Genomic DNA, 57671 nt, shown 5'->3' with positions numbered 1-57671 from the left:
CTTCGCGGCGCTTGCCGTGATCGCCGGAGCCGGCGTCTACATCGCCGTCCGGAGCCTCAGTAACGGGCTCCCCCTGCATCTGGTCACCCAGCAGTGCATCGTCAGCGCCGACGGCAAGGCGACGCTGGAGCCGGACCAGATGGCCAATGCCGCCACGATCGCCGCTGTCGGCATCCGGCGCGGGCTGCCCACCCGGGCGGTGGTGATCGCGCTTTCCGCCGCCCTGCAGGAGTCGAAGCTGGAGAACCTCGCCGGTGGCGACCGGGACTCCATCGGCCTGTTCCAGCAGCGCCCCAGCCAGGACTGGGGCACCCCGCAGGAGATCTCCAACCCCCGGTACGCGGCCGGCGCCTTCTACACCGCGCTGATGAGGGTCAGGAACTGGCAGGGCAGGTCGATCGCGGAGGCCGCCCAGGCGGTCCAGCGCTCTGCCGACGGCTCGGCGTACGCGCAGTGGGAAGCGGAAGCCCAGATCCTCGCGAACGCCCTGTCCGGCGACGTGTCCGGCGCGGTGGCCTGCACGATCACCGCCCCGCCCGCGGCGCGCGGCCCGGCCGCGGCGGGCTCCCTGGCGCAGAGCCTCACGGCAGACTGGGGCGAAATGGACACCGTGACAGATAACAGTCTGCCCGGCCTGAAGCTGACAGTGAACGAGACGCGCAACGGCTGGCAGATCGCGCACTGGCTCGTCGCGCACAGCGTCGACCAGAACATCAAGAGCGTGCGGTACGGCGACCAGGAGTGGACCGCGAAGGCGGGCACCTGGAGCCGAGCCTCGGGCGACCGTACGGTTGCCGCGGGCGATCAGATCATCGCCGCGGTGTACTCGCAGAGTTAATACACGACGCCTTTGAGTAATCATTCTCGACGGCTAGATCCCTTGTGTCCCAACGGAAATCCCCTCGCTCATCGATGGCGGGGACCGGATGCGGACACGCCGCTGCTATAGCAGCGCGTTACCATCGGGAGTCTTCGCCGCCTCCCGGCTGTGTTCCGCGGGGGAGGCAGAATCGTCGAGGGAGGGCAGTAACACCATGGAGGCAGCCAAGCCCGCTGCGTTCGACTACGACGGCCGGACCGGTTACGAGCCGATCAGCGAGGTCGACCGCAAGGAATTCCTGGAGCAGGGCTTCATGCTGCTCCGCAACGTCCTGACCGAGGACCACCGGGCCGCGCTGGAAGAGGCGGTCGACCGCGTCCACGCGGAGGAGATGGCGGCCGGCCGCACCAAGAAGGACGGCACCCTGCACCTGCTCGGCTTCCTGGACCGCGACGAGCTGTTCGGCGAGCTGCTGACCCAGCCGATCGCGTTCCCGTACATGTGGGGCCTGGCCGGGTGGAACATCTACACCCACCACAACCACCTGGACGTGACGCCGCCGGCGGCGGAGCCGGAGAAGCCGTACTGGGGTTGGCACCAGGACGGGTACCGACAGAACTCCGACCCGGAGACCATGGACCCCAACGTCCCCCGGCCGATGTTCTCGCTCAAGGTGGCGTACGTGCTCTCCGACCTGTCGGAGACGGGCCGCGGCGCGACGAAGGTCATCCCCGGCAGCCACCTGTGGAACTCGCTGCCCCGCCCGGCGGACCTGAGTGTCCACAACCCGGACCCCGAGGGCACCGTGGAGATCACCGCCAACCCGGGCGACGCGTTCATCTTCGACCGCCGCCAGTGGCACTCGCGCTCGACGAACCTGTCGAACATCACCCGCAAGATGCTGTTCGTCGGCTACACCTACCGGTGGATCCGGCCGCTGGACGAGCTGCACGTCGACAAGGACAGCGAGTGGTACCGCAACCGCACCCCGGTACAGCGCCAGCTGCTCGGTGAGGGCACGCACACCGCGAACTACTGGGGCATCAACTGGGACGGGTACATCGACGACGAGATCCCGCTGCGCAAGGAGCTCAAGACGCGCGGTCTGCTCGACCGCAACGTCCCCTGGCTGCGCTAGCCAGGCCTGGCACGTGACGAGGCCCGCTCCGGATGTCCGGAGCGGGCCTCGCTCTTAGTTCGCCGACGCGGTCGGGACCGGGCCGGTGTTACCGGTGGCCCAGCCGGCGGTGTCCGCCACCCAGCCTGGTTACCGCCAGTACGCCGAGCGCGGCCAAGCCGACCTGGATGAAGAATTCGATCCAGTCGAACCCGTTGGTGTCGGCGACGCCGGCGCCCCGGGCGATCGCGGTACCGATGAAGGCCGCCACGATACCGACCACAATGGTGAGCCAGATCGGAATGTTCTGCCGGCCCGGAACCACCAGGCGCCCCAGCGCGCCGATGATCAGACCAACCAGGATCGCTGAAATGATGCCTGCGACAGTCACGGGAGCCCTCCTCCTGCTCGCGTCCTTCAGGTGGAACGATGCGAGAAGTACCCGTCGCCGGAAATGCCGAAACCTCAGTACTTGCCGGCCAGCAGCGCGGCCGCGTCGCGCAGCGCACTGTCCATCGTGGAAAACGCCATCGGCGGCGGATCGGCCAGCGGAAGCCAGTCGTGGCCGGTCGCCTCACTCGGATCCGGGCGCAGCTGTCCGTCCACAATGGTCGCCAGCCAGAACATGTCCAGCACCGGCAACGTCTCGTCCTGGAACCGGTAGCCGCCCACGTACATGCCGACGAACCGGTCCAGCCGCACGGTGACGTTCAGCTCCTCGCGGGCCTCCCGTACCGCGGCGTCCGCCGGTAGCTCCCACCCGTCGCAGAAGCCGCCCGGCAGGTCCCACCGGCCGGCGTTGGGCTCCCGCGCCCGCACCAGCGACAGAAACCGATCGCCGTCGAGGATGATGACGGTCGCCGTCGGGCGCGCGTTGAGGAACATCTGGTACCCGCACGCCGGACAGTCGACCGGTGGCGCGGCGGGCAGCGCGGTGCCGCAGCGGTGGCAGTGGTGCGTCATTTCTTGCCGGTACCGCGCTGATCGGCACCACCGTCCGAAGTGGACAGCGCGGCGATGAATGCCTCCTGCGGCACCTCCACCCGGCCGACCATCTTCATCCGCTTCTTGCCTTCCTTCTGCTTCTCCAGCAGCTTGCGCTTACGGGTGATGTCACCGCCGTAGCACTTGGCGAGCACGTCCTTGCGGATGGCACGGATGGTCTCCCGGGCGATGACCCGGTTGCCGATCGCGGCCTGGATGGGCACCTCGAACTGCTGGCGCGGGATCAGCGAGCGCAGCTTGGCGGCGATCGCGACCCCGTAGTTGTACGCCTTGTCCTTGTGCACGATCGCGGAGAACGCGTCGACCGGCTCACCGTGCAACAGGATGTCCACCTTGACCAGGTCGGCCTGCTGCTCCCCGCTGGGCTCGTAGTCCAGCGACGCGTACCCCTTGGTCCGCGACTTGAGCTGGTCGAAGAAGTCGAAGATGATCTCGGCGAGCGGCAGCGTGTAGCGCAGCTCGACCCGGTCGGCGGACAGGTAGTCCATGCCCTGCAGGGTGCCGCGCCGACCCTGGCACAGCTCCATCACCGCGCCCACATAGTCGTTCGGCGTCAGCACGGTGGCGCGCACGATCGGCTCGAACACCTGGGCCACCTTGCCCGACGGGTACTCGCTCGGGTTGGTGACGGTCACCTCGCCGCCGTCCTCCAGGTTGACCCGGTACACCACGTTGGGCGAAGTGGAGATCAGGTCGAGGTCGAACTCGCGCTCCAGCCGCTCCCGGATGATTTCCAGGTGCAGCAGGCCGAGGAAGCCACAGCGGAACCCGAAGCCGAGCGCGGCACTGGTCTCCGGCTCGTAGGACAGCGCGGCGTCGTTGAGCTTGAGCTTGTCGAGCGCGTCACGCAGGTCGGGATAGTCGGAGCCGTCGATCGGGTACAGGCCCGAATAGACCATCGGCTTCGGATCCTTGTACCCGCCGAGCGCTTCGGTGGCCGGGCGGGTATTGATGGTGACCGTGTCGCCGACCCGGGACTGGCGCACGTCCTTCACGCCGGTCATCAGGTACCCGACCTCGCCGACGCCGAGCCCCTGTCCCTTGATCGGCTCGGGTGAGATCACACCGATCTCCAGCAGTTCGTGCACGGCGCCGGTGGACATCATCTTGATCCGGTCGCGCGCCTCGATGCGGCCGTCGATCACCCGGACGTAGGTGACCACGCCTCGGTACACGTCGTAGACCGAGTCGAAGATCATCGCGCGGGCCGGTGCCTGAGCATCGCCGACCGGCGCCGGGATCTGTCGCACGATCTCGTCGAGCAGGTGTGAGACCCCTTCCCCGGTCTTGCCGGATACCCGTAGGCAGTCCTCGGGCTGGCAGCCGATCAGGTGCGCTAGCTCCTCGGCGTACTTGTCCGGCTGCGCGGCGGGCAGGTCGATCTTGTTGAGTACCGGGATGATCGTGAGGTCGTTCTCCAGCGCCAGGTACAGGTTGGCCAGGGTCTGGGCCTCGATCCCCTGGGCCGCGTCGACCAGCAGCACGGCGCCTTCGCAGGCGGCCAGGCTGCGGCTGACCTCATAGGTGAAGTCGACGTGACCGGGCGTGTCGATCATGTTGAGGACGCTGTCCTCGCCGACCCGGCCACCCTCCCGCACCCGCCAGGGCATGCGGACCGCTTGGCTCTTGATCGTGATGCCGCGCTCGCGCTCGATGTCCATCCGGTCGAGGTACTGCGCGCGCATCTGCCGGGCGTCCACCACCTCGGTCAGTTGCAGCATCCGGTCGGCCAGGGTGGACTTCCCGTGGTCAATGTGGGCGATGATGCAGAAGTTGCGGATGCGCTCCGGGGCGGTGGCGCCGGCATTTGGCGTCGGTGGCACAGTCGTCCGTTCTACGTCGGCGGTGTTCGGTCGGACTCTGGTTCGCCCAGCGCGGCGCGCAGTGGTCCCTTCCTATCGTCCCACGCCGGGTGAGCGCGGTGCCGGCACCGGCCGCCGACCCCCGCGACCGGCGTCACCGCAGCTCCGCGACCCTTGGCGACACACGATACGTATCCGATTCGTAACCGTCCGCATCGCCACATTCCCGTCCGGGTGGTGCTGGTCAGGCCATTGTCCGGACATGCACAATTCGCGAAACATAAATCACAAAGATCGTCTACGTACCTGGAGATCGACCGCCGTCTGTGGAATAAACATCGAAGGTCTTCACCCCCGTATCCCCAAGGAGTGCAGATGGCATCACCCCGCAAGCGGCTCGGCCTGCTGGCCGCGCTCACTGTCGTGGCCACCGCCACCGTGAGTGTCCTGTTCAGCACCGGAGCCGTCGCGGCCCCCGCCGGCCTTCAGGGCCAGGACGTTTCCTCCTACCAGGGCAACGTCAACTGGACGGCACAGTGGAACGCGGGCTCGCGGTTCGCCTACATCAAGGCGACCGAAGGCACGTACTACACCAACGCGTACTTCGCCCAGCAGTACAACGGCTCGTACAACGTGGGCATGATCCGCGGCGCCTACCACTTCGCCCGGCCGGACACCACCACTGGCGCGGCGCAGGCGGACTACTTCGTCGCCCACGGCGGCGGCTGGTCCAAGGACGGCAAGACGCTGCCCGGCGCGCTGGACATCGAGTACAACCCGTACGGCGCCGAGTGCTACGGCCTGTCTCAGGCATCCATGCGCAGCTGGATCACCTCGTTCTCCAACGAGTACCACGCGAAGACCACCCGCTGGCCGGCGCTCTACACCACCACGGACTGGTGGAACACCTGCATCGGCAACTACAACGCCTGGGCGGCCAACGACCCGCTGTGGATCGCCCGGTACTCCAGCACGGTCGGCACCCTGCCGCCCGGCTACTCGGTCTACTCCTTCTGGCAGTGGAGCAGCGCCGCCACCCTGGCCGGCGACTCCGACGTCTGGAACGGCACCCTGGACCGGTTGAAGGTCATGGCCTGCAACGGCGCCTGCTGAGGCAAGCCCTGCGGGCGGGCCGGCCGGGTGATCCCCGGCCGGCCCGTTGCGCGTCCGTACCCGTTTTGGCTCAGACCCTGCCCACCTGGTAATCTGGCTCCTCGCGTGTGGCGACTCACCGTCGCCCGCACACCAGCAACCCAACCGAGCTACCAGGACGAGGCTGTCGCGTGGCGAACATCAAGTCCCAGATCAAGCGCAACCGGCAGAACGAGAAGGCCCGGCTGCGGAACAAGGCGGTCAAGTCGTCGCTGAAGACGGCCATCCGCAAGTACAACGAGGCGGTTGAGGCCGGCGACGCCGCCACGGCCGAGACCCTGCTGCGTGACGCGTCCCGCCGGCTGGACAAGGCCGCGAGCAAGGGCGTCATCCACAAGAACCAGGCGGCCAACCGCAAGTCGGCCATCGCCAAGCGCTACTCGGCGCTGGCGGCCTGAGACCCTGCCTCTCGCCTAACGCCGTCCGGTAAGCCCGGACGGCGTTTTCGCGTGCCCAAGTCCGGTTTCGCCGCCTCACACTGGCCGCTCGAAGCGCCGCTGGTTGGGCCAGGCGGTGCGGCGCGGCAGCGGGCCGGCGCCCGGATCGGAGGCCGAATCCGCGTTCGTCTCGGCGTCGGCGGGACCGTGCCCGTCGGGCGTCCCCGCGCCGGCGGGATCACCCGGTCGTGCCCCGTTGGTCGTTCGCGGGCCGGCGGGATCACCCGGTCGTGCCCCGTTGGTCGGCTGACTCGTGCCCGGAGAGGCCGGGTTGGGGTCCGGATGCCCGGATGTCCCGGCATCTGGCGAGGGGGCCCTGCCCGGGGCGGAACTGCCCGGGGCGGAACTGCCCGGCGCGGGTGCCGTACCCACGGCCCGCCCGACCGCCCGGCCCGTCGTCAGCCGGTTTGTCTGCGGCGGAGCGGAACCGGTCGGCCCGACCGCGGCGCTGCCCCGCGCCACCGCCGGAATCCGCCTCGGCAGCACCGCCTTGCCGCGCTGGGTGAACGACAGCCCGGCGACCACGTCGTTGATCTTAACCATGGTCGCCACCGAGACCGGCAGGATGATCACGACCCACCAGGTCACCAGCTCGGCGAGGGCAAGAAGGACGGCGAGCAGGATCATGCCCTCGAAGAAGAAGAAGCACAGCAGCCCGCCCGGATGCATGTAGTGCAACCGCAACGCCCGTGCGTAGAGCGGTCTTTTGGGACTGGCGACGCTGCTCACCGCGCACGCTCCCGGCTCGCCGCGAGCCGGCGACCGGGCCGGGCCGTTGCGCGGCGCCGCACGCGCCGAGCCGGAGTGGTCGCAGGAATGACCGGCAGGACCGGACTTGAGCCCGCGCCGTCTCCGCAGTCGCCCGCGGTCGTCACCGGGTGCCCTCCGCCTTACGGGCGGCGCTCATCGCGAAAATCGCCGCCTCCAGCGCGTATCCCCGGTCGTCCGAGCCGCCCTTGACCGCCGCGTTGCAGTCGGCCGCGGCACGCATGGCGTCGACCAGGCCCTCGGGCGTCCACCCGCGCCCCTGGCGCTGGGCGCGCTCGATCTTCCAGGCCGGCATGCCGAGAGCCGAGGCCAGCTGGTACGGGTTGCCCCGGCCTGCCGCCGCGACCCGGGCCACGGTACGCACGCCGTCGGCCAGCGCGTCCGCGATCGGCACCGGGTCCACGCCCACCTGTAGCGCCCAGCGCAGCGCCTCCAGCGCCGCCGGGACGTCGCCCACCATGGCGGCGTCGGCCACCGTGAACCCGCTGACCTCCGCCCGGCCACGGTAGTAGCGGTTGACCGTCTCGGCGGTGACCCGTCCGTCGGTGTCCGCCATCAGCTGCGAGCACGCGGCGGCCAGTTCACGCAGGTCGTTGCCGACTGCGGAGAGCAGTGCCTCGGCGGCGTCCTCCGTGGACTTGCCGCCGAGGCGGCGAATCTCGTCCCGGACGAACTCGGCCCGATCCTTCGGCCGGGTCAGCTTCGCCGCGCGCAGGACCTTGGCCCCCGCCGCCTGCAACCCCTCGGCGAACGCCTTGCCCTTGGCGCCGCCGGCGTGCGTGACGACCAGGCTCACCTCGGGGTCGGGTTCCTGGGCGTAGCGCAGCAGGGCGGCTACGAGATCTTTCTTCGCGTCCTGGCCGTTGCGGACCACCAGGACCCGCCGGCCGCCGAACAGCGACGGGCTGAGCACTTCGTCCAGCTCGCTGGGCAGCAGCGAGTTGGCTTCCAGCTCGCGCACGTCGGTGTCGGGGTCGCTGGCCCGGGCCAGCGCGGTCACGTCGGCCACCGCACGTGCGACGAGCAACTCTTCGTCACCGCTGACGAGGCAGAGCACGGGAGGCGCCGTTGTCACCCAGATATCGTCCCACGTCGACCGCCGCTTCTGGAGGGGGACGACCAGCCCGATACCCCACTCACACCCCCGGTACGCTGGCCCGACGCCAGTCACCCGGGGCACGACGCCCCACTACTTTCCTGACGCCGGGACCGCAACGGTGCGGCGAGGCCCCATGTCGCACCCCGTCCCCGCGACTCCCGGCCGGTGTCGCGACTCACACCCGCCCTTTGACGGCCGGCGCCGGCCTCACTGCCGGCCCCGTGTAGCGACCAGTTCCCGGCACCCGCCCGGCGATCGCGTCAGGGCGGCCGGCGCCCTGGGGCCACCCCGTGCCGGACGGTCGCGAGCCTTCCCCGGTCCAGCACCGCCGCCACGTCACCGTCCAGGTCGGTACGCAGTACCCGGGCTCCCTCACGCTGCAGGCGCCCGAGCATCGGCAGGTTCGGGTGCCCGTACGGGTTGCCCACCCCGACGGATACCAGCGCGACCGCCGGGTGCACCGCTTCCAGCAGGGCCGGGTCCTGGTACGCCGAACCGTGATGGGCCACCTTGAGCACCTGGGCGCGCAGGGCGCCCGGACCGTCCGCAGCCAGTACCGCCGCCTGCTCCTGCACCTCGGCGTCGCCCGGCAGGAGCATCCGGATCCCGTGCACGTGAGCCATCACGATCAGCGAGTTGTTGTTCGGATCCGAGTCGGTGCCGGTGACCCGTCCGACCGGTCCCAGTACCGTCAACGCCAACGGGCCTTCTACCCATTGCCAGCCCAGCTCCGGCACCACCACCGGGGTGCCCCGCCGAGCCGCCTCCCCCAGCACCTCCTGACGCCCGGCCGCCGGCTCCGGGAACCATCCGATGGCTACCTCGTCCACCCGCCGACCCCGGAACACGCCGTCCACCCCACCCACGTGGTCCGCGTGGAAATGGCTGACGATGAACAGGGACACCTCTCGGACGCCCAGCTCGCGCAGGCACCGGTCGGTGGCCGTGGGCTCCGGCCCGGCGTCGACCACGACCGCCCTCGCCCCGCCGAGTGGCAACACGACCGAATCGCCCTGGCCCACGTCGCACGCCACCATCAACGCCCCCACCGGCGGCCAGCCCCCGGCCACCACCGCCACCGGAACCGCGCCCAGCGCGGCGGCGACCGCGCACGCCCCGACGACCACCCGTACCGCGGGCCGGCGCGCGGCCAGCAGCCCGACCAGCAGGATGAGTGCGAGCAGCAGCCCACCGGACGCGCCGCCCGGCCAACCGACCACCGCGGACGGCGTGGCCGCGCCGAACCGGGCGACGGACACCAGCCACCGTGCCGGCCATGAGGCCAACCAGGCGAGGAACTCGGCGGCGGCCGGCCACACGGTGGACACCGAGGCCGCCACCACACCCAGCACGGTGGCCGGTGCCACGGCCGGCTCGGCGAGCAGGTTCGCCGGTACGGCGACGAGACTGACCGTCCCCGAGATCGCGGCGATCACCGGCGCGCAGGCGACCTCGGCGGCGGCCGGGATGGCCAGCGCCTCGGCCAGGCCGGCCGGCACCCGGTGCCGGCGTAGCGCGTCCCGCCAGCGTGGAGCGAGGAGCAGCAACCCTCCGGTCGCGAACACGGACAACGCGAAGCCGGGATCCGCCGCCAGTGCCGGGGACGCCACGACGAGCACCATCACGGTGGCCGCGAGCCCGGGGACGGCGGCCCGGGGACGGCCAGACACCAGCGCGAGCAGGCCGAGGCCGCCCATCGCCGCCGCTCTCAGCACACTGGGCGACGGTCGCGCCAGGATCACGAAGCCGACCAGCGCGACCGTGCACAACGCGGCGGCAAGCCACGGACCTGCCCGGCACCAGCGGGCCAGCAGCAGCACCGCGCCCAACAGGATCGCCACGTTGGCTCCGGACACAGCGACCAGATGCGTCATGCCGGTCGCGCGGAAGTCGTCGGCGACAGCCGGGTCCAATCGTCCGGTGTCGCCGTCGACCAGACCCGGCAGTAGTCCGCCGGGTCCGGGAGGCAGCGGAGCGCATGCCCGGCGCAGGCCGGTGCGCAACGCTCCGGCGGCGCGCTGCGCCCACGGCGCCGTGCCGATCCGGTCCGGTGCCGTGGACACCGACAGTACGGCGGCGGTCAGATCCCCGCCGTCGGGCGGGGACAGCCGGCCGGAGGCGCGGACCGATGTGCCGGGCAGCAGCGCCCGCCATGCCGGATCGTCGGCGAACACCAGCATCCCGGCATCCAACCGGAGGTGCCGTCCGTCGCGAGTCTCGATAGTCGTGACCGATGCCGGCACCAGATAGGTCTGCGGCCCGTTCGCGATTCCGCCGACCGGTCGCGGGTCGTCCACAATGGTCAGTCCTACCTGGACAGTGGCGCGCTGCCGGGCCAGACCGGCGAGTGGCGCAGCGTCCCGCACCGCCAACCTCGCGGCGGTCGCGGCGGCGCCGCACACCACACCGAGCAGCACGGCGGCGACCAACCAGCGTGGGGACCCGAGTCGCCGGACGCTCCCGAGACCCGCGGCCAGCAGCGCGGCCGCGGCGGCGAGCAGAGCCGCCGGCAGGGCGGCCAGATACAGGCAGCCAAGCGCGGAAAGCCACGTGCCGGCAGCGACGCCGACCAGCCGCAGGTCCGGCAGCGGCGACGAGTGCTTCCGCACCGGAGCGCCGCTCACACCGTCACCAGGTCCTTGACCGAAGCGAACTTCGCGTCGCCGATGCCGGAGACCTGCCGCAGTTCGTCCACACTCCGGAAGCCGTTGTGTTGGGTGCGGTAGTCGATGATGCGCTGAGCCAGGGCCGGGCCGATCCCGGGAAGTGTCTCCAGCTCGGTCAGCGACGCGGAGTTCAGGTCGACCTTGCCGCCACCGGTCGGATCGCCGGCCGCGGCAACGCCCGGCGGCGGGGTCTCCCCAATGACGATCAATTCACCGTCGGTGAGCTTGCGCGCGGAGTTGACGTAAGACAGGTCCACGCCGGGCAACGCCCCACCGGCGGCGGCGATCGCGTCGGCGACCCGGGAGCCACTCGGCAGCCGCACGAGGCCGGGATGGGTCACCTTGCCCTGCACCGCCACCACGATCGTGCTGGGCGGGGCGGAGGGTGTGGCGGCCAGCGGCGCGGAGTAGGTCGACGCCGGCCCCACCGGCTCGCTGTGCGGCTGTGCCCGCCAGGCGAGGAAGGCGGCGATCGCGACGACCAGAATCGTGACCGCGATCAGCGCCCGCACCCCGCGCCGCCCGGGATCGAACGCACCGAGTGCGCGGCGTCCCGATGCCGCCAGGCCGCCTGCGCCGCCACCGCCCGCGTCATCGTCGCCAGCGGCCCACGAGGGCCACCGGTCGGCGGACGCGGACGGCTCGGATCCGGCCGCCGGCCACTCCCGCCCGAACCCGGCCCCGGGCTCCGAACCGCCGGACCCGATCGAATCGGACCCAGGCCACTCCGGCTCGGACTCGGGCCGGCTCCAACCAGGACCGGACCGCATCGGCTCACCCCCCGAACCCACCGAAGACCCCGGCCAGACCACCTCAGACTCCAACCGTTCCGGCTCCGACTCCGACTCCGGCCGACTCGAACCAGCACCGGATCGCATCGGCTCACCCCCCGAACCCACCGAAGACCCCGGCCACGTCACCTCAGACTCCGACCGGTCGGGAGGCTCAGACCGCTTCAAAGACTCTGGCCGCTCCGACTGCGAGCCGGACCGGGCAGGCGAGGAGAGGGGCCGCTCCGATCCCGGATCGGTCCGCCTTGGACCGGAAGTCGACCCGGAATCGTCGCCGGCCCCACCCTCCTGCGCGCGACCCGGCGGCACCGCCGGGCGGATCCGGTGCCCACCCGATGCCGCCGTCGGCTGCGTGTCGAACCGGCGCCACGCGTCGACCCCGCCCGGATCCCGGGGTGCCGCCGACGGCCACACCGCGTCGAAGCGCCGCCGGGTCTCGTCGTCGTCCCGTTTGCTGTCCCGCCTACGCACGGACGGAACGCTAGGCCGGCCGCGACGGCCGCCGCCGCGCTCAGATCAGGAACTGTGGACGGCGAGGGTGGTTGTGGACGCCGTACCGATCAGGCAGTCGATCTGTTATGTACGACGACCGATACCAGGCCGGGGCCGGCATGCGCACCGACCGCCGCGCCGATTTCGGTTTGGTAACACGCCTTCATGCGCACGCCCAACCGATCCGTCAACGCCGCGGTCAACTCCGTCGCCCGGCCAGGCGCCGCCAGGTGATGCACCGCGATGTCCACATCGGACTCTCCGGCCGCCTCCACCGCGAGGTCGACCAGCCGGCCCATCGCCCGGGTCGCGGTACGCACCTTGTCCCGTACCACGATTTCGCCATCGGCCATGTGCAGGATCGGCTTGACGGACAGCGCCGTGCCCAACAGGGCCGAGGCGGCACCGATGCGACCGCCGCGCCGCAGGTACTCCAGTGTGTCCACATAGAACAGAGTGGTGGTCCGGGCGACCGCGGCCAGCGCCGCGGCCCGCGCCGCGGCCAGGTCCTCACCACGCGCGTGCAGCGCGGGGAAGCCCAGCCCCATCCCGGTACTGAGGGAGTCCACCACCTCGACGAGACCGGGATGGTCAGCGGCGGCAAGTACGGCGGCGTCGTAGGTGCCGGACAGCTTCGCCGACAGGTGCACCGAGACGATCCCGGTGGCGCCGGCGGCCAGCAGCTTGCCGTAGACCGTGGACAGCTCTGCCGGCGAGGGACGGGACGTGGTGACCGCTAGCCGCCGGGCTCCGAGCGCCCGTGCCACGTCGTCCGGCGACACGTCCAGACCCTCGCGCCCCTCGACGCCGTCGATTGCCACGCCCAGCGGCACGACGGTCAGCCCGCCGGCCGCGATCAGCTCCGCCGGCAGGTAGGCGGTGGAGTCGGTCACCACGGCAATGGACATGACCGGCACGGTATCCGATCTCCGCCCGCACGCCAGCGCTACGGTCGGGTCCGCCTCAGATTCGGTGCGCCTCGGTGATCTGGAACGGGCGGCCCTGCATGCAGTAACTCATCACGCCGGTGACCACGTGGCCGGTGACCGACACCTGGGCGCCCGCATAGACGACCGTCGGATCCCCACCCAGCAGCTGGTAGACGCCGGTGGCGTCGTTCAGGATCAGGCAGCCCCGCTCTACCCCGGCCTCGACCTGCCCGGTCAGGGTCTGCTCGCCGGACGGTGCCGGCTTGCTCGGGGGCAGGATCACCCCCGTTGGTATCGGCGAGGCGGTCGGCGTCTCCACCGGGGACGGCAGCGGCATCGGCTGGTCCGAAGGCTGCTGGCTGGGCTGGGGAGAAGCGGACACGGTGCCTCCTCCGCTCGGGACAATCTGAGGAGTGCCAGCCGAACAGCCGGCAAGGACACCGGCTGCGACCAGACCGGCGGCGCACATGACGGAAAGTCGACGCGTACCCATGTCCATCGGACGCTACCCCGTCCCGGCCGGTTCCGGGCGCTCAAATCTTCCGAGGCAACTTCGGCAGGGGTGCGAGCCGGCTGCCTCACACCGACCCGTCAGCTCCCGTTAGGCGGCGTTGTAGGCGCGCAACTGCCAGCCCACCGACGGGTACGCGCGCAGGTCCACCCAGTGGCAGTTGCTCAGCGCACCGATGCCCGGCAGGACCGTGCTCGGCCAGCCGAGCAGCGCCACCGTGCCGTACTTGGCCGTGCCGCCATGGCTGACCGCCACCACGGTGCCGCCCGGCGCCAGCTCAGCCGCCTCCCGGAACGCACCCGATGCCCGTTTGCCCAGGTCATCGGCTTCCTCGACGCCACAGCCGTCGATCGTCTGGCCGGCCCGCCACCGGGCGTACTCGACCGGGTGCTTCTCGGCGGCCTCGGCATTGGTCAACCCCTGCCAGTCGCCGAAGGACCGCTCCCGCAGCCGCGGGTCGTAGCTGACCTCGAGTCCGGTCAGCGCGGCCAGGGCGGCGGCGGTGTCGGAGGCCCGGCGCAGGTCACTGCTGACGATCGCGTCCGGCCGCAGTTCGGCGAGCCGGGCGGCGACCGCCCCGGCCTGGGCGAGGCCGGTCGGGTCGAGGTCGATGTCCAGCTGCCCCTGGATGCGGTTCGCGACGTTCCAGGTGGTCTGGCCGTGTCGCCAGACGATCAACCGGGTGGCGCTCACGACGCGTCGAGCGACCCATCAAGATCAGCGGGTACCAGATCGCGATCGACGAACGGAATCGTCGGGCAGTCCTTCCACAGCCGATCGAGCGCGTAGAACTCGCGCTCCTCGCTGTGCTGGACGTGTACCACGAGATCGACGTAGTCCAGCAGCACCCAGCGGCCGGCGCGCTCGCCTTCGCGGCGCATGGGCTTTGCCTTTTCCGGTAGCTGGAGCAGTGCCTCTTCGATCGCGTCCACGATGGCCTGCACCTGGCGTTCGTTGGGCGCGGAGGCGACCAGGAACGCGTCCGTGATCACCAGTTGGTCGGCTACGTCGATGATGACGATGTCGTTGGCCTTCTTGTCGGCGGCCGCCTGGGCGGCGGCCAGCGCAAGTTCGATGGCGCGCTCGGTCGCGGGCACCTGACTCCCCTCGGTCTGCCTGTTCCGACCAGTCTGGCTCGACGCGTCTGATGCCGCGCCGCGACCCAGACCAGTCGCCAGCTACCAGCGTCTCACAACCGGCGAGGTAGCCGTCGTCCAGCCACGACCGAGTGGTGCGAACGGCGATGAGAGGTACTACAGGTACAAGTGGCGCTTTGCGATGTATTGCACCACACCGTCGGGTACCAGGTACCAGACCGGTTGCCCGGCCGCGACCCGCTCCCGGCAGTCGGTCGACGAAATGGCCATCGCCGGCACCTGGATCAGGCTGATCTCGTGATCCGGCAGGTGATCATCTGACAGGTCGAACCCGGGCCGGGTCACGCCCACGAAGTGCGCCAGCGCGAACATCTCGTCCACCTCCTTCCACGACAAGATCTTGTCGAGCGCGTCGGCGCCGGTGATGAAGAACAGGTCGGCGGCCGAACCGTACAGCTCGCGCAGGTCGCGCAGGGTGTCGATGGTGTATGTCGGGCCGCCCCGGTCGATGTCGACCCGGCTGACCGTGAACCGCGGGTTGGAGGCGGTGGCGATCACCGTCATCAGGTACCGGTCCTCGGCCGGGCTGACCTTGTCGTCGGCCTTCTGCCAGGGCTGGCCGGTCGGTACGAACACGACCTCGTCGAGATCGAACCGGACGGCCACCTCGCTCGCCGCGACCAGGTGACCGTGGTGGATCGGATCGAACGTGCCGCCCATGATCCCGATCCGTCGTGAACGTGCCTCCATCACCCCGATGGTACCCGCATGATCGACTCTCGGCCCGCTGCCCGCAGGCCCCGGTCGCCTGGCCGGCGAACAGCCGGAGCCGGTCTGTGGCGGGGCGAGCAGAAGCCGGCGAACAGCCGGAGCCGGTCCGCGGCGGACGCGAGCACGGGCCGGAAGCACCGCGCCGGTCTGTGAACCGCCCGTGAACCGACCATGAACCAGAATGTCGCCGTGGCCTGCGGTTACCGGTAAAGTTGTCCGCGGAGCCGTCCCCGATCGGGTGGCTCCGCGGCATTTCACCCACTCCCCCAACTGAATACCGCTCCGACGTTCTCCGGGCCAACCGAATCGGAGCGGCCGCCCCCTCATTGCAGCTCGCGACCATCCGCCGCGGGCCAACCCGGACAGGAGCCAGCCGCGCCATGAGCGTGACGACCGATATTCCGCCACCCCAACCCGTCGAGACTCCCGACGCACCCTCGCCCCGCAACGCGTTCGACCGATTCTTCGAGATCACCCAGCGGGGCTCGTCCGTCCGCCGCGAGATCATCGCCGGCCTGACGACATTCGCCACGATGGCCTACATCGTGGTCCTCAACCCACTGATCATCGGTACCGCACCGGACAAGGGCGGCCACTTCCTGGGCATCACCCCGGTCGCCGGGGTCACTGCCCTGGTCGCCGCGGTCATGACGATCCTGATGGGCGTGATCGGCAAGGTGCCGTTCGGGGTCGCCACTGGGCTCGGCCTCAACGCGTTCGTCGCGTTCAGTGTCGCTTCCAAGATGAGCTGGCCGGAAGCCATGGGCCTGGTCGTCATCGAGGGTCTGCTGATCGCCGTACTGGTGGTCACCGGCTTCCGCCAGGCGGTCTTCCTGGCCATCCCGGCCGAACTCAAGGCCGCCATCGCCGCCGGCATCGGCCTGTTCATCGCGCTGATCGGGTTCGTCGACGGCGGATTCGTCCGCCGGATCCCGGACGCCGCCAACACCACGGTTCCGGTGCAGCTCGGCTCGGACGGCACGCTGCACGGCTGGACCAGCCTGGTGTTCATCATCGGGCTGCTGCTGACCGGCGTCCTGGTGGCTCGCCGGATCCGCGGCGGCATGCTGCTGGGCATCATCGGCACGACGGTGATCGCGGCCATCGTCAACGCGGCCACCCACCCCGGCCCGTCGGTCGTGAACGGCAAGCCGAACCCGACCGGTTGGCAGCTGAGCGTGCCGACCCTGCCGCATCCGCTGTTCCAGGCACCCGACCTGCACCTGGTGGGTCACGTGTCGTTCGGCGCCTTCGCGAGTGTCGGCGTCGTGACCGCGATCCTGCTGGTGTTCACGCTCGTGCTGTCGGACTTCTTCGACGTGATGGGCACCACGGTCGGCCTGGCCAGGCAGGCCGGGCTGGCCACCCCGAAGGGCGACATCCCCCGGCTGGGTCGGGTGCTGTTCGTCGACGGCATCGCCGCGGCGGCCGGCGGCGGGGCGAGCGCGTCCTCGGCGACCACGTACGTGGAGTCGTCCTCGGGCATCGCCGATGGCGGCCGGACCGGACTCACCAGCGTGGTCACCGGGGTGCTGTTCCTGGCCGCGATGCTGCTGACGCCGCTGGTGCAGCTGGTACCGAGCGAGGCCGCCGGCCCGGCGCTGGTCGTCGTCGGCGCGCTGATGATCCGTCAGGTCCGCGATATCGACTTCACCGACATCGGTGTGGCGGTCCCGGCGTTCCTGACCATGGTGCTCATGCCGTTCACGTACTCGATCACCGACGGCATCGGCGCCGGGTTCGTCAGCTGGGTGGCCATCCGGGTCGCCCAGGGCAAGGGACGCCAGATCCACCCGCTGATGTGGGGCGTGTCGATCGTGTTCGTGATCTACTTCGCCATCAACGTGGTGAAGTCCCTCACCGGCGTGAGCTGACCCGGCATCACTTGGCTGGCCCATCCGCGGGTGGGCCAGCCAAGAGCCGGGGCTACTCCACCCCGGGCAGCGGCGCGGGACCCGCGTCCCAGCGGATGACCCGGCGGGCCTTGCCGACCTCGGTACGCGGCAACGTGCCCGGCTCCACGACCCGGACCTCGCAGCCGAGCCCCAACCGGCGGGCCAGCGCCCCGTGCAGCCGGGCACCGACCTCGAGCCCGTCCACCCCGGGCGCCGAGGGTTCGCAGCAGACCACCAGGCGGGGCAGCGTCGCGCGGGCGTCGACCACGATCGCGTACTGCGGCCCGACCCCGGCGTCGGCGAGCACCACCGCCTCCACCTCGCTGGGGTACACGTTGACCCCGCGGATCACCAGCATGTCGTCGCTGCGGCCGACCACCTTGCTCATCTTCACCGTGGTGCGGCCGTCCGGCGACGGCTTGCGCGACAGCCGCGCCAGGTCGCCGGTGCGGTAGCGCAGCAGCGGGAACGCCTCCTTGGTGAACGTGGTGAACGTCAGCTCGCCCAACTCCCCCTCGGGTACCGGCAGGCCGGTCGCCGGGTCGAGCGCCTCGACGAAGAAGTGATCCTCCTGTACGTGCAGCCAACCGCCCGAGTCCAGGCTCTCGCAGGCCACCCCGGGCCCGATCACCTCGGACAGCCCGTAGATGTCCAGCGCCCGGATGCCCAGCAGCAGCTCGATCTGCTCGCGCATGGCCTCGGTCCACGGCTCCGCCCCGTGGACGCCGACCCGGATGCCCAGGGTGGTCGGGTCGATGTCCTCGGCGCGGGCCGCCTCGGCGAGGTAGATCGCGTACGACGGGGTGCAGGTCAACACGTCCGGGCGCAGATCCTGGATCAGCCGCAGCTGCCGGGCGGTGTTGCCGCTGGACATCGGGATCACCGTGGCACCCAGCGCACGGGCTCCGTGGTCGACGCCGAGACCGCCGGTGAACAGGCCGTACCCGTAGGCGTTGTGCACGATCGAGGCGCGGGTGGCGCCAGCGCCGGCCAGCCCGCGCGCCATCACGTGCGCCCACAGGTCCAGGTCGTGTGCCGTGTAAGGGACGAGGGTGGGCCGCCCGCTGGTACCCGACGAGCCGTGCACGGTCACGCAGTCCTCCAGCGGTACCGCGAGCATCCCGAACGGGTACGCGTCCCACAGGTCCGGCTTGCTCACCGTCGGCAGCCCGGGCAGGTCGTCGAGGGTCAGCTCGCCGCCGCGCTCGACACCCGCCTCGCGCAGCAGTCCCGCCTGCCGCCCACCGTCGGCCAGCAGCCGGTCGACCAGCGCACGCAGCCGCCGGGTCTGTAGCGCGCCGCGCTCGTCCACCGACATCGTCTCGGCCGGATCGAAAATCACGATGCACCTCCTCCAGTCACGATCCGCGCTGCCCGGCCCTGGCGCACGGGTTACCGCCCCCGGGACGCGAGCGAGCGGGCCAGTTCGTCGGTGGCGTCGACGACCGCCCGCCGCAACATCGGGGTCAGGTCGTCGCGGGTGAGCAGACGTCGCATCGTGTCCAGTGTCTCTGGTGCCACCGCGTAGCGGGGGTACGCCAAATCGGCGAGCCTGCTGACCACCTGGGGGTGACGCCGGGTCGCCATTTCGGGCATCTGCCCGGCGTACCGGCCGATGTAGGTCTGCGTCAGCGCCTCCTGGCCGGGTTGCCAGAAGCCGTCCGCGCTGGCGAAGAGCAGCCGCTGGGACAGCGTTTCGTCCGCCACGACCGTCTGCCAGGCGGCCGCCTTCGCGTCCGGGTCGGGGCGGGCCGCCCGGCAGCGGGCCGCCTGTTCGGCACCGGTGCCGCTGTGATCCCGCTCGTACTCCGCGTCGATGTCCGCGGCGTCCAGCTCGCCGAGTGCGGCCAGCCGGTACGCGATCTGCCAGCGCAGTTCGGGATCGACCGGTACCCCGAAATCGGTTCGCTCCACGGCGAGCCAGCCGCGCAGCGTGGCGACCACGGCGGAGTCCCCCGGCGGGGCGAAGCGGGCCGCACCCTGGGCGAACGCCAACCGGCGCTCGGGATCGCGGGTCAGCATCGACCGGCAGACCTCGTAGATGCCCGCCAGCGCGTCGACCCGCCCGGACGCCGGCAGGTACTGGGTGGCCGCGTGCCACGCATTGTCGAGCACGTGCTCCACCACCGTCACCCGCGTCTCGGCGGGCAGTCCGGCGGCAACCAGCCGCAGGTAGAACCCGGCGGGCAGGACCGCGTCGCGCACCGCACCCCAGACCGCCTGCCACAACAACGCCCGGGTCAGCGAGTCGGTGATCCTGGGCAGCAGGTCGATCACCGCCGGCCAGTCGGTGAGCCGGATCTTGGCGTAGCTCAGGTCGCCGTCGTTGAGCAGGACCAGGTCCGCGGGCGCCAGCTCGATGGCGGTACCGGGACCGTCGATGTCCACCTCGATCCGGTCCAGCCGCGCCCCCGACCGGTCGTAGCGGCCGACGCCGATGCGGTGCGGCCGGCTGGGCGTGCCGTCCTGGACGATCACGCCGCCGTCCAGGCTCAGCGTGTTGACCCCGGACGTGGTCAGCCACAGCCGCGCCCAGGCGCTCAGGTCGCGACCGCTGGCCCGGCCCAGCGCGGCGAGCAGGTCGGCCAGCGTGGCATTGCCGTGCCGGTGCCGCGCGAAGTAGTCGCGCAGGCCGGCCAGGAACGCCTCGTCGCCCAGCCAGGCGACCAGTTGGCGCAGCACCGAGGCGCCCTTGGCGTAGCAGATCCCGTCGAACAGCAGCAGCGTCGACGCGGTGTCCGGCACCTCGCCGACCACCGGGTGGGTGGACGGTCGCTGATCGGCGGCGTACCCCCACGCCTTGCGCCCGGTGGCGAAGCTGGTCCAGGCGTCGGTGTACGGGGTCGCCTCGGCGATCACCCGGCTGCCCATGTACTCGGCGAACGACTCGTTCAGCCACACGTCGTCCCACCAGCGCAGGGTGACCAGGTCGCCGAACCACATGTGCGCCATCTCGTGCGCGATCACGGCGGCCCGCCGCTCGTGCTGCGCCTCGGTGGCCGCCGACCGGAAGACGTACTCGTCGCGGAACGTCACGATGCCCGGGTTCTCCATCGCGCCCATGGTGAACTCGGGCGCGAAGACCTGGTCGTACTTGCCGAACGGGTACCGCACGGCGAACATCTCGTGGTACCGGTCCAGGCAGGCCCGGGTGATCTCGAAGATCTCCGGCGCGTCCCGGTCCAGGTGTTCGGCGAGGCTGCGCCGCGCGTACAGGCTCATCGGTACGCCGTCGTGCTCGGAGTGCACGCCGTGGTAGGGGCCCGCGGCCAGCCCGACGAAGTAGGTGGCCAGCGGGGCGGTCTCGGTGAACTCCCACCGGCCCGGCGCGGTCTGCCGCCCGGCGCCGTTGGCCACCACCGTCCACTGTGGATCGGCGGTGACCGTGAGGGTCAGCGGTGCCTTGAGATCGGGCTGGTCGAAGCAGGCGAACACGGCCGGCGCGTTGTCGACGAACATCCCGGCGTACAGGTACGCCTGGCCGTCGGCCGGGTCGACGAACCGGTGCAGCCCGGTACCGGACCGCGTGTAGGCCATGGTCGCCTCGATCACCAGGACGTTCTCGGCCGAGGGCTCGCGCAGCGCCAGCCGGTCGCCGTCGAACCCGGCCACATCCAGCGGCACGCCGTTCAGCGTCGCGGCGTGCAGGGTCCGCGGTGTGACGTCGACGAAGGTGACTTCGGGCGACTGCGCCCGGAACCGGATCGTCGTGGTCGAGCCGAACACCTCGTCGCCGCGGGTCAGATCCAGCTCCACATGGTACGAATCGACACGCAGAAGGGCCGCTCGACGGGTCGCCTCGGCGCTGGTCAGGCTCGGCATGCCGACCATACTGCCATCGGTGTTCACCCCCGATGTCCCGGCACCGCACACCGTGCGGGCCGGTCAACCTGCCCGACAAGGCAGGAAAGTCGACACGTTGTCGTGATCTCCCCAGTTGCGTTGGTCGATACGCTGCCGGGGACCGTCCGAAGACTCCCGTGAGAGTAACCATGAAGCCGCTTGGCGCCGCCGATCCCACGGCCATCGCGTCCTACCGGCTTCTCGGCGTGCTGGGCAGCGGTGGGATGGGCCGGGTCTACCTGGCGCAGTCCGCGACCGGCCGGCGGCTTGCCATCAAGGTGATCCGCGCCGACCTGGCCGACAACCCGGTGTTCCGGCGCCGGTTCGCCCATGAGGTCGCCGCCGTCCGGGCGGTCAACCCGCTGTTCACCGCGCCGGTGGTCGACGCCGACCCGGAGGCCGAGGCGCCGTGGCTGGCCACCACGTACATCGACGGTCCGAGCCTGGAGCAGTGGGTGGGCGAGCACGGCCCGCTTTCCCCCGAGGCGGTGCTCACCCTGGCCGCCGGGCTCGCCGAGGCGCTGGCCTCGATCCACCGCGCCGACCTGGTGCACCGCGACCTCAAGCCGGGCAACGTGCTGCTGGATGACGCCGGCCCACACATCATCGACTTCGGCATCGCGCAGAGCCCGGACTCCACCCGGATGACCACGAGCCTGGTGGGTACCCCGTCGTACATGGCGCCCGAACGACTGCGCGGCGCCGAGGCCGCCCCGCCCGCCGACGTGTTCTCGTTGGGTGCCACGCTCGCGTTCGCCGCCACCGGTCGCCGCCTGGCCGACGGCGAGAACATGTACGAGCAGGTACTCCAGATGACCGCCGGCCGCTTCGACCTGTCGACCGTGCCGGCCGAGGTACGGCGGGTGGTCGCCTGGTGCGTCAACCGCAAGGCACGGGACCGGCCCAGCGCGGCCGAGCTGACCCGGGTGCTGTCCACGATGCCGGAGCTGGGCGCGCCCCGGCCCGGCTGGTACCGCTCCACCGGCCCACCCCGTCCGGCCGCGCCGGCGCCGACCACGGTCCGGCTACCCCGCCGCCGGGTGATCGCGCTGGGCGGGGCGCTCGGCGCGGTGGTCCTGGGCGGCGGGACGGCGGCGCTGTTCGCCGCGCTGTCCGGCCGGGCGCCGCACGCCTCCGCCGGTTCCGGGGACGGCACGCGGGCGCCCGGTTCGGTGCTGTGGCAGCTGCGATCCGGCGCCACGCCGCCGTCGGCCCCGCCGGAGGAGGGCAGTTGGGCGGTGACCGCGCGGATCGCCGTCGACCCGACCCGGTGGGCCGTCACATCGTCGTCCTCGAGCGTGGTGGCGGTGGGCCCGGGCAATGACCGGCGGTGGACGGCGGGCATTGCCGGCGGGCCGTTCGACGTGCGGCTATGGGGCGACGGGGTACTGGTCAACGACGCGCAGCGGGTGTGGCTGCTAGACAGCGGTACCGGACGGCCCCGGTTCTCCGCCCTCGACCTCGCCGGCGCGGAGGCGACCGTACGCGGGGTGGACCCGGACCGGGTGCGCATCCGGCAGGTGGCGCTGCTGCCCGACCGCGCGTTCCTGGACCTGAGCGGCACCACGGTCGCGATCGACCGCACCGGCCGGCAACTGTGGCGCGCCGCGGCTCACTCGTCGGGTACCGAGCAGCCGTCGTTCGCTGCCCTGGCCACCACCGGTACCCGGCTGGTCGCGGCCGACCGGTCCGGCTCGACGGTACGGGTCAGCGCGTACGACACCGGTACCGGCGCGACGCCCCGGTGGTCCCTCCCGTACGACCTGCCGGCGATGCCCACCCAACAGCAGCCGCCACCGGGCTACGGGCCCCCGCCGTCCGGCTTCCCGCCCCCGCCACCCGACGGTTCGTTCAACGGCCCGCCGCCGAGCGGCGATCACGGGTTCCCGCCGCCGGATGCCGCCTGGGATCGCAGCGAACTGCGGCTCGGCAAGGAGCTGCTGGCGCTGCGCAACGCGCAGTCGATCCAGGTGCTTCGGGTCGCGGACGGCACGCTGGTCTGGAAGGACGCGGGGTCCACGCCGGTGTCCGGCATCGAGATCGCCGGCGACCTGCTGGTGGTGGCCGGGGACACGCTGACCGCACGCGTTCTCGCGTCGGGTGCGCCGGCCTGGCAGAAGAATCTGCGCAACGCGCGGCTGGCCACCTCAGCGGACGGGCGCTCGACGGTCGCGGTGGACGATCAGGGCATCTCGCTGCTGGACGCGTCGGGTACCGAGCAGTGGCATGCCAAACTGCCGCAGACGGTGGCCGACGGCGTACCGGATCAGCTCACCGTCCAGGGGCAGGTCGGGTACCTCACGTTCCAGCCGCGAGGACCGCGCACCACGCCCCTGGACGTCGACGTGCTCGCCGTGTGGCTGGGCGGCTCCGGGGCAACGGACTGACCCCGCTCGATCCTTCCCCGATCAGACTCCGACTCCTCGCCAGCCGTCGGCCGCGTAGCTCAGGAGCACGCCGACCTGTTGCTTGACCGACGACGGGGGCGGCGGGAGTGCGCCCGGCGGAGGTGGGGGCGGGAGCAGGCTCGGGAGGAAATCGGGCGGCGGGGGCGGTGCTGGCCTCGCGGGGCACAGCAGGTAGTGCTTCATCACGGCCGGGAACCGCCCGAAAATCAGGTTTCGGGGGCGTTCCCAGGTGATGCCGACCCGTTCGCACGCCTGCCTGACCGTTTCCTCACTGGCGAGGTTGGCGAACCCGGAGCCCTGCCACGGCAGCACGTGATGGACGCGGTGCGGGCTGAGGCCGGCGCTGAGGAACAGATCGATCCAGCGGTTGCCGACCACGCTCAGGTCGTAGCTCAGGCCGATCTGCTGGGCCGCCCAGTCCTCACGCAGTGGCTCGGGGATCGCGGCGAGCTCCTGCTCGGTGACCGACTCCTCGAAGTCGTGGCTCGCGACGACGAGGAAGGTGTTGAACCACAAGGTGATGAAGAACTGCACCGCCCAGGCCAGGATGTGCCCCGTGCCCAGACACGCGGCGAACTCGACCACGATCCACGCGCGGATGATCCAGAAATCCGTCCGGATCGCGTCCGGAGCCGAGTTCCTGCCATCGGGCGTGTTGCGCCGGGGACGCTCAAATCTGGCGATCTCCCTTGCTCGGAAGGCCAGGCCCGTCAGGCAGATGCCGAACTTGTGCAGTGTGTAGCCCGGCACCCGCAGGATCGGGTGCAGCCGGAGCATGCTGTCGAAGAACGTCTTCTTCACGTCGGCGCCGGAGCCGAGATAGGGATGGTGCAGCAGGACGTGCCCGTCGGATCCGATGAGGCTCGTGCCGACGTAGTTGATGTCGAACAGCGCCTTGCCGATCGGCATGGTGAAGCGGCGCTGGTCTTTCCACTTGCGGTGCAGGTGGTAGTGCCCCGAACCGGCAAGCGACGTCCGCGTCACGACCATGATGACGACGAACGCCCAAGCGGGTAGCAGGTGCGCGATCAGCAGTGCCAGCGCGGCGACGTGCGCGACGCCGATGGCCCAGGTCACCGCGTCGAACGCGCGATCGTATTTCTTCAGGTCCTTCTTGGAGAACCTGACGTTGAGCTTCTCGCGGATCTCGGCGAGCAGGCTGCCCTGCTCGCGGTAGTCCAGTTTCGGCAGGTCCGTGCGCGCGTCGAAGTCCGGGGCCAGCAGGAACGGCGGGATGCCGAGCTTGGGCAGCACGTCGTGCTCGCTGGTCGGCGGGGGTTCGTCGGGCGGCGGTGGTACGCCCTCGCTGGCGCGCGGCGGGACGATGACCTTCGGCCGTACCGTGATCCCGGATAGTTCTTCGATCTCGTACTTCGCGAGGAACCTCTTCGCCTTCTCCGGCTCCCGGTGGTAGGTGTGCAGGAGGGCGCTGATGTCGCGGCCTTCGGTCTGCCTGAACCACATCGCACCACCGGGATGCAGGCTCATCCAGTCGGTGAAGTCGTACGCCTTGCCGTCCACGATCCAGAATGGCCGGCCTTGCGGGAGGACGGTGCCGGTATGGGGTGAACTCCGCGATGAACTCGGACTGGTGGTCTCAGACATCGATCCTCCTCTTGGTACTACCGCCCACCCTCGTGCGTTGTGTCATCCGGTCCGCGTTGCCGCGAGTCGCGTCGGCAGCTAGGTGCTCCCGAATTCGAGGAGCGCGGTTTCGATCTGAGCGCCCGGGCCCATCGTCACCATGACGCCCCGGTCGCCGGCCGCCGCGCAGTCCTCGGCCAGCAGCCGCTGCAGGCTGACCAGGAAGCTGCCGCTGGAGATGTTCCCGTAGTCGCGTAATACGGAGCGCGTGTGGCGAACATCGTGCTCCTCCAGGCCCAGACTGCTTTTGGCGGAGTCGATCACCACACCCCCGCCGGAGTGCAACACCCAGTGCCTGACCTCGGACAGATCGAGGCCGTTTCGCTTGAGCAGCGTTTCCACCGGCTCCCGGATGTTGAATCCGATGACGTACGGGATGTCCCGGTCGAGATAGAAGCTCCACTTCCCGGCGGCGGCATTCCAGTCGAACCGCATGGCGTCCCACTGTTCCGGGATGCAGTAGCTCTCGAAGTCGAGCACGCGCGGGGTTCGCGGGGAGGGCGCGGGTCCGGTGCCGTTGCCGTGGTACCCGGTGAGCACGGCCGCTGCCGCCCCGTCGCCGAAGAGGCTGTTGACGATGCCGGTGCGCGGCGTCTCGTCGAGTACGTAGATCGCGGAGTTGATTTCGCAGCAGACCAGAAGCGCCACCCCGCCCGGATGATTCCTCACCCACTGCACGAGAGGGTTCATGCCGTTCAGGCCGGCGTTGCAGCCCATGCCGACGACATCTGCCCGAACGAGATCGCGCTTGAAACCGAGTTCCCGCGAGAACAGCGAACTGAGCCCGGGCACCAGGAAGCCGCTGGAGGTGACGCACAGCAGGTAGTCGACATCCGTCGGCGACAGCGAGGCGGAGTCCAGGGCAGCGCGGATGGCCCGTGACCCGATCTCGCGCGCCCCGTCACGGAACTTGGCGTGCAGCTCGGCCGCGGATTCGGAGCGCACCCGCCCGGTCTGCGGGTCTTCCTCCGGGAGGTAGAGGTGCCTGCGCTGGATGTGGGGCGAACTGAGGAGCTTCTTGACGACCCTGTTCTCCAGGCCGAGGAGAGTCCCGATCTCCTCCTGCGAATAGGAACGGTCCGGAAACGCGCTCGCCACGGAAGCGATCACCGCTGTGCCGCCCCCCGCAACAGCCGGGGAGCCAATACCGCCAAGCGCCGATGCAGGGTCATGACGAATCATTCAGAGGTCTTCCCCGTTCGATGAACCAACCTCAGGAACGTCGATCCAGCCACAGGCTACGACGCGGCCGCCAGTACCGCTGCCCTCCTTTCGGGCGGCGATGGCGGCCGATCCCCTGCTAGCCTCGCGGCGTGGCGTCCGCCCCGATCCACTGGGAACCGCCCGGCGAGGACAGCGGCAGATGGCTCGGCTTCCGCTTCCGGCCCGGCGACATCGTGATCAGCACCCAGCGCAAGTCCGGAACGACCTGGATGCAGATGATCTGCGCACTGCTGATCTTCCAGACCCCGGAGCTGCCGGATCCGCTGTGGCACCTCTCGCCGTGGCTGGAGAGTCCGGCCGTGCCGCGGGAGCTGGTCTTCGCCCAGCTTGCCGAGCAGCGGCACCGACGCTTCATCAAGACACACACGCCGCTGGACGGGATTCCTTCCGATCCGCGGGTCACCTACATCGTGGCGGCCCGTCATCCGCTCGACGCGTTCGTGTCGCTGTACCACCAGGACGGCGCGGCCGGCTCCCCACCGCCGCCCGGCCCGCCTCCCGGTCCTCCGCCCGGGCTGTCCGGGCCGCCGGGCTTCACCGCACCGGCCGGGTCGCCGTGGTCGCCCGCGCCGCCTGGGTCGGGCGGATCATCCGGGCCGCCGGCGCCGCCCTGGCCCCCTGGTCCTCCTGGCCCACCACCTCCCGGGCCACCACCCGTCGGGCCACCACCCGTCGGGCCACCACCCGTCGGGCCACCGCCTGCCGAGCCGGCGCCTCTCGGGCCGCCGCCTCCGGCGCAGCCGCCGGACGTGTCGCGCGAGGAACTGCACGAGGTACTGCTCGAATGGATCGCGGGCGAGTCGCTGTCCGGTGTCATGCGGTACCTCTCCGACGCCTGGGCGAGGCGCGACCAGCCGAACGTGCTGCTGGTGCACTACGACGACCTGCTCACCGACCTTGAGGGCCAGATGCGCCGGCTCGCTGGGAGGCTCGGGATAGCCGTTCCGGAGCGGTCCTGGCCGGTACTCGCCGAGGCGGCCACGTTCCGGCGGATGAGGGACCGCAAAGACATACTCGTCCCGCCCCCTCCGGGGGTCGTGGCCGATCCTGGCTTCTTCTTCCGCCGGGGCACCTCGGGAGCCGGGCGCGAGATTCTCAGCGACGACGAACTGGCCGGCTACTACGCGCGTGCCGCCCAGCTCGCTCCGCCCGACCTGCTCGAGTGGCTGCATCGCCGGGTCGCCTGACGCCGAGCCGGCCGGCACGGGTGGCCAGCCGACCGCTCGGTCGCTGTCGTACCCCGCCGATAACCTCCGCACATGCTCATCGCCGACCTCCCCCGCACGCAACGCCCCCGCGAGCGTCTCTCGGCGCTCGGACCCACCGCGCTCGCCGATCGGGAACTGCTGGCCATGGTGCTGGGCACCGGCGGCAGCCGCGGCACCGGCGCACACACTCTCGCCGAGCGGATGCTGGCGACCTACGGTTCGATTCCGGCCCTGGCCCGGGCACACCCGGCCGACCTGACGGCGCTGCCCGGCATCGGCGCGGCGAAGGCGGCCGCCGTCGTCGCCGCGTTCGAGCTGGCCCGCCGGGCCGGTTCGACAGACAAACGGCTCCACATCGGCAGCACGCTCGACCTGGTGGACCTCGTCGCGCCGATGCTGCGCGGGCGCACCCGTGAGCGCCTCGTCGTGGTCAGCTGCGACACCGCCAACCACGTGCTGCACTGCGAGGTGGTCAGCGAGGGCTCGGCGGAGCGTTCGCTGGTCCCGGTCCGTGAGGTGATCGTCTCGGTGCTGCGCCGCGACGGTCAGGCGTTCGCTCTCGCTCACAATCATCCGGCGGGCGACGCCACGCCCAGCGACGCCGACCGCGATGCGACCACCCGGATCGAGGAGGCCGCCGACGCGGTCGGGCTGCGTTTCCTCGACCATGTCGTGCTGACTGACGACGGCTGGTCTCGGGTGTCCGGCTGACGCCGAGCTTGCGTTAGTCTGGACGCATGCGAATGTCGCCGAACCTCGGCTGGTGGGCGCCCTGACGGGCGGCCCCCCTTTCGCGTACCCGATCCACACGCGGCCGCCCACTCCGGGCGGCCGTCGTCGTATGCCCGGAGCGGCGGCCACCCTGACCACAGGAGCCCCACATGTCCCGCCAGATCTCCGGTTTCAAGCCGACCGGCCGCCTGCAGCTCGGTAACTACCTGGGAGCGATCGCTCCCGCCGTGCAGGCCCAGTACCGCACCGACATGTCGATCTTCATCGCTGACCTGCACGCGATGACGGTCGACCACGACCCGGCACAGCTCGCCTCCAAAACCCGGGAGGTGGCGACGCTCCTGCTGGCGGCCGGGGTCGACCCGAAGCACTGCACGTTCTTCATCCAGTCGCAGGTACCGGAGCACGCCGAGCTGCACTACCTGCTGGAGTGCGCGACCAGCTACGGCGAGGCACACCGGATGATCCAGTTCAAGGAGAAGGCGGCCACCCAGCAGCAGGTACGGCTGTCCCTGCTCACGTACCCGGTGATGATGGCCGCGGACATCCTGCTGCACGACATCGACGAGGTACCGGTCGGCGAGGACCAGGCCCAGCACCTCGAACTGGCCCGGGACGTGGCTATCCGGTTCAACAGCAGGTACGGGCAGACGTTCGTGGTGCCCAAACCTGTACTCCCGGCATTCGCCGCACGGTTGATGGATTTGTCAGACCCGAGCGCGAAGATGGGAAAGACGAATGTGTCTTCGACCGGCGTGCTGTTCCTGCTCGATCCCCCGGAGGTGTTGCGACGAAAGATCATGCGTGCGACCACCGACGCCGGGCGCGAAGTGCGCTACGACCCGGTGGCGCAGCCGGGTGTCGCCAACCTGCTGAACCTCATGGCCAGCTGCGTGAACGACTCGCCGCAGGTGCTCGCGGGCCTGTTCTCGTCGTACGCGGAGCTCAAGGAGGCGGTCGCCGACGTGGTGATCGCGACGCTGCGCCCGATCCAGCAGCGCTACGCCGAACTCGCCGCGGATCCGGCGGGGGTCGCCGCGGTGCTGGCCGAGGGTGCGCAGCGCGCCCGGAATCGGGGGTCGGACACGGTACGCCGCGCCAGGGCGGCACTCGGCCTGCTGCCGGTCTGACCGAAATTGACACACGTTGCGGCCCGAGCCGTATACTCCACGCGGAGTATCTGATGCGGACTAACCCACACCGAGCATTGACGCCGCTGGGCCTCGCCGTCCTGCGGCTGCTGCGCGAGCGCCCCATGCATCCGTACGAGGTGCACCAGGTCATCCGCGACCGCGCGATCGACTACGCGGTCAAGGTGCGTCCTGGGTCGCTCTACCACACGTTCGAGCGGCTGCATCAGCTCACGCTCATCGAGCCGGTGGAGACCGGCCGGGAGGGTCGCCGGCCCGAACGGACGGTCTACGCGATCACCGAGGTGGGCCACGACGCCTACCTGGACAACCTGCGCAACCTCGTGCGCTACCCGGAGGAGGAATATCCGGTCTTCGTCACGGCCGTGGAGATGCTGCGCACTCTGGACCGTGAGGAGGCCGTCCGGCTGCTGGAGTACCGGATGACCGCGCTGGAGGCACGCCTGGCCGCCGACGAACAGGTGCACACGAGCCTGACCAAACGAGGGCTGCCCCGCACATCCCTGCTCGACCATGAGTTCCGCCACGCCACCCGTCGGGCGGAACTCGAGTGGGTACGAGAGCTGATCAGCGAGATCCGGTCCGGCACGCTGCCGTGGACCGACGACGAGATCAAGGAGTCTCCGTCATGACCGCACCGGCCCAGCAAGAGCGCCGGTACAACCCCTGGCTGGTGCTGATCGCGCTCTGCCTCGGCTTCTTCATGATCCTGCTGGACACCACGATCGTGAACGTGGCGATCCCGGCGCTGGCGACCGGGCTGGACGCCCAACTGTCCGACCTGCTGTGGATCCTGAACGCTTACATCCTCGTGTACGCCGTACTGCTGATCACCGCCGGGCGCATCGGCGACCTGTACGGCCCCAAGGTTCTGTTCATGACCGGCCTGGTCATCTTCACCGCGGCGTCGGCGGCGTGCGGGTTCGCGCACGACCCGACCCAGCTCATCGTGTTCCGGGTGATCCAGGGCTTCGGCGGCGCGCTGCTCACGCCGCAGACCCTGTCCGTGATCACGATGATCTTCCCGCCGGAGAAGCGCGGGGCCGCGTTCGGCATCTGGGGCTCGGTGGCCGGCGTGGCCACCGTCGCGGGCCCGGTGCTCGGCGGCTGGCTGGTGACCGACTACGGCTGGCGCTGGATCTTCTTCGTCAACGTGCCGGTCGGCATCATCGCGCTGGTGATGGCCGCGATCGTGATGCCGAACCTGAAGCTCAACCGCCGGCACAAGCTGGACGTCCCGGGTGTCGCGCTGTCCACCGCCGCGCTGTTCCTGATCGTGTTCGGGCTGATCGAGGGCCAGTCGCACGACTGGGGCAAGGTCTGGGGACCGATCACGATCGTGGAGATCATCGCGGTCGGCGTGGTGATGCTCGCCGTGTTCATGTACCTGCAGTGGATCGAGCGCAACGGCGAACCGCTGATCCCGTTCTCGATCTTCCGGGACCGCAACTTCTCCATCATGAACGGCGTGGTCGCCGCGATCAGCTTCGGCATGCTCGGGCTGTTCCTGCCGCTGACCATCTTCCTGCAGTCCGTCCTCGGGCTCAGCGCGCTGCAGGCCGGCCTGACCACCGCCCCCATGTCGGTCATCTCGATGTTCATCGCGCCGCTGGCCGGACGATTCGCCGACCGGGTCGGCGGCAAGTGGCTCCTGTTCTTCGGCGTCGGTCTGTTCGCCGGCGGCATGGGCGTCCTGGTGGCCTCCTCGCACCTGGGCATGTCCCGCTGGGAACTGCTGCCCGGCCTGATCGTGGCTGGCTTCGGCCTGGGCATGACGTTCGCGCCGCTGCAGACCATCGCGATGCGCAACATCGAACCGCGGATGGCCGGCGCCGCGTCCGGACTCATCAACACCACCCGCCAGCTGGGCGGTGTCGTCGGTTCGGCGGCCGTCGGCGCGCTGCTGCAGGCGCAGTTGTCCAGCAAGCTGGGAACGGCCGCCGCGAACAACGCCGGCAAGCTGCCTCCGCAGTTCCGTGGCGGTTTCATCAGCGGGTTCAAGAACGCCTCGGGCAACCTCGACGTCGGCGCCGGCCAGAACGCGATCAAAGTGCCCGACGGCACCCCGGCCGACGTCGCGAAGGTCCTCAAGGCGATCGGGAAGACGGTGTTCGACACCGGGTTCACCAACGCGATGCGGGTGACGCTGTGGCTGCCGATCGGCGTGATGGCGCTGGCCGCGCTGTCGGTGGTGCTGGTCAAGCGCAGGCGCGCGGACACCCCGGACGACAACGCCGAGCAGGTGGCCGACGCGGTTCCCGCCTCGCACTGACGATTTCTCCGCTGCGACTAGCGCAGAGGGCGTATCCGGCCTCCGGATACGCCCTCTGCTCATCCCTCGTCGGTCTGGTTGGGTAGCGTCGGTAGGCGCGGTACGGCGCACCGGACCGGGTGGGAGCGATGCTGGACTTGACGGACCTGGCCGAACGGGTGGCGCAGGGATTCGATGTCGTCGGTTCCCTCGTGCTCATCGTGGGGCTGGTGTGGTCCGTCGTGATCGCGATTCGCATGTGGCGCTCCGAAGGCGGCCGGCGGGGGTACCGCGCGCTGCGAGAAGCCTTCGGCAGCGTGCTGCTGCTGGCATTGGAGTTCCTGGTCGCCGCCGACCTGGTCCGTACCGTCGCGGTTTCGCCCACCCTGCGCAACGTGCTCGTGCTCGGCCTGATCGTCGTGATCAGGACGTTCCTCAGCTTCTCACTCGCCACCGAGATCGAGGGTGTGGCGCCGTGGCGACGCGCCATGACCAGCGGGGCCGGCGCGGTCGCGCGGGCGGCACGGGACAACCGTGGCGGGTCGCACGGGGCTTCCGAATCCTCTTAGTACGCGCCCGCGTCGATGTCCTCGATGAGGGTCGGTCCGGTGGGCGTCCAGCCGAGCAGTTCGCGCGTCACGGTGCTGGTCGCCGCGCCTTCCATGGCGAAGAAGGCGCCGAGCCAGCCGAAGTGGTCCTGCACGTCGTCGGCGGCCACAGACCTGACGGGCAGATCACACGCCCGGCCGATCGCCTCAGCGATCACGCGGGTCGGGACGCCTTCTTCGGCGATGACGTGCAGGCGGGAGCCCGCTGGTGCCTTCTGGAGAGCGAGAGTGATCAGGCGACCGGCGTCGGAGCGGTGCACGGCGGCCCAGCGGTTGGTCCCCTCACCGGGGTAGCCGGAGACACCCTTCTCGCGGGCGATCGCGGCGAGCATCCCGATGAACCCGTGGTCGCCGGTCCCGTGCACGGTCGGCGCGAAGCGCAGGCTCACGCTGTGCACGCCGCGATCGACGAACTCCAGCGCGAGGTTTTCGGTGCCACCACGCGGAGAGTCCGGGCCGTGGAACGGGGACGGATCGACCTCGGTGGCCGGCCTGCCCTGGCTGAGCCCGGCGATACCCGACGCGAGCAGCAACGGACGGCCACTGCCGGCGAGCACGTCGCCGATGGTTTGGACCGCGCCCCGCTCGGCCGTGTCCGTTGCGGCCCGGTTGGAGAAGTCGTGCTTGTTCGCGAGGTGGATGACGGCCTCGGCGTCGCGGGCGCCGGCGCGGATGCTGTCGAGGTCGTCCAGGTCGCCGCGGAGGACCTGGGCGCCCTTGGCCGAGAGTGCTGCGGCAGACGCGTCGGACCTGGCCAACCCGGTGACCTCGTGGCCCGCGGCAAGCAGCTCGTCGACTGCGGCGGAGCCGATCCATCCGGAGGCTCCGGTGACGAAAACGCGCATGGCGTGATCTCCTTCCGGCACTCCGCGACGGAGCGGAGCGCGAGATGATGTCTGTGACTGACGTCAGTCACAGACATACCTTACGCCCTTAGGTCAGTCGCTGCCATCGCCCACTTCAGTCGCTGTCGTCACTAGACTCGACGGCATGGTGCGTTGGGAACCGGGTGCCCCGGAGCGGCTGCAGAAGGCCGCCCTCGAACTGTTCGCCACCCGCGGGTTCGAGCAGACGACCGCCACGGAGATCGCACAGTCGGTCGGCCTGACCGAGCGCACCTTCTTCCGCCACTTCAGCGACAAGCGCGAGGTCCTGTTCTACGGGCAGCAGTTGCTCGTCGAGGCGTTCCTCGCCGGCGTGGCGGGCGCGCCACCGGACGCGTCCCCGATCGAGATCGTCGCCGCCGGGCTCGAGTCCGCGGCGACCTTCTTCCCCGACGAGAACCGGACCCACTCCCGCACCCGCCAAGCCGTCATCGACGAGAACCCGGCGCTGCAGGAACGCGAGCTGCACAAGCTCGCCACGATCGGCACGACGATCGCCGATGCCCTGCGCGCGCGAGGCGTCGATGAACTCGCCGCCACGCTGGCGGCGCAGTCGGGCATGACGGTGTTCGGGATCGCGTTCACCCGCTGGATCCGCGAAGGCGAAACGCGGTCCCTGGCCGGCATCGCAGCCGACGTGCTCGGCGAACTGGTGACCCTGACCGGCAAGGCGACGCGCATTGGCGATGCCTGACCGGCGAGGCGCGGCGCATTGGCGACCCTGGCCGGTGAGGCGACGTTCGCCTGACAGTGGCCGGTGAAGCAGCGCCGAAGACCGCGCGGCCGAATCAGGCCGGCAACGGCAGCAGCGGCTTCTCGAAGCAGACGCTTTCCGGGTTGCCGGCGTACTCGCCGTAGGCCGGGATGGCGCGGAACCCGGCGGCACGGTACAGGCTGATCGCCCGGGTCAGCAGCCGGCCTGTCTCCAGTCGCAGACTGTGGTGGCCCAGTTCACACGCGCGCTCCTCCAGCGCCGCCAAGATCAGCTTGGACAATCCCTGGCCCCGGTACGCCGGCCGGACGTACATCCACCGCACCTCACCGACACCGGGGGCGATCCGCTGTAACGCTCCGCAACCGACCGGCCTGACGTCGACGAACCCGACCATGAACTCGATGCCCGTGCGCAGCCGGTACGCCGCGTGGCTCTCACCCTTCAGCGGGGCGACCTCGGCATGCTGCTCAAGCGCCAAACGGCGGACAAGCGGGTCGGCGGAGTCGCGCGGTTCGATCAACACAGAGCGATGGTACCGGCAGTCCGTTTCGCCCTGGTTGCCGATCGGGGGCGAAAGCCTGGACAGTGCGCGTCGTCAGATACCGTCCGTGTCGACCGCGCCGGCGCGATCGGGCTCGTCGATCTCGTCGACCGGACGCTGCCGGCGCGCCTTACGGGCGGCCAGCCGCTGGGCCGCCGTTGGCCGGGTGGACGGCTCGTCCAGCCGGTAGTCGGTGCCCCGGGTACCCGGGACGTAGTCCTGCCCCGCGTAGTGCGTCGGCTGCCAGTCGAACTCGCGGTCGCCGATGCGTACCAGGCAGCCCGGCTCGGCGCCGGACTTGGCCAGGGCATCCTCGACCCCCAGCCGGGCAAGGCGATCGGCCAGGTACCCGACCGCCTCGTCGTTGTCGAAGTTCGTCTGGCGTACCCAGCGCGCCGGCTTCGGCCCGTGCACCACGTACACGTCGTCCTCGTCGCGCTCGATCGTGAACCCGTTGTCGTCCACGGCCATGGGCCGGATCACGATCCTGGTCGGCTCCGGCGCCGGCATCGTGTCCCGGCGCTCACGCACGATCTCGGCCAGCGCGTACCGCAGCTCAGCCAACCCCTCGTGGGTCACCGCGCTGACCTCGAAGGTCCGCAGCCCGCGCGCGGCCAGATCGGGCCGCACGATCTCGGCGAGGTCGCGCCCGTCCGGTACGTCGATCTTGTTGAGCACCACCAGTCGCGGCCGGTCGGCCAGGCCGCCGTACGCCGACAGCTCGGCCTCGATCGCGTCGATGTCACCGACCGGATCGCGGCCGGTCTCCAGGGCGGCGGTGTCCACCACGTGCACGAGCACGGCACAGCGCTCGATGTGGCGCAGGAACTCCAGCCCCAGCCCCTTGCCACTGGCCGCGCCCGGGATCAGGCCCGGTACGTCGGCGATCGTGAACGTCTCGTCGCCGACCTGCACGACGCCCAGGTTGGGTACCAGCGTGGTGAACGGGTAGTCGGCGATCTTCGGGCGGGCGGCCGACAGCACCGAGATCAGTGAAGACTTGCCGGCACTCGGGAAGCCAACCAGCCCGACGTCCGCGACGCTCTTGAGTTCGAGCACGATGTCCGACCGGTCACCGGGCTCCCCCAGTTCGGCGAAGCCGGGAGCCTTGCGCCGGGTGTTGGCCAGCGCCGCGTTGCCCCGCCCGCCCCGGCCGCCATGCGCGGCGGCGAAGCTGGTACCCGCACCGACCAGGTCGGCCAGGACGTTGCCGTGGACGTCCTGCACCACGGTCCCGTCGGGTACCCGCAACACCAGGTCGCCGCCGTTGCCGCCGTGCCGGTTACCGCCCTGGCCGCCCTTGCCGTTCTGTGCCTTGGCGTGCGGCCGGAAGTGGAAGTCGAGCAGGGTGTGTACCGCCGGGTCGACGACGAGCGTCACGTCCCCGCCGTGGCCGCCGTTGCCGCCGTCCGGGCCGCCGAGCGGCTTGAACTTCTCCCGCAGGATCGACACGCAGCCGTGCCCGCCGTCGCCGGCCTGCACGTGCAGGACGACCCGATCGACGAATGACGTCGCCACGTTGCCTACCTACTTCCGTTCAATGGGGACAAACGCCGAGGGCGGGCCGGGACCATGTCCCAGCCCGCCCTCGGGCGGTGCTCTCAGCCAGCGACTGGAACGATGTTGACGACCTTCCGGCCGCGCTTGATGCCGAACTGCACGTTGCCGTGGGCCAGCGCGAACAGCGTGTCATCCTTGCCGCGCCCGACGAGCTCGCCGGGGTGGAACTTGGTGCCGCGCTGACGGACCAGGATCTCACCGGCGTTGACGAGCTGGCCGCCGAACCGCTTGACACCCAACCGCTGAGCGTTGGAGTCCCGGCCGTTGCGCGAGCTGGACGCGCCCTTTTTGTGAGCCATCGTTGACGCCTACTTCCCGGTCGAGATGCCGGTCACCTTGACCTGGGTCAGCGGCTGGCGGTGACCCTGGCGCTTGTGGTATCCGGTCTTGTTCTTGAACTTGTGGATCCGGATCTTCGGACCCTTGGTCTGCGCGACGACCTCGCCGGTCACCGCGACGTCGGCGAGCTTCGCCGGGTCGGTCACCAGGTCGCTGCCGTCGACGAGCAGTACCGCCGAAAGCGACACCCCGTCGCCAGGGGCGCCCGCGAGCTTCTCGACCTCGATCACGTCGCCCTCGGCGACCTTGTACTGCTTGCCGCCGGTCTTGACGATCGCGTACATGAGACGCGGACTCCTGTCGTAGCTGCGGGCGGATAGATCATGTTGGCGCGGTAGCCGGTCCTAGTCGGTCCGGTGAACACGCGACATCATTGCGCACGAAGGTGCGCCGCAGGCAAGAGTACGTCATGGTGCCCGCGCTTCCCAAACCGGGTCGCGACCCGCTTCGGCTGCCCTCAAACACAAACCGCCATGAGGGGGTTCGCCGTCGAGGTGATCCGGCTGAGCACCGGGGCCACGTCGATGGCCGTCTTCACCCCGCCGAGCAGGCCGGGATCGGCTGCGGCCCGATCCAGGTTGCCCGCCGTGGTCTCGGCCGCCGCCCGTACCGCCGGATTCAGGGCCGGCGTCGCGACGGCGCGCACCTTGCCGGCCAGGCTGGTCAGCTCGCGCAGAGCCGACCTCCTGGCGTCATCCGCCGCGCTGCGGTTGCCGCCGGCCAGGTGCCCGGTCATCGAGCCCAGGTCGGCGCCGAACGTGGTGGCACCCTGGGCGACCGCCAAGTTGATCGCGTCGCACACCTGGCGGGTGTTCGCCGTGGTCGCATCGGCCGACGACGCGGCCGGCGCGGGCGTCACCGTCGGCGCGGCAGCCGGCGCGCCGGGTCCCGCTGGACCGCCCGCGCGCTGGTCACCGGTGCCGCACCCGGTGATCAAGGTAAGCGCGGCGCCGGCGACGGCGAGCGCCGCGCCACCCACCGGGCGAGCGGAACGTCGCATTCGCACCCGGTCACCCCCAGCACCTGATCAACTCCGGCACCAGGTCACTCCCTGCCTGGCGCACGACTGGTCTGGGTCGTAGCGCGGCGGCAGACGCGCCGAGCCAGACCGGTCGGAAGTGGGCCGGCGGCCGGCACAACCGGACGGGCCCTGCCGCGCCAGTCTACGGAGCGGGATCGGCGTGGGGGCGAAAACGCAGGTCAGGACGCGGACCGGGCCCGGCGGCGGGTGCCGCCCCGGCGGCCGCGCCGGCGGCCGTCCGCGTGCTGCTCGTCCTCGTCGTGGGCCACCTCGAACTCGTCCGGGTTCTCGGCCTGGTCCGACGTGGCGGCCAGGGCCGGCTCCTCGTCCGGGTCCCAGGTCGTGGCGACCAGCTCGTCCTCTTCGGCCACCGGCTCGGGGGCAGCCTCCGCCGCGGCAGCCTTGCGGGAACGCCGCCGGCTGGAGCCACCGGTGACCTCCGAGGCCGCGGCGACCGCCGCGGTCGCCTTGGCGGCCGGCTTCTTGTCCGATACCGGATCGGTGTGGATGATCAGGCCGCGACCCTTGCAGTGCTCGCAGGTCTCGCTGAACGCCTCCAGCAGGCCCAACCCGATGCGCTTGCGGGTCATCTGCACCAGGCCCAGTGAGGTGATCTCGGTGACCTGGTGCTTGGTGCGGTCCCGGCCCAGGCACTCGGTCAGCCGGCGCAGCACCAGCTCGCGGTTGGACTCCAGCACCATGTCGATGAAGTCGATCACGACGATCCCGCCCAGGTCGCGCAGCCGCAGCTGGCGGACGATCTCCTCGGCGGCTTCCAGGTTGTTGCGGGTCACCGTCTCTTCGAGGTTTCCGCCGGTGCCGGTGTACTTGCCGGTGTTCACGTCGATCACGGTCATCGCCTCGGTGCGGTCGATGACCAGGGTGCCCCCCGAGGGCAGGAAGACCTTACGGTCCAGGCCCTTGAGGATCTGCTCGTCGATGCGGCGCTCGGCGAACACGTCGGAGACGCCGGTGTACCGGTGCAGCCGGCTCAACAGGTCCGGGGAGACGTGCTTGAGGTACAGCTCCACCATGTCGTAGGCTTCGCCGCCCTGGACGATCAGTTCCCGGAAGTCCTCGTTGAACAGGTCCCGGACCACCCGGATGACCAGGTCGGGCTCCTCGTAGAGCAGCACCGGCGCCCCGCCCTCGGCGGCCTTGGCCTGGATGTCGTCCCACTGTGCCTGCAGCCGGATCACATCCCGGGACAGCTCGTCCTCGGACGCTCCCTCGGCGGCGGTACGCACGATCACGCCCGCGCCCTCGGGAACGAGCGACTTGAGCACATCACGCAGCCGCTTGCGCTCGTTGTCCGGCAGCTTCCGGCTGATCCCGGACGTGTTGCCGTGCGGCACGTACACCAGGTGCCGGCCGGACAGCGCGATGTGGCTGGTCAGCCGCGCGCCCTTGTGGCCGATCGGATCCTTGGTCACCTGTACCAGCACGGAGTCGCCGGACTTGAGCGCGTGCTCGATCGAGCGGGCGCGGCCCTCCAGGCCGGTGGCGTCCCAGTTGACCTCGCCGGCGTACAGCACGGCGTTGCGGCCCCGGCCGATATCGATGAACGCGGCCTCCATGCTGGGCAGCACGTTCTGGACCTTGCCCAGGTAGACGTTGCCGACCATGGAGCCGGCGCTGGCCCGGGTCACGTAGTGCTCGACGAGGATGCCGTCCTCGAGCACCGCGACCTGGGTGCGGTCGCCCTTCTCCCGGACCACCATCGCGCGGTCCACCGACTCGCGCCGGGCCAGGAACTCCGACTCGGACAGCACCGGCGGCCGGGTACGGCGCTGCTCCCGACCGTCCCGGCGGCGCTGGCGCTTGGCCTCCAGCCGGGTCGAGCCGCTGACGCCCTGCACCTCGTCGCGCCCGGCGCGCGGCTGGCGCACCTTGACGACGGTGACGACGCCATCCTCGTTGGTCGACTCCCCGTCGCCGGTACCTCCCCGGCGGCGGCGCCTGCGGCGGCGGGTGACCGTCTCGCCGGCCTCGGTCTCCTCGGCCTCGGCGGCTTCCTCCGCAGCCTCGGCCTCGGCCTCGTCTTCCTCGGCCTCGGCGGCTTCGTCACCGTTGCCACGGCCCCGACCCCGGCCCCGGCGACCACGGCGGCGGCGGTGCTTGCCAGCGGCCTCCTCGTCCTCATCTTCTTCGCCCGGCTCAGCCTCTTCCGGCTCGACCTCGGGCGCGGCGGCCTCGACGGTCGCCTCAGCGGCAGCCTCGCCGCGCCGGCCCCGCCGGCGGCGGCTGGTCCGACCGGTCTCGGGCTCCTCTTCCGCACCAGCGGCGGCGGCCGGCGCCTCGGCGGTCTCCGGAGCGGCTTCGGGCGCCATGAACAGCACCGAGGCGGCAGCCGGCGCACGGCGCCTGCGGCCCGTCGCTGGCGCCTGCTCGGCCTCCGGTTCGGCCTCGGCGGCCGGTTCGGCGGGCTGCGGCGTGGCGGCGGCCTCGGCGGACCTGCGCCGCCGGCTGCGGCCGGTCCCGGTGGGCTCGGCCGCGGCCGGCTGGGCCCCGGCCTCGACCGGCGTGGTGCCGGCCTCCGGCTCGATCCGGGCCGGTTCGGATCCGGCGGTGGGTTCGGCCGCCACCTCGGCCGGTGCGGCCTTTGCCCGGCGTCGTCGGGTGGTGGGAGTAGTGGTGGGTTCTGCCGCTACCTGGGAAGACTCGCCGGTTTCGCCGGTTTCGGCGGCCTTGCGGCGGGTACGGCTGCGCCTGGCCGGCGCCTCGGCGGCGGCCTCCGCGACCGGCTCCGCGCCGGCGTCGGTGGCCGGCGCCTCGGCGGGAGCGCTCTCCGCCGCCGTGGTACGCCGGCGTGTCGTGCGGGTACGGCGGGTGGGTGCTGTGGTGGCCTCGGCCGGCTCTGCGCCGGTCTCGCCACCCATAGGCTCGTCTTCGAGCATCCGGACGTTCTCCAGTTCTGGCCTCCCCGGGCGCGTTGCACGCTGCCACGCAGGGACGCCTCAGTGTTTCCCGGCACCCACACCGAAGCGCGCGCGCCGAAGTCTGCCAACCCCGCCTAAACCGGCGGAGCGCCGCTGGCCGCCCCATCCCGATCCGCGAACAGCGGATCGACCAATTCGCCCTGCGCGGTCAGCGATCCCTGCGCCAGCCGGATCGCCCTTGGCGGGACCGGCAGCTCCAGGTCGGCCACAACGCGCAGGCCAGACAGGACGTCATCGGGTCGTACGGTAGGGGTGACCTGCCGTACAACAAGGTCGAGTATGGCACATGTTCGGCCGTCACCCTCGCTGGGCGCCGCGGCGGCCGAGATCCTGACCACCGGACCCCGGGCATCGAAGGTCCGGGTGCCCTGCTTGGTCAGCCGGGAGACGGGCACCTCGGCGGTCGCCTCGAACGCCGCCACGGCCCGATCCACCGCCTCCGGATCCGTCCCGGGAAGCTCGATCCGCCAGTGCGAGGCGTCGATCCGCTCGGCGAGCGCCCCGCCCCGCGCCTCGACCGCCTCCAGCACGTCCAGCCCGGGCGACAGGGCCGCGTCCAGCGCCTTGACCAGGTCATCCGGGTCGACAACCGCTCGCAGGCCGACCTCGAGATACTCCGCCTCGCTGCCCGTGCCGGTGGGTGCCGCGCTCGCGTACGAGATGCGGGGGTGCGGCGTGAACCCCTGCGAGTACGCGATCGGTACCCCGGCCCGCTGCACCGCCCGCTCGAACGCACGGGCGAAGTCGCGGTGCGAGGTGAACCGCAGCGGGCCGCGCTTGGCATACCGGATCCGGATGCGCTGGACAACCGGCTCCTGATTGGCCTCCGGCTGCCGCTTCGGCGTCATCGGGCCTCCGCCGGTACGCGCAGGCCGTTACCGCTTACCGGGGTCAACGGGAGCATGGTGCGCCCACTGGGCCCGATCTGGATCTCGGTGTCCATGCTCGGACAGACGCCGCAGTCGAAACACGGCGTCCACCGGCAGTCATCCTGTTCGTACTCGGACAGGGCGTCCTGCCAGTCCTTCCACAGCCAGTCCTTGTCCAGCCCGGAGTCCAGGTGGTCCCAGGGCAGGACTTCCAGCTCTTCGCGCTCCCGGGTCGTGTACCAGTCCAGATCCACCCCGAAGGCGGGCAGCACCTCGGTCGCCGCGTCGATCCACCGCTGGTACGAGAAATGCTCCGACCAGCCGTCGAACCGGCCGCCCTGCTCCCACACCCGGCGGATCACCGCACCGACCCGGCGGTCACCCCGGGCCAGCAGCCCTTCGATGAGCGAGGGCTGACCGTCGTGGTACCGGTACCCGATCGCCCGGCCCAGCGACCGGTCCGAGTTGATCGCCTGCTTCAGCAGCCGCAGCCGGTTGTCGATGACCTCCGGGGAGGACATCGGCGCCCACTGGAACGGGGTGTGCGGCTTGGGCACGAACCCGCCGATGGACACCGTGCAGCGGATGTCCTTCGACCCGGTGGCCTGCCGCCCGGCCTTGATCACCTCGTGTGCGAGTCGGGCGATCTGCACCACGTCGTCGTCGGTCTCGGTGGGCAGGCCGCACATGAAGTACAGCTTCACCTGGCGCCAGCCGTGGGTGTAGGCGGTCACCACGGTGCGGATCAGGTCCTCCTCGGACACCATCTTGTTGATCACGCGACGGATCCGCTCCGAACCACCCTCCGGCGCGAACGTCAGGCCGGTGCGCCGGCCGCCCCGGGACAGTTCCTCGGCCAGCGTGATGTTGAACGCGTCCACCCGGGTGCTGGGCAGCGAGAGCGACACGTTGCTGCCCTCGTACGCGGTGGCCAGCCCGGAGCAGATGTCCCCGATCTCGGAGTGGTCGGCCGACGACAGCGAGAGCAGGCCGACCTCCCGGAACCCGGAGAACTCCAGCCCCTCGGCCACCATCTGCCCGACCGTGGTGATGGACCGCTCCCGGACCGGCCGGGTGATCATCCCGGCCTGGCAGAAGCGGCAGCCCCGGGTGCAGCCCCGGAAGATCTCCACCGCGTACCGCTCGTGCACCGTCTCCGCGAGCGGTACCAGCGGCTTCTTCGGGTACGGCCAGGCGTCCAGGTCCATCGTGGTGCGCTTGTGTACCCGGAACGGCACGTCCGGCCGGTTCGGCACCACCCGCTGGATGCGCCCGTCGGGCAGGTAGTCCACGTCGTAGAAGCGGGGTACGTAGACCGACTCGGTGCGGGCCAGGCGCAGCAGCAGTTCGTCGCGCCCGCCCGGCGATCCCTCGGCCTTCCACCGCCGGACGATCTCGGTTATCTCCAGTACCGCCTCTTCGCCGTCGCCCAGCACGGCGGCGTCGATGAACTCGGCGATCGGCTCGGGGTTGAACGCGGCGTGCCCGCCGGCGACCACGACCGGGTCCCCGGCGCCCCGGTCGACGGCGGACAGCGGGATGCCGGCCAGGTGCAGCGCGGTGAGCAGGTTGGTGTAGCCCAGCTCGGTGGAGAACGAGACGCCGAGCAGGTCGAACGCCCCTACCGGCCGGTGCGAGTCGACGGTGAACTGCGGGACGCCGTGCTCCCGCATCAGCTTCTCCAGGTCGGGCCAGACCGCGTAGGTGCGCTCGGCGAGTACGTCGGGAAGCTCGTTCAGCACCTCGTAGAGGATCTGCACACCCTGGTTGGGCAGGCCCACCTCGTACGCGTCCGGGTACATCAGCGCCCAGCGCACCGAGGCCGTGTCCCAGTCCTTGACGGTCGCGCCCAGCTCTCCGCCCACGTACTGGATGGGCTTGCTGATCAGGGGCAGCAACCGCTCCAGTTGGGGCCAGACAGTCGGGGCCGTCGACGGGCTCGTACCGGCATCAGACGCCACACTCATAATGGCCAGGGTACGCGGCGCACCGGTCCGGCCCGGGTGGTGGCCCGCTCACCGGCGGTATCCGGGCAGGTCGCCCGGCTCAGCCCGGCGCCGTGTCCGGGCCGCGCTCAGCCCGCCTGGTCCCGCCCGCTCAGCCCGGCGCCTTGTCCCGGCTGGCGTACCGGTCGACGTAGTCCTGACCGGACAGCCGCCGGATGTGCGCCATGATGTCGTCGGTGATCTCGCGCAGCAGCTTCGGGTTGCGCGGCCCGTCGGCCTGCGCCGAATAGTCCAGGGCGGGACCGACCCGTACCCCGATCGCGTGGCCGAGACGGGGCAACCGGGCACCGATCGGCTGAACCTTGTCGGTATTGATCATCGCGACCGGGATCACCGGAACCCGGGCGTCCAGGACGATCCGGGCGATGCCGGTGTGGCCGCGGTGCAGCTTGCCGTCCGGTGACCGGGTGCCCTCCGGGTAGATACCGAACAGATCCCCGTTCTTCAACACCGTCAGCGCGATCTCCAGCGCGGACAGTGCCGCCCGGCCGTTGCCCCGCTCGACCGGAATCTGCCGCACGCCACGCATGAACGCCGCGGTCGCCCGCCCCCGCAGCCCGTCGCCGGTGAAGTACTCGGCCTTGGCCAGAAACGTGATCTCCCGTGGCGACAGGATCGGCAGGAACACCGAGTCGGCGACGGACAGGTGATTGCTGGCCAGGACGGCCGGGCCCTCGGCCGGGATGTTCGCCAGGCCGTCGGTCCACGGCCGCCACAGCCCGCGGACGACCGGGGACACCGTGTACCGCCCCAAGGTGTACAGCGCTGACAATCAGGGCCTCCGGTCCCGCGAATGAAGGGGCTCCACGGTAGCCCACCGGTGCTCGCCCGCCGAGGAAACCCGGAATCCAGAGACTTACGCCACCCACCGGCCCCGACCTCGGCAAAGCCACGGTCGTCGACGCCACGGCCGGGGCACCACGGCGCCCCGGCCTTCGACAGGTCGGGGCGCCGTCCGCGTGCGCTACGCGCGGGCGACCGCCACGCGTACCGGCTCGCCGTCGCCCGCCTCGCCGGCGAAGCCGGACTCGCCCACCGACCCGAGTTCCAGCGACACAGCGAGCGTCTCCTCGGCCACGAAGTCCCGGTGGCGCTCCACCGCCATGGCGACCTCCGGGCCGGCCTCCACCGTCGCCCGGACGCGGTCGGACACGTCCAGGCCGGCCTCCCGCCGGGCCTGCTGCACGACCCGGACCACGTCCCGGGCCAGTCCCTCGACGTACAGCTCCGGGGTGATCTCGGTGTCCAGCACGACCACACCCTCGCCGCCGGGCAGCGGCGCGGAGCGGTCGGCGTCCGCGGCGACCAGTTTCAGGTCGTACTCCCCCTCGTTCAGGGTCACGCCGCCGGCGATGACACCGGCGTCGGAGGCCGACCAGTCACCGCTCTTCACCGCCCGGATCACCTGCTGCACCTGGCCGCCCAGCCGCGGGCCGAGCACCCGCGGCACCACCGTCAGCACCCGCTCGCAGTAGCCCGCCAGGTTTCCGGTCAGCTCCACCGACTTCACGTTGACCTCATCGGCGATGAGGTCGGCGAACGGCCGCAGCGCCTCCACGTCGGGGGCGGCCACGGTCAGCGAGGCCAGCGGCAGCCGCACCCGCAACCCGCGCGCCTTGCGCAGCGACAGGGCCGCCGAGGACACGTCCCGCACCTTGTCCATTGTGGACACAAGCGCGTGGTCGGCCGGGAATGCCGTCGCGTCCGGCCAGTCGGTCAGGTGCACCGACCGGCCGCCGGTCAGTCCGCGCCAGATCTGCTCGGCGGTCAGCGGCGCCAGCGGGGCGAACACCCGGCACAGCGTCTCCAGCACGGTGTAGAGCGTGTCGAACGCGTCCCGGTCGCCGGACCAGAACCGGTCGCGCGAACGGCGCACGTACCAGTTCGTCAGAGCGTCCAGATAGGACCGTACCGACGCGCACGCCCCGCTGATGTCCTGCGTGTCCAGCTGTGCCTGGGTCGCCTCGACCAGTTCCCTGGTCTTGGCCAGCACGTACCGGTCGAGCAGGTGGCCGGAGTCGCGAGCCGGCGCTTGGGCCGGATCGGCAAGGCGGCGTTCGTCGGTGCGCCAGCTCGCCTCGTACCCGTCCGCGTTGGCGTACAACGAGAAGAAGTACCAGACGTTCCACAGTGGAAGGAGCACCTGCCGTACCGCGTCCCGGATCGCGCTGTCGGTGACCGGCATGTCGCCGCCCCGCAGCACCGGCGAGGACATCAGCATCCAGCGCATCGCGTCCGACCCGTACAGGTCGAACATCTCATAGACGTCCGGGTAGTTGCGCAGGCTCTTGGACATCTTGCGGTTGTCCGAGCCGAGCAGGATGCCGTGCACCGTCGCGCTGCGGAACGCCGGCCGGTCGAACAACGCGGTCGCCAGCACGTGCATGGTGTAGAACCAGCCGCGTACCTGCCCGATGTACTCCACGATGAAGTCACCCGGGTAGTGGCTTTCGAACCACTCCCGGTTCTCGAACGGGTAGTGCACCTGGGCGAACGGCATCGAGCCGGACTCGAACCAGCAGTCCAGCACCTCGGGAACCCGGCGCATCACCGACCTGCCGGTCGGATCGTCCGGGTTGGGCCGGGTCAGTTCGTCGATCACTGGGCGGTGCAGGTCGGTGATCCGTACACCGAAGTCCCGCTCCAGGTCGGCGATCGACCCGTACACGTCGACCCTCGGGTAGTTCGGGTCGTCGGACTTCCACACCGGGATCGGTGAGCCCCAGAACCGGTTGCGGCTGATCGACCAGTCCCGCGCGTTGGCCAGCCACTTGCCGAACGAGCCCTCCTTGATGTGCGCCGGAGTCCAGTCGATCTGCTGGTTCAGCTCGACCATGCGGTCCTTGAACGTGCTGACCGCGACGAACCAGGACGACAGTGCCTTGTAGACCAACGGGGTGTCGCACCGCCAGCAGTGCGGGTACGAGTGCACGTAGGAGTCCTGGCGCACCAGCACGCCGCGCTCCCGCAACTCGCGCAGCAGCGGCTTGTTCGCCTCGAACACCTGCAAGCCCTCGAACCGCGGCGCGATCGAGGTGAACCGGGTGTGGTCGTCGACGGTCAGGATGGTCGGGATGCCGGCCGCGGTGCAGACGTTGAAGTCGTCCTCACCGTGCGACGGGGCGACCTGCACGACACCGGTACCGTCCTCAGTGGACACGAAGTCCCCGGCCAGTACGGTGAACGCCGCCGGCACGTCGGCCAGCCGGTCGACGAGGAAGTCGAACAGCGGCTCGTACCGGCGTCCGACCAACTCGCTGCCCTTGAGCGTGCCGACCCGCTCGGCCCCGGCGAACTCCTTCTGGTACGCCGACAGCCGCGACTCGGCCAGGATGTACCGGTTGCCTTCGTGCTCCAGTACGGCGTAGTCGATGTCCGGCCCGACCACCAGTGCGACGTTGGGCACCAGCGTCCACGGCATGGTCGTCCAGGCGAGGATTCTCGCGGGTTCGCTGGCCAGCTTCGCCTCCGCTGACGCTCCGGCGGGCGCCGGCGGCCCGGCGGCCAACTGGAACCACACCGTCGACGCCGGGTCGGTCCGGTCCCGGTACACGTCGTCCATCCGGGTCTCGGTGTTCGACAGCGGGGTCTCGCACCGCCAGCAGTAGGCCAGCACCCGGAAGCCCTCGTAGATCAGACCCTTGTCGTACAGGGACTTGAAGGCCCACGCCACGCTCTCCATGTAGTCACGGTCGAGCGTCTTGTAGTCGTTGGCGAAGTCGACCCAGCGGGCCTGCCGGGTGACGTACCGCTCCCACTCCTGGGTGTACCGCAGCACGGACGTGCGGCACGCGTCGTTGAACCGGTCGACGCCCAGATCCAGGATCTCGGCCTTGGTGGTGATGCCGAGCTGCTTCTCGGCCTCCACCTCGGCGGGCAGGCCGTGGCAGTCCCAGCCGAACCGGCGCTCCACCCGGCGCCCGCGCATGGTCTGGTAGCGCGGCACCACGTCTTTGACGTACCCGGTCAGCAGGTGACCGTAGTGGGGCAGCCCGTTGGCGAACGGCGGGCCGTCGTAGAAGACGTACTCGTTGCCCGCCGGCCGGGACTCCACGGACGCCTCGAAGGTCTTGTCGGCGGCCCAGAAGTCCAGGACGCCCCGCTCCAGCTCGGGCAGGTTCGGGCTGGCCGGAACCCCAGCCCGCTCAGAATTCTTGGGGTAGCTCATGGGTGCGGTCTCCTCGCGGAGTGCTCGATATGGCACGGTCCACGCGAGGACGAGTCGTCCGCCCGATGCGGCGGTCAACCCGCGGTACCACCTCGCTTGGTGGCTCGGAGAAGCCACCCGCTCGTCGGTCGGCTGTGACGGGCCGAACCCGTCCGGTTCTACTGGGGACTGCCGCTGGCCGCGGCGCCTGTTCTTCCGGAGGCTCACCGGTGATGGCCGGATCATCGCCTGCGCCATCCAGCGTACCCGATCTGGCTTCCGCCCCTGGTCACCGTTGACCGTCGCATCGCGACCCGGTGTCGGCTGGGTCACACCCCGGCCCTGTCACGCCGGACCCCCCTCGGCTGTCGTTCGGGCATGAACAATCGATTGAAGATGCGGGAGCTGGTTCCCGAGGGGTACGCGGCGATCTTCGGGCTGGAAAAGTACGTGTCGGCCAACGTCGACCACACGGTGCTGCACCTGATCAAGCTGCGCGCCTCGATCCTCAACGGCTGCTCGTTCTGCGTCGACATGCACAGCCGTGACGCCCTGGCCGGCGGCGAGGACAGCCGGCGGCTGTTCGCCGTGGGGGCGTGGCTCGAGTCGCCGCTGTTCACCGAGCGGGAACGGGCCGCGCTGGCGCTGACCGACGAGGTGACCCGGCTGGGGTCGCACGGGGTCAGCGACGAGGTCTTCGACCAGGCGCGCGCGGTGTGGTCCGCCGAGGAGGTCGCGAACCTGGTCTTGGCCATTGCGACTATCAACGTGTGGAACCGAATCTCGATCACCAGCAGGACGACCCCGCCGGAGACGGTCTGACCGCCAGTCCCCGTCACCCGGTCGCGTCCCCGGACGTGGCCGGGCCCTTCCTGGCGCACCGGCCGATGCTGTTCGGGCTCGCGTACCGGCTGCTCGGCACGGCCTGGGACGCAGAGGACGTGATCCAGGACGCGTACCTGCGGTGGGCCGGCGCCGACCGGTCGGCGGTACGGGAGCCCAGGCGCTACCTGTCCCGTACCGTCGGCCGGCTGGCGCTGGACCGGCTGCGCCAGCGCAACGCCGAGCCGTACGCCGGCCCCTGGCTGCCCGAGCCGGTGGTGGCCGACCCGGCGGTGCTGGGGCCCCTGGACACGGTCGAACAGCGCGACTCGGTGTCGATCGCGACCCTGCACCTGCTGGAACGGCTGAACCCGCCGGAGCGCGCGGTGTACGTGCTGCGTACCGCGTTCGACGTCCCGTACGACGAGATCGCGGAGATCATCGAGCGCAGCCCGGAGCACTGCCGCCAGCTGTACCACCGGGCGAGCGAGCGAATCGGCGGCACCGCCCGGTTCTCCACCGACCGCGAGCGGCACGCGCAGCTGCTGCACCGGTTCATGGCCGCGGCGCAGGCCGGCGACCTGGCCGGGCTGGCCGAACTGCTGCGCGCCGACGTGGTCGCCTGGACCGACGGGGGCGGGAAAGCGAACGCGGCGCGCAAGCCGGTCCACGGACGCGACCGGGTCGCCCGCGCCTTCACCCGGTGGTACGGCCCGATGTGGCCGCTGGAGATCACGATGCTGGAACTGGGTGGACTGCCCGCGCTGACCTTCCGGCGGGGAGGAATCCGCCGGATCCTGGCCGTCGCGATCGAGGACGGCCAGATCGCCCGGGTGTACGTGATCCTGAACCCGGACAAGCTGCGGTCGTTCGGCTGACCCACCCGGCTGACGCCCGGCTGACCCACCCGGCGAACCGGCGGGTCAGGTCGACGGTGTCGGCGAGCTCGGCAGAGCCGAGGCGTCAGCGAGTTCGGCCGAGCCGAGAGCGTCGGCGGAGCCGAGGCCGCGCCGGGCGGCTCCTTCGGGCCGCCCGGTCGGGCCGCCCGAAGGTCAGACGGACAGCTCGGGGAACCAGAGCGCGATCTCGCGCTTGGCGCTGTCCGGCGAGTCGGAGGCGTGCACCAGGTTTTCCCGGTTGGACAGCGAGAAGTCGCCTCGGATCGTGCCGGCCGCCGCCGCCCGGCCGTCGGTCTTGCCGACCAGTGCCCGTACCACGTCGATCGCCTGGTCCCCGGAGAACACCGCGGCGACCAGCGGCCCGCTGGTCATGAACTCCTTCAGCGGCGGGTAGAACGCCTTGTCCACGTGCTCGGCATAGTGCTGATCGGCCAGTTCGGCATCCATGGTGCGCAACACCAGCGCCTCGATCGCCAGTCCCTTGCGCTCCAGCCGGCCGGTGATCTCACCGACCAGCCCACGGCGTACCGCGTCTGGCTTGATCAATACGAGCGTGCGCTCGGACACGTTGGCCTCCTTCGCCTCACGGTGAGCCTAACCGGCTCCGGTGGCCCGGACGCCGCCGGTCCGGCAGATGCCCGGCGCGGCCGCTGCCGCGATCGACGGGTTGCCGACTGGTCGGGCTCGGCGTGTCTGGCGCCGCGCGACGACCCGGGACTGGTCACGGCCGGTCTAGCTCGGCAGGCCCGGCGCCGCGCGTCGACCCGGACCAGTCGCCGGGCGAAGGTTCATACCCAGCGTGTCCCGATTGGGCCTTTCGCGTCCGACCAAAGCCGCTTAGCCTGGCGAATTAGCCTGGCAAAACACCCGGGAGGTTCCGCGTGCCGAGCACCCGCCGTTGGACGGTGTCCACCAGTCGCACCGTTGTCTCGGTCGTGCTGGGGGTGCTGGCGGTCTTCATGATCTGCGCCAGCGCCGGAGCCAGCAGCTGGGTGATGGCGGCGCTGGGACTTGCCGTACTGGCCGCCGGCATAGGGCTGTACGTCGTCTCCGCGCTCAACAGCCGCGAGTTCGCGTACGTGCCCGGTACCGCCAACGTTCAGAGCTGCTCGCCTCCGCCGGCGTCGGCCCTGTACGGGCGGTGCACGATGCAGTTGATCGTGCACGCACCCGGTACCGACGACGTGGCCGTGAAGATCCGCGAGACCGGCGTACCCGTGTCGAAGTGGCCGCACGAGGGCAGCACGCTGCCGATCCTGGTGGCCATCGGCGACCGGCGACGGGTACGCGTGCTGTGGGACAACGTCCGCTCCCACGCCGATGTCGCCGACGGCCTGCTCGGCGAGGAGGCCACCGAGGAGACCCCGGTCGAGGACGCCTACCTCGGCGACCTGCTCGACGAGGACTACCAGGAGGACCCGGAGCAGGAGCCGATGCCCAGCGTCGACCCGGCGAGCCGGGTGATCGAGCTGGACCTGATGGACCCGACGGTGTTCCGGGTCTCGTCGGCGGACGACGACCTGGACGCGATCCCCGACCTGGTGTTTCCCGACCCCGACGAGGCACTGCCGCCGGACGACGAGATCCCGGGCGACGACGTTCTCGGTGACGACATTCTCGGCGGCGGGGTTCCCGGCGAGAGAGTCCCGGGCGGCGAGGTCTCCGGCCGCGGAGGTCTGGCCGACCCGGTTCTGGTCAACGACTTTCCGGTCAAGGACGTTCCGGCCGCCCGGCGACCGGCCGACGAACCGACCGGCAGCGGCCCGGCGGACGACGGCCCGCCGATCGACGCCCCGCTGGTCGACGCGCTCTGGCCGGCCGGTGACGTGAAGCCGTCCGGCGACCGGGAACCCCCGGCCCCGCCGGAGTCCACGGGCCCACAGGAGTCCCCGGGCATCCAGGAATCACCGGGCATCCGGGAATCCCCGGGCATCCGGGAATCCTCCGGCGTCCGTGAGTCCGCTGGGGTGGCCGAGTCCGCGGGGATACGGCCACCTGCCGGAAACCCGCCGCCCACCGGGCGCCCCGACGAGCCGGTACGGCGGCCCGTCCGGCGCCGCCCGTCCCCCCGCCCGCGCCGGCCGGTCCGTGACGAAATGATCGAATCACCCGGCCAGGGTGCGGTGATGACCGCCGAACCGCCGCCGGTCACCGACCCGACCCGGGCGACCGACACCATCCTGGTACCCGATCCGACCGACCTGACCGACCTCGGCCCGGCCGCCGGTACCGCGACGGCATCCTCCCCGACCACCGCGAGCCCCACCCGGCCCGCCGCACCGGACGCCGGTCCGGCCGCAGACACCGCCCCGACCTCCGTTGCGGACGCGAGTCCGGCCGCGGCGGCCGGCGCCGCGTCGAGCGCGGCGCGCACCGTGGAGGACCGGCCGGTGAAGGAGCCGGCCGCGTCGGCCACGACCACCGCCCCGCCGGGCAGGCGCGGGGGGTCGCTGCGGGTCGAGCACGTGCTGTCGGCCGAGCCGGCGGTACCGGCCATGCCGCGCTCATCGGTCGTCGGCGACCTCGCCGAGGACGGCGAGATATCCGACGCGTACCTGGCCGTGACGCCACCGCCCGGACAGCCGGAACCCGACGGCGTGCGAGGTGTGAGCGTCACGCTGTTCGTGTCGCACCTGGGCCGCTCGGTGGCCTTCTACCGCGACACGCTCGGCTTCATCCAGGTCGACATGGGGCTGGGCAGCGCCGTCCTGGAGTCCGGCGACTGCCGGATCGAGCTGCGCAGGGTGGTCGACATGGAGCCGGTCGACCGGCGACTGGTACACCTGATGCTCGAGGTGCCGGACGTCCACGCCGCGTACGAGGATCTCCGCTCGCGCGGCATCGAGTTCGTCCACCGGCCGCGTGCGGTCAGCCGGTACGACCAGCTGGAGCTGTGGTCGGCGGCGTTCCGCGACCCGGACGGGCACGGCATCGCGCTGATCCGGTGGGACCTGCGCTAACCGCCCCGCCCCACCCGGTGACGCTGCCTTACCCGGTGACGCTGCCCTATCCGGTGACGCCGTCCTATCCGGTGACGCTGCGGCGCACGTAGAGCACGTACCCCCACACCGCGCCGAACAGCACTCCGAGCACGGCCAACGCGATGTGGAACAGCCCGCAGGCGAACAACGCGACCTGCAGGACGATGCCGGCGTACCACGCCCAGCGGTGCCTCAGCAGCCCAGCCAGTACGACGCACAGCACCACCAGGCCGAGGACCGCACCGATGGCGGCGCCGGGCGAGTGCACCCCGCCGAGCTTGGTCAGCGGCACGATCGCGAGCAGCAGGACGATCGCTTCCAGCACCAGCGTCCCGGCACCGACGCCGCGTACCGCCCCGGCCGGATTGCGCAGCCCCGACCGGGGGCCCTCACCGTCCGACCCGTCGACCTGCTGAGCCTCGGCCGGCTGCCCGTCGGCCGGCTGTCCGTCGATCTCCTGAGCGTTGGTCCGCTGCACGTCGGCCGGCTGCGCGCCGCCCGGCTGCGGGTCGGCCTGCTGAGCGCTGGCCCGGCGCGGGTCGGCCGGCTTGCCGGTCTCGTCGCCTGGCGCGGTCATCGGCGCAGCAGCTTCCGCGCGTCGGCCACGGTGAATATCGAACCGGTGATGAGCACACCCACCCCGCTGATGCCGGCGTCGATGTTCTCCTCGGCCAGGTTCACCGCCGCCTCGATCGCGTCGGGCAACTCGGTCTCGACGTACACCCGGTCCTCGCCGAAGATCTCCGTCGCCAGCTCGGCCAGCCGTGCCGGCTGCATCGACCTCGGCGAGCTGTTGCGCGTCACCACGATCGCGTCCGCCACCGGCTCCAGCAGCTCCAGCGCGCCCGCCACGTCCTTGTCGGCCGCCATCGCGATGACCGCGACCAGCCGCCGGAACGCGAACTCCTCCTGCAGCGCGGAGACCGTCGCCGCCATCCCGTGCGGATTGTGCGCGGCATCCAGCAAGACGGTCGGCGAGGTCCGTACCCGTTCCAGCCGGCCGGGCGACGTCGCACCGGCGAAGCCGGCCCGTACGTTCTCGCCGTCCAGTGCCCGGGCGGCACCGGCGCCCAGGAACGCCTCCACGGCGGCCAGCGCCACGGCCGCGTTCTGCGCCTGGTGCGCGCCGTGCAGCGGAATGAACACGTCCTCGTAGATGCCGCCCAGCCCCTGGATCGTGAGCAGTTGGCCACCGACCGCGAGTTCGCGTCGCAGCACGCCGAACTGGGCGCCCTCCCGGGCCACCGTCGCGCCGACCTCGACGCAGCGCTCCAGGATCGGCTCCGCGGCCTCCTCTTCCTGAGCCGCCAGGATCAGCGTGGCGCCCTGGTAGATGATGCCGGACTTGGCGGTCGCGATGTCGGCGAGCGTGTCGCCGAGCCATTCCGTGTGGTCCAGGCCGATCGGTGTGATCACGCACGTCTGCGCCTGCAGCACGTTCGTCGAGTCGTCCACGCCGCCCAGCCCCACCTCGACGACGGCCACGTCGACCGGCGCGTCGGCGAACGCCGCGAACGCCATGGACGTCGTCATGTCGAAGTAGGTCAGCTGCTCGCCGACCTTCGCGTCGACCAGTTCGGCGAGCGGCTGGACCTCGCGGTATACCTCGACGAAGCGCCCCTCGTCGATCGACTGACCCTCGATCGTGATCCGCTCCCGCACCGTCTCCAGGTGCGGGCTCGTATACCGGCCGGTCCGCAGCCCGTGGGCACGCAGCAGCGAATCGATCATCCGAGCGGTGGAGGTCTTGCCGTTCGTACCCGTGATGTGGATCGACGGGTACGCGCGCTGCGGGCTGCCGAGCAGGTCCAGCAGCGACTCGATGCGACCCAGGTCGAAAACCATCCGGGCGAATCCGCGCGCCTCCAGCTCGGCGTTGACCCGGTCGAACTCCTCGCTCATGCCGGATCCTCGCTTCGCTGCGGTCCGGCATGAGGCACGAACGCGCTGCAACTTTGATTCCTGATCCTCACGGGGGGAGCGGCTTTGCCGCGCTCACCTATCTGTCGCTCGCTCACCCGGTACCACCCGGAAAAGCGGTACCCGCCGTCATGACTGCACCCCCGGTTGTTCGGTCGTCACGCCCGTACCGCCGAGAGCCACCAGCGCGGCATTGGTCCGCGCCAGCTCCGCCTCGGCTGCCGCGAGCCGACCTTTGATCTTGGCAACCACCTGCTCCGGCGCCTTCGCGAGGAACTCCGCGTTGCCGAGCTTCGCCTCGGCTCCGGCGCGTTCCTTCTCGGCCGCCGCGCGATCCTTCTCCAGCCGGGCCCGCTCGGCGGCGACGTCGATCGCGCCCCGGGTGTCCAACTCCACCGTGACGCCGCCGGTGATCGGCAACGTCGCGGACGCGGTGAAGTCGGCACCGTCCTCATCGAGCCGGACCAGCGCGCGGATCAGCGACTCGTGCGGAGCCAGGCCGAGGGCCGGCAGGCCTGACAGCCGGGCGGCGACCCGCTGCCCCGGCTTGAGTCCCTGGTCGGACCGGAACCGGCGGACCTCGGTGACCACCTTCTGCAGGCCGGCGATCTCCACCTCGGCGGCGTCGTCGACGTAGGACTTGTCCGGCGTGGGCCACTCGGCGATCACGATGGACTCCGGTCCGCCCGACCGGTCACCGGCCGCCTCGTCGGTGATCCCGTTCAGCGCGAGCCACAACTCCTCGGTGACGAACGGGATGATCGGGTGCAGCAGCCGCAGTACCTGGTCCAGCACGTGCCCGAGCACCCGCTGGGTGTTCTGGTCGGTACCGATGACCGGCTTGGTCAGCTCGACGTACCAGTCGCACACGTCGTCCCACGCGAAGTGGTAGAGCGTGTCACAGATCTTGCCGAACTCGTACCGCTCGAACTGCTCGTCGACCTCCTGCACCATGTGCTGGAGCCGGGACAGGATCCAGCGGTCCACGGTGGACAGCCGTTCGGCCGGGGGCAACGGCCCGTCGGTACGCGCGCCGTTCATCAACGCGAAGCGGGTGGCGTTCCACAGCTTGTTGCAGAAGTTGCGGGAACCCTGGGTCCACTCCTCCGACACCGGCACATCCGCGCCCGGGTTGGCGCCCCGGGCCAGCGTGAACCGGGTCGCATCGGCACCGAACCGCTCGATCCAGTCCAGCGGGTCGACCACGTTGCCGAAGGACTTCGACATCTTCTTGCCGTACTGGTCGCGAACCATGCCGTGCAGCGCGACCACGTCGAAGGGCTGGCGGCCCTCCATCGCGTACAGGCCGAACATCATCATCCGGGCCACCCAGAAGAACAGGATGTCGTACCCGGTGACCAGCACGCTGGTCGGGTAGAAGCGGTGCAGCTCCGGAGTGTCGGCCGGCCACCCCAACGTGGAGAACGGCCACAGCGCCGAGGAGAACCAGGTGTCCAGCACGTCCTCGTCCTGCCGCCAACCCTCGCCGGTCGGCGCGTCCTCGTCCGGGCCCACGCAGACCACTTCGCCGGCCGGCCCGTACCAGACCGGGATCCGGTGGCCCCACCACAGCTGCCGGGAGATGCACCAGTCGTGCATGTTGTCGACCCAGCCGAAGTACCGCTTGGACAGCTCGGCCGGCTCGAACCGCACCCGGCCGTCGCGCACCGCGTCGCCGGCCGCCTTGGCCAGCGGGCCGGTGTTGACGAACCACTGCAGCGACAGCCTCGGCTCGACGGTGGTGCCGCAGCGCGAACAGTGCCCGACCGAGTGCAGGTACGGGCGCCGCTCGGCGACGATCCGGCCCTCCTCGCGCAGCGCCTCGACGACCGCCGGCCGGGCCTCGAACCGGTCCAGCCCCTCGAACGGTCCGTGTGTGGTGATCACACCGCGCTCGTCCATCATCGTGATGCTGGGCAGGCCGTGCCGCTGGCCGATCTCGAAGTCGTTGGGGTCGTGCGCCGGGGTCACCTTCACCGCACCGGTCCCGAACGACGGATCCACGTGCGCATCGGCGACCACCGGGATGCGGCGGCCGGTCAGCGGCAGGGTCACCTCGGTGCCGACCAGGTGGCGGTAGCGCTCGTCGTCCGGGTGTACCGCGACCGCGGTGTCGCCGAGCATCGTCTCGGCCCGGGTGGTCGCGACCACGATGTCGTCGCTGTACCGGATGGAGACCAGCTCACCCTCGTCCTCGGTGTGCTCGACCTCGATGTCGGACAGGGCGGTGAGGCAGCGGGGGCACCAGTTGATGATCCGCTCGGCGCGGTAGATCAACCCATTGTCGTACAGCCGCTTGAAGATCGTCTGTACCGCACGGGACAGGCCCTCGTCCATGGTGAACCGCTCGCGCGACCAGTCGACCGAGTCGCCCAGGCGGCGCATCTGGCCCAGGATCGAGCCGCCCGACGTGTTCTTCCACTCCCAGACCTTCTCGACGAACGCGTCGCGGCCCAGGTCGTGCCGGCTGAGACCCTGGCCGGCGAGCTGGCGCTCGACCACGTTCTGCGTGGCGATCCCGGCGTGGTCCATACCGGGCAGCCACAGGGTCTCGTAGCCCTGCATCCGCCGCCGGCGCACCAGGGCGTCCTGGATCGTGTGGTCCAGCGCGTGGCCAATGTGCAGGGACCCGGTCACGTTCGGCGGCGGGATCACGATCGAAAAGGGCGGCCGGTCGCTGGTCGGGTCGGCCTTGAAATAGCCGGCCGACACCCAGCGCTCGTACCGCGACTGCTCGACCGCCCCAGGCTGGTACTGGGCGGGCAGATCCGTGCTTGCTGAGGCGTGGTCGCCCGAGCGTGGGGTCTCACCCGAGGGTTGCCGTCTTGTCGTCACGCACCGAGTTTACGGGCGCCCGTTGTTATGCTCCGACCGACCAGTCCAAGGGAGCACGAGTGTCCGACCTACCACTCCTGGAACCCGTCTACGAGGACGAGGCGCAGGAATCCACGCGACCGTCGCACCGCCGCCGATGGATCACTGTCGGTACCGTCGGTGCCGTCTTCGTCGCGGCTGTGGCCACGCTCGGCGTCGTCGACTGGCGGCGGCACCACACCGGCAGCACGTTGAGCACGCCGGCAACCATCGGAACCCTGCGGCACGACACCGCTGCCGACGCGGCCCAGACCGCGGACTATCTCCGTGACGCGCTCGGCGCCGACCTCGCGCTCAGGTCCACGACCGGAGCGGTCTACAGCGATCCGGCGAACAAGGACCGGGTCGTTCTGCTGTTCGGCGGTACGGGCAGCATCAGCTCGCCGGACAAAGAGCTGGGAAGCGCGCTGGGACTGCTCGACGACAGCAGTGGTTCGATCACCGGTCTGCACGACGTACCGGCGGGGCCGCTCGGCGGCACCATGAGGTGCGGGACCAGCAACGGCGACGGTGGACCGATGACGGTTTGCGGCTGGGCGGACAACGGGAGCCTGGCGGTAGCGCTGTTTCCGGACCGGTCCATGGACGAGTCGACTCAGCTGATCGTTCAGGTCCGCGAGGCTGTCGAGCACCGGAAGTAATTCGCGATTCCGCATTTTGGTTCCCGGTTTTGTTTCCCGGTCCAAATACGTTTCAGGGGGCACCTCAATGAGGTGCCCCCTGAAAGGAAGAA

At 70.7% G+C, this 57671-nt stretch carries 48 protein-coding genes (1 of these 48 running past the window's edge); 17 read left to right on the top strand and 31 right to left on the bottom strand.

Going from position 1 to position 57671, the window contains the following annotated elements; translation table 11 throughout:
* Positions 1-838: the 3' portion of a hypothetical protein gene (locus Raf01_RS40470; protein ID WP_203923427.1), read on the top strand. 26 nt of this gene lie to the left of the window's left edge; the window shows 838 of its 864 coding nt (coding positions 27-864); its start codon lies beyond the left edge, outside the window; it ends in the stop codon at positions 836-838.
* 196 nt (positions 839-1034) lie between these two features.
* Positions 1035-1958: a phytanoyl-CoA dioxygenase family protein gene (locus tag Raf01_RS40465; protein ID WP_203923426.1), complete on the top strand. Its 924-nt coding sequence runs from the start codon at positions 1035-1037 to the stop codon at positions 1956-1958.
* A gap of 88 nt (positions 1959-2046) precedes the next feature.
* Here the strand turns inward: Raf01_RS40465 and Raf01_RS40460 are convergent, their stop codons facing one another.
* The 3 genes from Raf01_RS40460 to lepA all read right to left on the bottom strand — a co-directional run bounded on the left by Raf01_RS40460 (position 2047) and on the right by lepA (position 4765).
* Positions 2047-2328 (bottom strand): GlsB/YeaQ/YmgE family stress response membrane protein, encoded by a 282-nt coding sequence (locus tag Raf01_RS40460; protein WP_203923425.1) that lies wholly within the window; start codon positions 2326-2328, stop codon positions 2047-2049.
* A gap of 74 nt (positions 2329-2402) precedes the next feature.
* Positions 2403-2900, bottom strand: a complete 498-nt coding sequence (locus tag Raf01_RS40455) for an NUDIX hydrolase (protein ID WP_203923424.1) — start codon at positions 2898-2900, stop codon at positions 2403-2405.
* Positions 2897-4765 carry a translation elongation factor 4 gene (gene lepA / locus Raf01_RS40450; RefSeq protein WP_203923423.1) on the bottom strand — a complete coding sequence of 623 codons (1869 nt, stop codon included), beginning with the start codon at positions 4763-4765 and terminating at the stop codon, positions 2897-2899. Before lepA ends, Raf01_RS40455 begins: the two co-directional genes overlap by 4 nt.
* A 354-nt stretch (positions 4766-5119) precedes the next feature.
* Here lepA and Raf01_RS40445 point away from each other — a divergent pair, with 354 nt between their 5' ends.
* Positions 5120-5857 (top strand): lysozyme, encoded by a 738-nt coding sequence (locus Raf01_RS40445; protein WP_203923422.1) that lies wholly within the window; start codon positions 5120-5122, stop codon positions 5855-5857.
* A 170-nt stretch (positions 5858-6027) separates the two neighbouring features.
* Positions 6028-6294 carry a 30S ribosomal protein S20 gene (gene rpsT / locus Raf01_RS40440; RefSeq protein ID WP_203923421.1) on the top strand — a complete coding sequence of 89 codons (267 nt, stop codon included), beginning with the start codon at positions 6028-6030 and terminating at the stop codon, positions 6292-6294.
* A gap of 75 nt (positions 6295-6369) precedes the next feature.
* Here rpsT and Raf01_RS51045 read toward each other — a convergent pair whose 3' ends face one another.
* The 9 genes from Raf01_RS51045 to nadD form a co-directional block, all read right to left on the bottom strand.
* Positions 6370-7062 (bottom strand): hypothetical protein, encoded by a 693-nt coding sequence (locus tag Raf01_RS51045; protein ID WP_203923420.1) that lies wholly within the window; start codon positions 7060-7062, stop codon positions 6370-6372.
* Between the two features lie 142 nt (positions 7063-7204).
* Complete coding sequence (gene holA / locus Raf01_RS40430; RefSeq protein ID WP_203923419.1) at positions 7205-8176, bottom strand: DNA polymerase III subunit delta; 972 nt, start codon at positions 8174-8176, stop codon at positions 7205-7207.
* 284 nt (positions 8177-8460) lie between these two features.
* Complete coding sequence (locus tag Raf01_RS40425) at positions 8461-10824, bottom strand: ComEC/Rec2 family competence protein (RefSeq protein ID WP_203923418.1); 2364 nt, start codon at positions 10822-10824, stop codon at positions 8461-8463.
* Positions 10821-11636 carry a ComEA family DNA-binding protein gene (locus Raf01_RS40420; RefSeq protein WP_203923417.1) on the bottom strand — a complete coding sequence of 272 codons (816 nt, stop codon included), beginning with the start codon at positions 11634-11636 and terminating at the stop codon, positions 10821-10823. Before Raf01_RS40420 ends, Raf01_RS40425 begins: the two co-directional genes overlap by 4 nt.
* A gap of 581 nt (positions 11637-12217) precedes the next feature.
* Entirely contained in the window at positions 12218-13057 is an 840-nt protein-coding gene (locus tag Raf01_RS40415) for a DegV family protein (protein ID WP_203923416.1), read from the bottom strand.
* A gap of 55 nt (positions 13058-13112) precedes the next feature.
* Positions 13113-13460 carry a hypothetical protein gene (locus tag Raf01_RS40410; protein WP_203923415.1) on the bottom strand — a complete coding sequence of 116 codons (348 nt, stop codon included), beginning with the start codon at positions 13458-13460 and terminating at the stop codon, positions 13113-13115.
* A gap of 219 nt (positions 13461-13679) precedes the next feature.
* Positions 13680-14282: a histidine phosphatase family protein gene (locus Raf01_RS40405; protein ID WP_203923414.1), complete on the bottom strand. Its 603-nt coding sequence runs from the start codon at positions 14280-14282 to the stop codon at positions 13680-13682.
* Complete coding sequence (rsfS, locus tag Raf01_RS40400; RefSeq protein ID WP_203923413.1) at positions 14279-14686, bottom strand: ribosome silencing factor; 408 nt, start codon at positions 14684-14686, stop codon at positions 14279-14281. The genes Raf01_RS40405 and rsfS overlap by 4 nt, the downstream gene beginning before the upstream one ends.
* Positions 14687-14842: 156 nt before the next feature.
* Positions 14843-15436: a nicotinate-nucleotide adenylyltransferase gene (gene nadD, locus Raf01_RS40395; protein ID WP_203923412.1), complete on the bottom strand. Its 594-nt coding sequence runs from the start codon at positions 15434-15436 to the stop codon at positions 14843-14845.
* A gap of 401 nt (positions 15437-15837) precedes the next feature.
* On the opposite strand from nadD, the gene Raf01_RS40390 reads away from it, so the two are divergent.
* Positions 15838-17331: an NCS2 family permease gene (locus Raf01_RS40390; RefSeq protein ID WP_203923411.1), complete on the top strand. Its 1494-nt coding sequence runs from the start codon at positions 15838-15840 to the stop codon at positions 17329-17331.
* A 52-nt stretch (positions 17332-17383) separates the two neighbouring features.
* Here Raf01_RS40390 and Raf01_RS40385 read toward each other — a convergent pair whose 3' ends face one another.
* A complete protein-coding gene (locus tag Raf01_RS40385) occupies positions 17384-18694 on the bottom strand; it encodes a phenylacetate--CoA ligase family protein (protein WP_203923410.1) in 1311 nt (436 codons plus the stop codon).
* A gap of 50 nt (positions 18695-18744) precedes the next feature.
* Positions 18745-21174: an aminopeptidase N gene (gene pepN, locus Raf01_RS40380; protein WP_203923409.1), complete on the bottom strand. Its 2430-nt coding sequence runs from the start codon at positions 21172-21174 to the stop codon at positions 18745-18747.
* Positions 21175-21344: 170 nt separating this feature from the next.
* On the opposite strand from pepN, the gene Raf01_RS40375 reads away from it, so the two are divergent.
* The gene (locus tag Raf01_RS40375) at positions 21345-23582 is read left to right on the top strand and encodes a serine/threonine protein kinase (RefSeq protein WP_203923408.1); all 2238 of its coding nucleotides are present in this window, start codon (positions 21345-21347) and stop codon (positions 23580-23582) included.
* A 21-nt stretch (positions 23583-23603) separates the two neighbouring features.
* Here Raf01_RS40375 and Raf01_RS40370 read toward each other — a convergent pair whose 3' ends face one another.
* Positions 23604-25208: a cytochrome b5-like heme/steroid binding domain-containing protein gene (locus Raf01_RS40370; protein ID WP_203923407.1), complete on the bottom strand. Its 1605-nt coding sequence runs from the start codon at positions 25206-25208 to the stop codon at positions 23604-23606.
* A 78-nt stretch (positions 25209-25286) separates the two neighbouring features.
* Complete coding sequence (locus tag Raf01_RS40365; protein WP_203923406.1) at positions 25287-26429, bottom strand: type III polyketide synthase; 1143 nt, start codon at positions 26427-26429, stop codon at positions 25287-25289.
* 131 nt (positions 26430-26560) lie between these two features.
* Here Raf01_RS40365 and Raf01_RS40360 point away from each other — a divergent pair, with 131 nt between their 5' ends.
* From Raf01_RS40360 to Raf01_RS40335, 6 genes are all read left to right on the top strand, one after another.
* On the top strand, positions 26561-27658 hold the full coding sequence (locus Raf01_RS40360) for a sulfotransferase domain-containing protein (protein ID WP_203923405.1): 1098 nt from the start codon (positions 26561-26563) through the stop codon (positions 27656-27658).
* Between the two features lie 72 nt (positions 27659-27730).
* The gene (locus Raf01_RS40355; protein ID WP_203923404.1) at positions 27731-28390 is read left to right on the top strand and encodes a JAB domain-containing protein; all 660 of its coding nucleotides are present in this window, start codon (positions 27731-27733) and stop codon (positions 28388-28390) included.
* A 170-nt stretch (positions 28391-28560) separates the two neighbouring features.
* Complete coding sequence (gene trpS / locus Raf01_RS40350; protein WP_203923403.1) at positions 28561-29541, top strand: tryptophan--tRNA ligase; 981 nt, start codon at positions 28561-28563, stop codon at positions 29539-29541.
* A 53-nt stretch (positions 29542-29594) separates the two neighbouring features.
* Positions 29595-30194: a PadR family transcriptional regulator gene (locus Raf01_RS40345; protein ID WP_203923402.1), complete on the top strand. Its 600-nt coding sequence runs from the start codon at positions 29595-29597 to the stop codon at positions 30192-30194.
* Positions 30191-31834, top strand: a complete 1644-nt coding sequence (locus Raf01_RS40340; RefSeq protein WP_203923401.1) for a DHA2 family efflux MFS transporter permease subunit — start codon at positions 30191-30193, stop codon at positions 31832-31834. Before Raf01_RS40345 ends, Raf01_RS40340 begins: the two co-directional genes overlap by 4 nt.
* A 128-nt stretch (positions 31835-31962) precedes the next feature.
* The gene (locus tag Raf01_RS40335; RefSeq protein WP_203923400.1) at positions 31963-32382 is read left to right on the top strand and encodes a DUF1622 domain-containing protein; all 420 of its coding nucleotides are present in this window, start codon (positions 31963-31965) and stop codon (positions 32380-32382) included.
* Here the strand turns inward: Raf01_RS40335 and Raf01_RS40330 are convergent.
* Positions 32379-33266, bottom strand: coding sequence for an SDR family oxidoreductase (locus Raf01_RS40330; RefSeq protein WP_203923399.1), 888 nt, complete (start codon positions 33264-33266; stop codon positions 32379-32381). The genes Raf01_RS40335 and Raf01_RS40330 overlap by 4 nt on opposite strands.
* 145 nt (positions 33267-33411) lie before the next feature.
* Between Raf01_RS40330 and Raf01_RS40325 the strand changes: the two genes are divergently transcribed.
* Positions 33412-33999, top strand: a complete 588-nt coding sequence (locus tag Raf01_RS40325) for a TetR family transcriptional regulator (RefSeq protein WP_203923398.1) — start codon at positions 33412-33414, stop codon at positions 33997-33999.
* A gap of 94 nt (positions 34000-34093) precedes the next feature.
* Here the strand turns inward: Raf01_RS40325 and Raf01_RS40320 are convergent, their stop codons facing one another.
* The 10 genes from Raf01_RS40320 to ileS form a co-directional block, all read right to left on the bottom strand.
* Positions 34094-34543, bottom strand: a complete 450-nt coding sequence (locus tag Raf01_RS40320; RefSeq protein WP_203923397.1) for a GNAT family N-acetyltransferase — start codon at positions 34541-34543, stop codon at positions 34094-34096.
* A gap of 72 nt (positions 34544-34615) precedes the next feature.
* Positions 34616-36079 (bottom strand): GTPase ObgE, encoded by a 1464-nt coding sequence (obgE, locus tag Raf01_RS40315; protein ID WP_203923396.1) that lies wholly within the window; start codon positions 36077-36079, stop codon positions 34616-34618.
* A gap of 83 nt (positions 36080-36162) precedes the next feature.
* Positions 36163-36420 carry a 50S ribosomal protein L27 gene (gene rpmA / locus Raf01_RS40310; protein ID WP_203923395.1) on the bottom strand — a complete coding sequence of 86 codons (258 nt, stop codon included), beginning with the start codon at positions 36418-36420 and terminating at the stop codon, positions 36163-36165.
* A 9-nt stretch (positions 36421-36429) separates the two neighbouring features.
* Positions 36430-36744, bottom strand: coding sequence for a 50S ribosomal protein L21 (gene rplU, locus Raf01_RS40305; RefSeq protein WP_203923394.1), 315 nt, complete (start codon positions 36742-36744; stop codon positions 36430-36432).
* A 173-nt stretch (positions 36745-36917) separates the two neighbouring features.
* On the bottom strand, positions 36918-37460 hold the full coding sequence (locus Raf01_RS40300) for a hypothetical protein (RefSeq protein WP_203923393.1): 543 nt from the start codon (positions 37458-37460) through the stop codon (positions 36918-36920).
* A gap of 200 nt (positions 37461-37660) precedes the next feature.
* Complete coding sequence (locus tag Raf01_RS40295; protein WP_373319734.1) at positions 37661-40393, bottom strand: Rne/Rng family ribonuclease; 2733 nt, start codon at positions 40391-40393, stop codon at positions 37661-37663.
* Between the two features lie 101 nt (positions 40394-40494).
* Complete coding sequence (locus tag Raf01_RS40290; RefSeq protein ID WP_203923391.1) at positions 40495-41268, bottom strand: TIGR03936 family radical SAM-associated protein; 774 nt, start codon at positions 41266-41268, stop codon at positions 40495-40497.
* Entirely contained in the window at positions 41265-43256 is a 1992-nt protein-coding gene (locus Raf01_RS40285) for a TIGR03960 family B12-binding radical SAM protein (protein WP_203923390.1), read from the bottom strand. The genes Raf01_RS40290 and Raf01_RS40285 overlap by 4 nt, the downstream gene beginning before the upstream one ends.
* Before the next feature lie 130 nt (positions 43257-43386).
* Positions 43387-44067 (bottom strand): lysophospholipid acyltransferase family protein, encoded by a 681-nt coding sequence (locus Raf01_RS40280; protein ID WP_203923389.1) that lies wholly within the window; start codon positions 44065-44067, stop codon positions 43387-43389.
* 192 nt (positions 44068-44259) lie between these two features.
* The gene (ileS, locus tag Raf01_RS40275) at positions 44260-47463 is read right to left on the bottom strand and encodes an isoleucine--tRNA ligase (protein WP_203923388.1); all 3204 of its coding nucleotides are present in this window, start codon (positions 47461-47463) and stop codon (positions 44260-44262) included.
* Between the two features lie 357 nt (positions 47464-47820).
* Between ileS and Raf01_RS40270 the strand changes: the two genes are divergently transcribed.
* Both Raf01_RS40270 and sigJ read left to right on the top strand, forming a co-directional pair.
* Entirely contained in the window at positions 47821-48264 is a 444-nt protein-coding gene (locus Raf01_RS40270) for a carboxymuconolactone decarboxylase family protein (protein ID WP_203923387.1), read from the top strand.
* A complete protein-coding gene (gene sigJ, locus Raf01_RS40265) occupies positions 48213-49142 on the top strand; it encodes an RNA polymerase sigma factor SigJ (protein ID WP_239134340.1) in 930 nt (309 codons plus the stop codon). The genes Raf01_RS40270 and sigJ overlap by 52 nt, the downstream gene beginning before the upstream one ends.
* A 174-nt stretch (positions 49143-49316) precedes the next feature.
* Here sigJ and ndk read toward each other — a convergent pair whose 3' ends face one another.
* The gene (gene ndk, locus Raf01_RS40260) at positions 49317-49730 is read right to left on the bottom strand and encodes a nucleoside-diphosphate kinase (RefSeq protein ID WP_203923386.1); all 414 of its coding nucleotides are present in this window, start codon (positions 49728-49730) and stop codon (positions 49317-49319) included.
* 314 nt (positions 49731-50044) lie between these two features.
* On the opposite strand from ndk, the gene Raf01_RS50150 reads away from it, so the two are divergent.
* Positions 50045-52123 (top strand): VOC family protein, encoded by a 2079-nt coding sequence (locus Raf01_RS50150; RefSeq protein ID WP_239134339.1) that lies wholly within the window; start codon positions 50045-50047, stop codon positions 52121-52123.
* A gap of 64 nt (positions 52124-52187) precedes the next feature.
* On the opposite strand, the gene Raf01_RS40250 is transcribed toward Raf01_RS50150, so the two are convergent.
* From Raf01_RS40250 to Raf01_RS40240, 3 genes are all read right to left on the bottom strand, one after another.
* Complete coding sequence (locus tag Raf01_RS40250; protein WP_203923385.1) at positions 52188-52721, bottom strand: DUF4233 domain-containing protein; 534 nt, start codon at positions 52719-52721, stop codon at positions 52188-52190.
* Positions 52718-54046 (bottom strand): bifunctional folylpolyglutamate synthase/dihydrofolate synthase, encoded by a 1329-nt coding sequence (locus Raf01_RS40245; protein ID WP_203923384.1) that lies wholly within the window; start codon positions 54044-54046, stop codon positions 52718-52720. Before Raf01_RS40245 ends, Raf01_RS40250 begins: the two co-directional genes overlap by 4 nt.
* Positions 54047-54193: 147 nt before the next feature.
* The gene (locus Raf01_RS40240) at positions 54194-56830 is read right to left on the bottom strand and encodes a valine--tRNA ligase (protein WP_203923463.1); all 2637 of its coding nucleotides are present in this window, start codon (positions 56828-56830) and stop codon (positions 54194-54196) included.
* 128 nt (positions 56831-56958) lie between these two features.
* Here Raf01_RS40240 and Raf01_RS40235 point away from each other — a divergent pair, with 128 nt between their 5' ends.
* Positions 56959-57579 carry a hypothetical protein gene (locus tag Raf01_RS40235; RefSeq protein WP_203923383.1) on the top strand — a complete coding sequence of 207 codons (621 nt, stop codon included), beginning with the start codon at positions 56959-56961 and terminating at the stop codon, positions 57577-57579.
* Positions 57580-57671 lie beyond the last annotated feature (92 nt).

The sequence above is a fragment of the Rugosimonospora africana genome (genome assembly GCF_016862975.1).
In the GTDB taxonomy this organism is placed as follows: Bacteria; Actinomycetota; Actinomycetes; order Mycobacteriales; family Micromonosporaceae; genus Rugosimonospora; species Rugosimonospora africana.
This window is presented reverse-complemented; position numbering and strand designations above follow the sequence as displayed.

Excerpts from the sequence above, each read along its gene's own strand:
- Raf01_RS40325 (WP_203923398.1), top strand. The coding sequence starts at position 33,412 with ATGGTGCGTTGGGAACCGGGTGCCCCGGAGCGGCTGCAGAAGGCCGCC.
- Raf01_RS40335 (WP_203923400.1), top strand. The coding sequence starts at position 31,963 with ATGCTGGACTTGACGGACCTGGCCGAACGGGTGGCGCAGGGATTCGAT.
- Raf01_RS40465 (WP_203923426.1), top strand. The coding sequence starts at position 1,035 with ATGGAGGCAGCCAAGCCCGCTGCGTTCGACTACGACGGCCGGACCGGT.
- ileS (WP_203923388.1), bottom strand. The coding sequence starts at position 47,463 with ATGAGCTACCCCAAGAATTCTGAGCGGGCTGGGGTTCCGGCCAGCCCG.
- Raf01_RS40270 (WP_203923387.1), top strand. The coding sequence starts at position 47,821 with ATGAACAATCGATTGAAGATGCGGGAGCTGGTTCCCGAGGGGTACGCG.
- Raf01_RS40250 (WP_203923385.1), bottom strand. The coding sequence starts at position 52,721 with ATGACCGCGCCAGGCGACGAGACCGGCAAGCCGGCCGACCCGCGCCGG.
- Raf01_RS40245 (WP_203923384.1), bottom strand. The coding sequence starts at position 54,046 with ATGAGCGAGGAGTTCGACCGGGTCAACGCCGAGCTGGAGGCGCGCGGA.
- Raf01_RS40300 (WP_203923393.1), bottom strand. The coding sequence starts at position 37,460 with ATGCGACGTTCCGCTCGCCCGGTGGGTGGCGCGGCGCTCGCCGTCGCC.
- Raf01_RS40290 (WP_203923391.1), bottom strand. The coding sequence starts at position 41,268 with ATGACGCCGAAGCGGCAGCCGGAGGCCAATCAGGAGCCGGTTGTCCAG.
- Raf01_RS40420 (WP_203923417.1), bottom strand. The coding sequence starts at position 11,636 with ATGCGGTCCGGTCCTGGTTGGAGCCGGCCCGAGTCCGAGCCGGAGTGG.
- Raf01_RS40345 (WP_203923402.1), top strand. The coding sequence starts at position 29,595 with ATGCGGACTAACCCACACCGAGCATTGACGCCGCTGGGCCTCGCCGTC.
- Raf01_RS40340 (WP_203923401.1), top strand. The coding sequence starts at position 30,191 with ATGACCGCACCGGCCCAGCAAGAGCGCCGGTACAACCCCTGGCTGGTG.
- trpS (WP_203923403.1), top strand. The coding sequence starts at position 28,561 with ATGTCCCGCCAGATCTCCGGTTTCAAGCCGACCGGCCGCCTGCAGCTC.
- Raf01_RS40455 (WP_203923424.1), bottom strand. The coding sequence starts at position 2,900 with ATGACGCACCACTGCCACCGCTGCGGCACCGCGCTGCCCGCCGCGCCA.
- Raf01_RS40285 (WP_203923390.1), bottom strand. The coding sequence starts at position 43,256 with ATGAGTGTGGCGTCTGATGCCGGTACGAGCCCGTCGACGGCCCCGACT.
- Raf01_RS40355 (WP_203923404.1), top strand. The coding sequence starts at position 27,731 with ATGCTCATCGCCGACCTCCCCCGCACGCAACGCCCCCGCGAGCGTCTC.
- rplU (WP_203923394.1), bottom strand. The coding sequence starts at position 36,744 with ATGTACGCGATCGTCAAGACCGGCGGCAAGCAGTACAAGGTCGCCGAG.
- rpmA (WP_203923395.1), bottom strand. The coding sequence starts at position 36,420 with ATGGCTCACAAAAAGGGCGCGTCCAGCTCGCGCAACGGCCGGGACTCC.
- pepN (WP_203923409.1), bottom strand. The coding sequence starts at position 21,174 with ATGCCGAGCCTGACCAGCGCCGAGGCGACCCGTCGAGCGGCCCTTCTG.
- Raf01_RS40415 (WP_203923416.1), bottom strand. The coding sequence starts at position 13,057 with ATGTCCATTGCCGTGGTGACCGACTCCACCGCCTACCTGCCGGCGGAG.
- Raf01_RS40375 (WP_203923408.1), top strand. The coding sequence starts at position 21,345 with ATGAAGCCGCTTGGCGCCGCCGATCCCACGGCCATCGCGTCCTACCGG.
- Raf01_RS40445 (WP_203923422.1), top strand. The coding sequence starts at position 5,120 with ATGGCATCACCCCGCAAGCGGCTCGGCCTGCTGGCCGCGCTCACTGTC.
- Raf01_RS40365 (WP_203923406.1), bottom strand. The coding sequence starts at position 26,429 with ATGATTCGTCATGACCCTGCATCGGCGCTTGGCGGTATTGGCTCCCCG.
- nadD (WP_203923412.1), bottom strand. The coding sequence starts at position 15,436 with ATGGAGGCACGTTCACGACGGATCGGGATCATGGGCGGCACGTTCGAT.
- Raf01_RS40330 (WP_203923399.1), bottom strand. The coding sequence starts at position 33,266 with ATGCGCGTTTTCGTCACCGGAGCCTCCGGATGGATCGGCTCCGCCGCA.
- Raf01_RS40370 (WP_203923407.1), bottom strand. The coding sequence starts at position 25,208 with ATGTCTGAGACCACCAGTCCGAGTTCATCGCGGAGTTCACCCCATACC.
- Raf01_RS40390 (WP_203923411.1), top strand. The coding sequence starts at position 15,838 with ATGAGCGTGACGACCGATATTCCGCCACCCCAACCCGTCGAGACTCCC.